At 55.8% G+C, this 44,033-nt stretch carries 48 protein-coding genes, 1 tRNA gene and 2 pseudogenes; 25 read left to right on the top strand and 26 right to left on the bottom strand.

From position 1 onward, the window contains the following. Positions 1-632 (top strand): annotated as a pseudogene (locus tag HFM78_RS03545) (GntR family transcriptional regulator); the annotation flags it as partial. Here the strand turns inward: HFM78_RS03545 and tpiA are convergent. The 4 genes from tpiA to HFM78_RS03525 form a co-directional block, all read right to left on the bottom strand. After that, entirely contained in the window at positions 611-1,339 is a 729-nt protein-coding gene (gene tpiA, locus HFM78_RS03540) for a triose-phosphate isomerase (RefSeq protein ID WP_287128041.1), read from the bottom strand. The pseudogene HFM78_RS03545 and the gene tpiA sit on opposite strands and share 22 nt — an antisense overlap. Before the next feature lie 104 nt (positions 1,340-1,443). Beyond that, positions 1,444-1,995 carry a GNAT family N-acetyltransferase gene (locus HFM78_RS03535; protein WP_287128040.1) on the bottom strand — a complete coding sequence of 184 codons (552 nt, stop codon included), beginning with the start codon at positions 1,993-1,995 and terminating at the stop codon, positions 1,444-1,446. Positions 1,996-1,999: 4 nt separating this feature from the next. Next, a complete protein-coding gene (locus HFM78_RS03530) occupies positions 2,000-2,713 on the bottom strand; it encodes a hypothetical protein (protein WP_287128039.1) in 714 nt (237 codons plus the stop codon). A gap of 7 nt (positions 2,714-2,720) precedes the next feature. Beyond that, a complete protein-coding gene (locus tag HFM78_RS03525) occupies positions 2,721-3,002 on the bottom strand; it encodes a hypothetical protein (RefSeq protein ID WP_287128038.1) in 282 nt (93 codons plus the stop codon). Positions 3,003-3,065: 63 nt separating this feature from the next. Here HFM78_RS03525 and rnhA point away from each other — a divergent pair, with 63 nt between their 5' ends. Continuing rightward, positions 3,066-3,545 (top strand): ribonuclease HI, encoded by a 480-nt coding sequence (gene rnhA, locus HFM78_RS03520; RefSeq protein WP_287128037.1) that lies wholly within the window; start codon positions 3,066-3,068, stop codon positions 3,543-3,545. After that, positions 3,542-4,009 (top strand): nucleoside 2-deoxyribosyltransferase, encoded by a 468-nt coding sequence (locus tag HFM78_RS03515; protein WP_287128036.1) that lies wholly within the window; start codon positions 3,542-3,544, stop codon positions 4,007-4,009. Before rnhA ends, HFM78_RS03515 begins: the two co-directional genes overlap by 4 nt. A gap of 8 nt (positions 4,010-4,017) precedes the next feature. Here HFM78_RS03515 and HFM78_RS16100 read toward each other — a convergent pair. The 13 genes and pseudogenes from HFM78_RS16100 to HFM78_RS03455 form a co-directional block, all read right to left on the bottom strand. Beyond that, positions 4,018-4,212, bottom strand: a pseudogene (locus tag HFM78_RS16100) (Uma2 family endonuclease); the annotation flags it as partial. Positions 4,213-4,481: 269 nt separating this feature from the next. Then, a complete protein-coding gene (locus HFM78_RS03510) occupies positions 4,482-5,078 on the bottom strand; it encodes a YceI family protein (RefSeq protein WP_287128035.1) in 597 nt (198 codons plus the stop codon). Positions 5,079-5,183: 105 nt separating this feature from the next. After that, entirely contained in the window at positions 5,184-7,691 is a 2,508-nt protein-coding gene (locus tag HFM78_RS03505) for a phycobilisome rod-core linker polypeptide (protein ID WP_287128034.1), read from the bottom strand. Positions 7,692-7,881: 190 nt separating this feature from the next. Beyond that, positions 7,882-8,421 (bottom strand): HEAT repeat domain-containing protein, encoded by a 540-nt coding sequence (locus tag HFM78_RS03500; RefSeq protein WP_287128033.1) that lies wholly within the window; start codon positions 8,419-8,421, stop codon positions 7,882-7,884. Next, positions 8,418-8,990, bottom strand: coding sequence for a phycobiliprotein lyase (locus HFM78_RS03495; RefSeq protein WP_287128032.1), 573 nt, complete (start codon positions 8,988-8,990; stop codon positions 8,418-8,420). The genes HFM78_RS03500 and HFM78_RS03495 overlap by 4 nt, the downstream gene beginning before the upstream one ends. A 51-nt stretch (positions 8,991-9,041) precedes the next feature. After that, complete coding sequence (locus tag HFM78_RS03490) at positions 9,042-9,767, bottom strand: phycobilisome rod-core linker polypeptide (protein ID WP_287128031.1); 726 nt, start codon at positions 9,765-9,767, stop codon at positions 9,042-9,044. Between the two features lie 14 nt (positions 9,768-9,781). Then, positions 9,782-10,510: a phycobilisome rod-core linker polypeptide gene (locus tag HFM78_RS03485; protein ID WP_287128030.1), complete on the bottom strand. Its 729-nt coding sequence runs from the start codon at positions 10,508-10,510 to the stop codon at positions 9,782-9,784. 30 nt (positions 10,511-10,540) lie between these two features. Next, the gene (locus HFM78_RS03480) at positions 10,541-11,269 is read right to left on the bottom strand and encodes a phycobilisome rod-core linker polypeptide (RefSeq protein ID WP_287128029.1); all 729 of its coding nucleotides are present in this window, start codon (positions 11,267-11,269) and stop codon (positions 10,541-10,543) included. Between the two features lie 14 nt (positions 11,270-11,283). Continuing rightward, on the bottom strand, positions 11,284-12,762 hold the full coding sequence (locus HFM78_RS03475; RefSeq protein ID WP_287128028.1) for a phycobilisome rod-core linker polypeptide: 1,479 nt from the start codon (positions 12,760-12,762) through the stop codon (positions 11,284-11,286). Positions 12,763-12,765: 3 nt separating this feature from the next. Beyond that, entirely contained in the window at positions 12,766-13,551 is a 786-nt protein-coding gene (locus HFM78_RS03470) for a HEAT repeat domain-containing protein (RefSeq protein WP_287128027.1), read from the bottom strand. Next, complete coding sequence (locus tag HFM78_RS03465; RefSeq protein ID WP_287128026.1) at positions 13,548-13,796, bottom strand: phycobilisome linker polypeptide; 249 nt, start codon at positions 13,794-13,796, stop codon at positions 13,548-13,550. The genes HFM78_RS03470 and HFM78_RS03465 overlap by 4 nt, the downstream gene beginning before the upstream one ends. Positions 13,797-13,857: 61 nt before the next feature. Next, a complete protein-coding gene (locus HFM78_RS03460) occupies positions 13,858-14,349 on the bottom strand; it encodes a phycocyanin subunit alpha (RefSeq protein ID WP_287128025.1) in 492 nt (163 codons plus the stop codon). A gap of 24 nt (positions 14,350-14,373) precedes the next feature. Beyond that, on the bottom strand, positions 14,374-14,898 hold the full coding sequence (locus HFM78_RS03455; protein WP_287128024.1) for a hypothetical protein: 525 nt from the start codon (positions 14,896-14,898) through the stop codon (positions 14,374-14,376). 252 nt (positions 14,899-15,150) lie between these two features. On the opposite strand from HFM78_RS03455, the gene HFM78_RS03450 reads away from it, so the two are divergent. From HFM78_RS03450 to HFM78_RS03430, 5 genes are all read left to right on the top strand, one after another. Further along, positions 15,151-15,660: a HEAT repeat domain-containing protein gene (locus HFM78_RS03450; RefSeq protein ID WP_287128023.1), complete on the top strand. Its 510-nt coding sequence runs from the start codon at positions 15,151-15,153 to the stop codon at positions 15,658-15,660. Then, positions 15,650-16,567 (top strand): HEAT repeat domain-containing protein, encoded by a 918-nt coding sequence (locus tag HFM78_RS03445; protein ID WP_287128022.1) that lies wholly within the window; start codon positions 15,650-15,652, stop codon positions 16,565-16,567. The genes HFM78_RS03450 and HFM78_RS03445 overlap by 11 nt, the downstream gene beginning before the upstream one ends. A gap of 7 nt (positions 16,568-16,574) precedes the next feature. Continuing rightward, positions 16,575-17,180, top strand: coding sequence for a chromophore lyase CpcT/CpeT (locus HFM78_RS03440; protein WP_287128021.1), 606 nt, complete (start codon positions 16,575-16,577; stop codon positions 17,178-17,180). A 175-nt stretch (positions 17,181-17,355) separates the two neighbouring features. Continuing rightward, the gene (selD, locus tag HFM78_RS03435) at positions 17,356-18,390 is read left to right on the top strand and encodes a selenide, water dikinase SelD (protein WP_287128042.1); all 1,035 of its coding nucleotides are present in this window, start codon (positions 17,356-17,358) and stop codon (positions 18,388-18,390) included. Positions 18,391-18,457: 67 nt separating this feature from the next. Then, positions 18,458-19,681: an MFS transporter gene (locus HFM78_RS03430; protein ID WP_287128020.1), complete on the top strand. Its 1,224-nt coding sequence runs from the start codon at positions 18,458-18,460 to the stop codon at positions 19,679-19,681. Between the two features lie 149 nt (positions 19,682-19,830). Here HFM78_RS03430 and HFM78_RS03425 read toward each other — a convergent pair whose 3' ends face one another. Next, positions 19,831-21,024, bottom strand: a complete 1,194-nt coding sequence (locus tag HFM78_RS03425; protein ID WP_287128019.1) for a cell wall metabolism sensor histidine kinase WalK — start codon at positions 21,022-21,024, stop codon at positions 19,831-19,833. Further along, positions 21,024-21,710, bottom strand: coding sequence for a winged helix-turn-helix domain-containing protein (locus HFM78_RS03420; protein WP_287128018.1), 687 nt, complete (start codon positions 21,708-21,710; stop codon positions 21,024-21,026). The genes HFM78_RS03425 and HFM78_RS03420 overlap by 1 nt, the downstream gene beginning before the upstream one ends. A gap of 138 nt (positions 21,711-21,848) precedes the next feature. On the opposite strand from HFM78_RS03420, the gene HFM78_RS03415 reads away from it, so the two are divergent. Continuing rightward, on the top strand, positions 21,849-22,514 hold the full coding sequence (locus HFM78_RS03415; RefSeq protein WP_287128017.1) for a ferritin-like domain-containing protein: 666 nt from the start codon (positions 21,849-21,851) through the stop codon (positions 22,512-22,514). On the opposite strand, the gene HFM78_RS03410 is transcribed toward HFM78_RS03415, so the two are convergent. Beyond that, positions 22,511-22,930, bottom strand: a complete 420-nt coding sequence (locus tag HFM78_RS03410; protein WP_287128016.1) for a M48 family metallopeptidase — start codon at positions 22,928-22,930, stop codon at positions 22,511-22,513. The two genes, HFM78_RS03415 and HFM78_RS03410, sit on opposite strands and share 4 nt — an antisense overlap. A gap of 260 nt (positions 22,931-23,190) precedes the next feature. Next, positions 23,191-23,265, bottom strand: a tRNA-Gly gene (locus tag HFM78_RS03405). Positions 23,266-23,372: 107 nt separating this feature from the next. Between HFM78_RS03405 and HFM78_RS03400 the strand changes: the two genes are divergently transcribed. The 4 genes from HFM78_RS03400 to HFM78_RS03385 all read left to right on the top strand — a co-directional run bounded on the left by HFM78_RS03400 (position 23,373) and on the right by HFM78_RS03385 (position 26,097). Continuing rightward, a complete protein-coding gene (locus tag HFM78_RS03400; RefSeq protein ID WP_287128015.1) occupies positions 23,373-24,452 on the top strand; it encodes a class I fructose-bisphosphate aldolase in 1,080 nt (359 codons plus the stop codon). Positions 24,453-24,479: 27 nt separating this feature from the next. Beyond that, positions 24,480-25,469, top strand: coding sequence for a zinc-dependent alcohol dehydrogenase family protein (locus HFM78_RS03395; protein ID WP_287128014.1), 990 nt, complete (start codon positions 24,480-24,482; stop codon positions 25,467-25,469). 4 nt (positions 25,470-25,473) lie between these two features. Next, positions 25,474-25,791, top strand: a complete 318-nt coding sequence (locus HFM78_RS03390) for a hypothetical protein (protein ID WP_287128013.1) — start codon at positions 25,474-25,476, stop codon at positions 25,789-25,791. Between the two features lie 114 nt (positions 25,792-25,905). Then, complete coding sequence (locus HFM78_RS03385; protein WP_287128012.1) at positions 25,906-26,097, top strand: hypothetical protein; 192 nt, start codon at positions 25,906-25,908, stop codon at positions 26,095-26,097. Here HFM78_RS03385 and HFM78_RS03380 read toward each other — a convergent pair. From HFM78_RS03380 to HFM78_RS03365, 4 genes are all read right to left on the bottom strand, one after another. Further along, complete coding sequence (locus HFM78_RS03380; RefSeq protein WP_287128011.1) at positions 26,094-27,224, bottom strand: hypothetical protein; 1,131 nt, start codon at positions 27,222-27,224, stop codon at positions 26,094-26,096. The two genes, HFM78_RS03385 and HFM78_RS03380, sit on opposite strands and share 4 nt — an antisense overlap. Continuing rightward, positions 27,221-27,643: an SRPBCC family protein gene (locus tag HFM78_RS03375; RefSeq protein ID WP_287128010.1), complete on the bottom strand. Its 423-nt coding sequence runs from the start codon at positions 27,641-27,643 to the stop codon at positions 27,221-27,223. Before HFM78_RS03375 ends, HFM78_RS03380 begins: the two co-directional genes overlap by 4 nt. 145 nt (positions 27,644-27,788) lie before the next feature. Beyond that, on the bottom strand, positions 27,789-28,478 hold the full coding sequence (locus HFM78_RS03370; protein ID WP_287128009.1) for a pirin family protein: 690 nt from the start codon (positions 28,476-28,478) through the stop codon (positions 27,789-27,791). 69 nt (positions 28,479-28,547) lie between these two features. Then, a complete protein-coding gene (locus HFM78_RS03365; RefSeq protein WP_287128008.1) occupies positions 28,548-29,000 on the bottom strand; it encodes a MarR family winged helix-turn-helix transcriptional regulator in 453 nt (150 codons plus the stop codon). Positions 29,001-29,078: 78 nt separating this feature from the next. On the opposite strand from HFM78_RS03365, the gene proB reads away from it, so the two are divergent. The 10 genes from proB to HFM78_RS03315 all read left to right on the top strand — a co-directional run bounded on the left by proB (position 29,079) and on the right by HFM78_RS03315 (position 39,234). Next, positions 29,079-30,185 carry a glutamate 5-kinase gene (proB, locus tag HFM78_RS03360; RefSeq protein WP_287128007.1) on the top strand — a complete coding sequence of 369 codons (1,107 nt, stop codon included), beginning with the start codon at positions 29,079-29,081 and terminating at the stop codon, positions 30,183-30,185. An 88-nt stretch (positions 30,186-30,273) separates the two neighbouring features. After that, positions 30,274-30,711: a hypothetical protein gene (locus tag HFM78_RS03355; protein WP_287128006.1), complete on the top strand. Its 438-nt coding sequence runs from the start codon at positions 30,274-30,276 to the stop codon at positions 30,709-30,711. Then, a complete protein-coding gene (gene tgt / locus HFM78_RS03350; protein ID WP_287128005.1) occupies positions 30,712-31,803 on the top strand; it encodes a tRNA guanosine(34) transglycosylase Tgt in 1,092 nt (363 codons plus the stop codon). 213 nt (positions 31,804-32,016) lie between these two features. After that, a complete protein-coding gene (locus tag HFM78_RS03345; RefSeq protein ID WP_287128004.1) occupies positions 32,017-32,643 on the top strand; it encodes a 1-acyl-sn-glycerol-3-phosphate acyltransferase in 627 nt (208 codons plus the stop codon). 10 nt (positions 32,644-32,653) lie between these two features. Then, positions 32,654-33,394: a TerC family protein gene (locus tag HFM78_RS03340; protein ID WP_287128003.1), complete on the top strand. Its 741-nt coding sequence runs from the start codon at positions 32,654-32,656 to the stop codon at positions 33,392-33,394. A gap of 42 nt (positions 33,395-33,436) precedes the next feature. After that, complete coding sequence (locus tag HFM78_RS03335) at positions 33,437-34,135, top strand: metal ABC transporter ATP-binding protein (RefSeq protein ID WP_287128002.1); 699 nt, start codon at positions 33,437-33,439, stop codon at positions 34,133-34,135. Further along, entirely contained in the window at positions 34,119-34,925 is an 807-nt protein-coding gene (locus tag HFM78_RS03330) for a metal ABC transporter permease (protein ID WP_287128001.1), read from the top strand. Before HFM78_RS03335 ends, HFM78_RS03330 begins: the two co-directional genes overlap by 17 nt. A gap of 35 nt (positions 34,926-34,960) precedes the next feature. Then, positions 34,961-35,173, top strand: a complete 213-nt coding sequence (locus HFM78_RS03325; RefSeq protein WP_287128000.1) for a hypothetical protein — start codon at positions 34,961-34,963, stop codon at positions 35,171-35,173. A 249-nt stretch (positions 35,174-35,422) separates the two neighbouring features. Further along, positions 35,423-36,883 (top strand): alpha-amylase, encoded by a 1,461-nt coding sequence (locus tag HFM78_RS03320; protein WP_287127999.1) that lies wholly within the window; start codon positions 35,423-35,425, stop codon positions 36,881-36,883. 164 nt (positions 36,884-37,047) lie between these two features. Further along, a complete protein-coding gene (locus HFM78_RS03315; RefSeq protein ID WP_287127998.1) occupies positions 37,048-39,234 on the top strand; it encodes a VCBS repeat-containing protein in 2,187 nt (728 codons plus the stop codon). Positions 39,235-39,482: 248 nt separating this feature from the next. Here HFM78_RS03315 and HFM78_RS03310 read toward each other — a convergent pair whose 3' ends face one another. Next, positions 39,483-42,386, bottom strand: a complete 2,904-nt coding sequence (locus HFM78_RS03310) for a VCBS repeat-containing protein (RefSeq protein ID WP_287127997.1) — start codon at positions 42,384-42,386, stop codon at positions 39,483-39,485. A gap of 140 nt (positions 42,387-42,526) precedes the next feature. Between HFM78_RS03310 and HFM78_RS03305 the strand changes: the two genes are divergently transcribed. Both HFM78_RS03305 and HFM78_RS03300 read left to right on the top strand, forming a co-directional pair. Then, positions 42,527-43,279 carry a TPM domain-containing protein gene (locus tag HFM78_RS03305; RefSeq protein WP_287127996.1) on the top strand — a complete coding sequence of 251 codons (753 nt, stop codon included), beginning with the start codon at positions 42,527-42,529 and terminating at the stop codon, positions 43,277-43,279. After that, positions 43,279-44,033: MFS transporter (locus HFM78_RS03300; RefSeq protein WP_287127995.1), on the top strand; the 755-nt coding region annotated here is incomplete at its 3' end. The genes HFM78_RS03305 and HFM78_RS03300, both read left to right, overlap by 1 nt.

The raw sequence follows: 44,033 nt of genomic DNA, 5'->3' as shown, positions 1-44,033 counted from the left end.
TCCGCCAAGTGCGTGAAGTGGTCGAGGTCGAGCTTGACCGTCGGCTCCGCGATAATGCCCGTATCCTCGTCACCAGTGCCGATTCTGGTTCCCTCGCCATGATCGTCCAAGAGCTCGAAGATGCCCTGTGCGTCCCGGTCCAAGGCGTTCACCTCTGGGAGTTGACCCAACATCTTGCCACGACTCAGGCCGGACTCATCGTCACCCAACGCTATGACCTGAGTAAAGTCCGCCAGACCCTCAATGGTTTTAGGGGGGAGGTGATCCCCTTGGACATCTATAGCTATCAACGGGAAATCGAACTCGTTGAACAGTTATCGGCTGGTAGCACCCTCGGGCTGGTCAGCCTCAGCCCTGGCATCCTCAGAATTGCTGAGATTATTGTCCAGAGCATCCGTGGTCAAAATCTGCTGGTCCTAACCGCCCAACTTGAGGATACTTACGCTCTGATGGGCATCCTCCGCACCGCCGACTTGGTGATTGTGGATGAAACTAGCTATCGACAGCTAGAGCAACAGGTGAAGAATGCCCGTCTCGACCGTCTCCGCCCCCTACGCTTACACCGAGTCGCTAACTATATTACAAAAGACTCTATCGCCGCCCTACGTCGTCATCTGCACACTGAACCGTAATTCACAATCCGCGCAAAACTGGTTGCCTCCAGGCTCGCCCCACCGACGAGAACGCCATCAATCTCTGGTTGGGCCATAATCTCGTCAATATTCTCCGGTTTGACGGAGCCGCCGTACTGGATCGGGACATCAGAGTGGGTGAGTCGGCTGCGAATCAACCCAATAACCCGGTTGGCCTCCAGGGTAGCGCAGGTGTCGCCGGTGCCGATAGCCCAGATCGGTTCGTAGGCGATAATCAGTTTTTGCTGGTCCACCCCGACCAAGTCCTGTTCGAGTTGGCTAAAAATCACGGCTTCAGTGGCTTGGGCATCGCGCTGGGCCTTGGTCTCACCCACGCATAGGATTGGCGTCAAGCCATGGTGTTGAGCGGCTTTGAGCCGAAGATTCACCGTGGCATCGGTCTCCCCGAAATACTGCCTGCGTTCACTGTGCCCAATGATCACGTGGCTTACGTCTACTTCCCGGAGCATCGGTCCCGAGACCTCCCCAGTGAAGGCCCCAAAATCTGCCCAATGGATATTTTGGGCGGCTAGATGCACCGTGGCGGGTAGACGTACCGCCAAGCCCCCCAGACTGGTAAAAGGTACTCCCAGGATCACTTGATGGGCGGTCTCTGCAATCAAGGGCAAGAACTGCTCCAGGAAGGCCAATGCCTCCGCCTGGGTCTTATACATCTTCCAATTACCAGCCAAAATGATCGGACGCAAGGGGCACTCAGCACACGGAATAGATATAGATTACCGTCTATCGGGGACGGGGTTCAACGAGCAGGACAGGAACCATCTACCATGAATACACACAAAATCTAGCCTTACATAATTACTTTGACCATCAAGAGTTTGCTACTGGGGCGCGGGTTGAAGAGGGGCCAATTTTTCTCAACGCGCTCCAGACGGTAGCCCGAACGTTGGTATAGCTGGACCGCAGCGATGTTATCCGCCATGACATGTAGGTAAAGCCGGGGGTGACACAGGCTCCGGGCAATCGCTTCGACTTCCTGGAGCAGACTTGAGGCTACCCCCTGCCTACGCCAAGCTGGGGTGACCGCCAAATTAGAGATATAGAGCGGGTCCTGGGGACTGGCGACTTGGGGGAGCCACCACCATTCGTGGGGGAGCGGACGGTGGGCGACCTCGACGGTCCCGGCGAGGAAACCACTCATGGTTGCCACGAGACAACGATAACTAGCGGGGGGACGGGTAAGCCGACTCTCTAGGTCCTGGGCCAAGCCCGAGCGCACCCAGCCCTGGGTCCACTGCCACCAAGCGTCTGAAGGCTGGAAGCTATCGGTCAAGAGACGGGCGAGGGCGTGGACATCGGCGGGAGTGGCAGACCGGACGGTGGTGAGAGGAGTCGTCTGCATCGGTTTAACTCTTGGGACCGAGATTGGCGACGAGGGCGTAGGACTGCATTCCCTGGAGGACGGCGAGTTCAGCAAAGACTTCCCCGAGCCGATGGTGGGCTTCATCTTCCAGACTGCCCTCCAGTTGCATCAATAGCTCCAGAACTAAGCGGTTTTGTTGTTCAAGCTCCGCCGACTCAATCACGCCGTCGGCGATTGCCGTCTGCCAAGAGGCCATCCGCTCAAAAAACCGGGTTGAATAAACCTCGCCTGTGTCGGGGTTGAACCAGTCAGTCGGTAGAGGGGTCGTCGCTTTGGGCACCCCGAAACCTAACATCGGGACCACACGTTCAACGGCAGTGGGTAAGCCCTGTTCGATAGTTGCCCAGACTTCTTTGTCCAGTTGCGATTGCTGCCAAGTTCCCCAAGCTGCTGTCAGCGCGAGCGGCAAAAAGAACAGTACACCCAAACTCGCCACGAGAATCTTATCCACCCAGGCTCCCGCCCCCACCCGTACCGCAATCTGGTCGGGTCCCAGGGTCTTGACCTCCACCGTAAGGGCTGCCGCTACCCCCAACACCGAACGCCAGAGGTCATTCTGGTAGCCCTGGACCATGAAGCAGTCTGGCGCAGTACGTAAATACTGGGTCTCGAAACCATGCCCCGTGAACCAAGCCGCCAACAACTCAGCTAGCCCGTCCGGTTGAATGCCAGGAGATTGGTAGATGCGAGTTTGCATGGGTGTCCTATAGTTCGCGGCGGAGGGTACTGGTCAAGGCGGTCGTCTGCATAGCCTGGAGGACCGCCATCTCATAGAGGATCAAGGTCAGTTGGGCGCGTTGGTCTTCACTGAGCAGGTCTTGGACTGATTTTAATAAATAGATAACCCGGTTGGCTTGCTCTCGGATTTCCTCGCTGGTGATCTGCCCATCAGCGATGGCCTGTTGCCAGGAACTCATGCGCTGAAAATAGGCCACCAGTTGTAGTTGACCGGCAGTCTCATCAAACCAGGGCTTACGGCTCGGCATCAGGTGGTCCAGGTATCGCACTCAATTGTAAGGGAGCTTGCCTATCCAGTACCATGTACAGTCATGGAACCCTTAATCCGCATCTATACCGATGGAGCCTGTATCGGCAATCCCGGCCCCGGGGGCTACGCCGCCATCATTGATGACCCTGTGACCGGCGAGCGAGAACTCACCGGGGGCTACGCCCACACCACCAACAATCGCATGGAAATGTTGGCGGTCATTCGTGGGTTAGTAGACTTACCGGGTGCCAGGAAGGTCATGGTTTACTCAGATTCTCAGTACGTCATCAACGGCATTACCAAGGGTTGGGCCAAGAAATGGAAGGCCAATAACTGGATCAAGGCCGACAAAAAGCCCGCCCTCAACCCCGATCTCTGGCAACAACTCTTGGATCTTTGCCAGCAACACCAAGTCACCTTCGAGTGGGTACGCGGTCACAGTGGGCATCCCCAGAATGAACGCTGTGACCGGTTGGCGGTAGTAGCTTCGCGGCGAGCGGGTCTGCCCCCAGATCCCCAACTCGCTCGGGTGGGACGGTGAGTTGGCTCTATCTCGCGGGACCCTTGTTTACCCAGGCCGAAATCGTCTTTAACGAAACTCTGGCGACCCAACTGCGGGCGGAGGGCTACCGGGTTTACCTGCCGCAACAGGAATGCGCCGGGACCACGGACCCCAAACGCCTCTTCGATCTGTGTTTGCGGGGGCTCAAGGGGGCCAATTTGGTACTGGTAATCCTGGATGGGCCAGATGCGGATTCGGGGAGTTGTTTTGAGATGGGCTATGCCTACGCTCGCCAGATTCCCCTAGTCGGGTTGCGGACGGATTTTCGGGGGACAGGGGAGGATCTGGGTCTTAATTTGATGCTGACTCAAGCTTGTGACCATTTACTTTTGACCAGCTTGGCGGACCTCACATCTACGCCCCGCGTAACCTACCTCAAGCCGGGAGCGGATTTCCTGCCACGCCTACGCACGGTCTTCAGCCAGTTCACTACCCCAGACTAGCCCTAGCCCTAAGACAAACCCCGGTAATACCTGCTCGCCGGACAACTGCGACGGCACACTGTAGAAGAATCAAAGGTGATCCCCAATTGAGTACGCTGGTTCCAAAGCCAAAGCTGGGCGGTTAAACCCGCATTGAGTGCTCCAGTCTCGCCGCCCGTCGGGGACATACTAATCAGGTCTCCCTGGGCAGTACGTTCAAAGCGCGGGTCTCGGTTTGCCTAACAACGGACTTTCCCGCTGCCTCTGAGCAATTTTCCGCCCAGCTCATTGACCCATTGGTCAAAGACATACGCCATATAGGTCCCGGATTTTTGATTTCTCCTTATTGCTTGCTTGCGGCTCATCGCTTAGGGTTAGAGGCTAGGCGGCTGAGGCAGAGCCAACTATAAACTCGGTGTCATCCCTTGAGGATAGAGATACAAAATTGGTGGAAGAGTTGACTGATATTAGACAATTTAGCGCGGGTTTACCGTTAATTCCCAAGTGGTAGTGGGGGGCTGTTCTTGGGAGGGAGGGCGACGGCTTCAAAAGTTAGACCTACGGTATTCTCGACGGTGACAAGCAAAAGACTAGGGGGCGTGAGGTTGAAATCGGTCATTTTAATCGTCCCGGTGGCCTTGATTCGCAGTTCCCGGCTGGTGTAGACCGCTTCACCGTCGAAAGTGACAGGGCGCGTGATATCCCGGATCGTTAAATCCCCGCGAATTTTACCCTGTTGGCGGCTGCCCCACTGTTTCCAGGCCGAGAATTTGGGGAAGCCCTCTAGGGTTTGGAGGGTGAAGGTGGCGGTCGGGAATTTGTCGGTCTGGAGTTCCCCACGCATCCGCGCATCCCGTGCCCCATTCTTGGAATCAATCCCAGCTAATTGCACGGTCACAATGCCAGCTAAGAGTAAGCCCGTCCGGTCATCAAAGCGGATACTCCCTTGCATCTGGTCCGTTGTCCCCGTCCAAGCACTGAGAAAATCGCGGCTTTGGTAACTGGCGGTACCCCGTTCGATGGTCAAGGTCCGAGGAGCAGCCTGAACCGGAACCGTCATCACTAAGCCCAGCAGGACAAGACTTCGCATACCGTAGCTCCTAGTGATGCTTCATTCTGGCACTGGGAAGGGGAGCCGACAGCAGGTTTGCGGGGTGCCATAGCTAACGCCACAGCACCCCGGCGGCTCATTCGATTAACGGCGGGCGGTTGCCGGGAGGGAACGGGTCATGTCGGGGATTTGGATATCCCAGATGCGGACCCGTTGGGGACTGGAGGCCGGCGGGACGACCTGGGAGGCCATAGCGAGGAAGGCATCACTGTCACCGGCTTTTTTATCCTTGGCAATCAAGGAACCGTTGCTCATACCCATACCATTGCCGAAGAACGAAGTCGAACGGCGTTTGGTCGGGGCTCCGTTGGATTCGACGGCATCGTAGTTACTGACGGTCAGACCGGGGGCCTTGGCTTGGATATAGGAACTGGTGGTGGGGTTGCCAATCAGGTCCAGAGCCGTGAGTAAGCCAGCGTCAGTGATCCCCACGGAGTCAAAACCGCGACGGCTCGTGCCCTCGTGCATCTTCCGGGCGTAGGGCAAAGTGTTCTCACCAAAGATCGTTAGGTACTCATCGGAATTGACCAAGCTATCAATCAGCGCGGCGAACCCTTGGCGGCTCGCGATGCTGGAATAGTCGAAGAGTTCACGGCGGCTCACGGGCGCACGGCCCAGGAGATGCTTGAAGCTCAGTTCGACGAAGCGATTGTTGGAGCAACCCTGGTAGAAGGTCACGAAACAATACTCCGACTTCGCCAAGGCCCGTACAAATTCGCGGAGCGTCAGGTCCCCGTTCATCAGCTTGGACTCTAGGGGACGGTTACGGAAGGTTTCCAGGAGTAAATCGGTCCCAAAAACCTGACGGTAGCTGGCCTTCAGGAGAGCTTCACCATCTAGGGCGGGACTATTGGCGGTATTCATCGCCTTTTGTCGGATGGAGAAGGCCCGGAGGGGCGTGAGGGCTTCCGTGCCACTCATCCAACTGGTACTGGCGGGGGTGGTCAATAACCGGAGTTGTTGGGCCATGCTCGCTGTCTCCGGGGCCGCTGCTCGCGCCGTGGGATAGGAGGGGATGGAACGCTCAAATTTGCGGTAATCCGAGACTGTGAGACCGGGGGCCTTGGCCTGGACATAGGAACTGGTGGTGGGGTTACCCATCAGGTCCAAGGCGGTGAGTAACCCAGCATCGGTAATGCCCACCCGGTCAAAGCCTTGGCTCGCCACACCCTCGTGCATCTTGCGGGCATAGGGTAGGGTTGTGTCCCCGAAGGTGGTTTGGTATTCCTCGGAGTCAATCAGCGCGTCAATTAAGGCGGCGAATCCCTGGCGGCTGGCGATGCTGGAGTAATTGAAAAGTTCACGCTGGCTCACGGGCGCACGACCCAAGAGGTGCTTGAAACTCAGTTCAACAAAACGATTATTAGAGCAGCCCTGGTAAAAGGTCACGAAGTAGTACTCCGACTTCGCCAAGGCCCGCACGAACTCGCGCATAAACAGGTCGCCATTGAATAATTTAGACTCCAGGACCCGGTTACGGAAGGTCTCCAGGAGTAAATCCGTCCCATAAACTTGACGGTAGCAAGCCCGCAACAAAGCTTCCCCACTCAGGGCCGGACTACTCGCGCTATCCACCGACCGCTGCCGAATCGAGAAGGAACGCAAGGGCGTAATTGCTTCGGTGCCACGAGTCCAATCCCGGTTGGCGGGCTGGGTCAAAGCTTGCAGTTCGTCAGCAGTGGCAGCAGACCAAGAGCCACCGGGAGGGAGGAGTTGTTCGCGTAGCTGCTCCGCATTGGAGACGGTACCGCGCGACCGCGCACTCGGCACATCCAGGGCCATCGCTTTGTAACGGTCCAGGTAGCTGTCGGTGGCGGGTTTTACTGGAGCTTCAGTTACGGTTTCATGGGTAGATTCAGTGATAAGCGGAGCCGGACCTTGGTTGAAGCTGTAATCACACAGGGTAAAAGTCGGGGCTTTGACTTGGATATAGGAACTGGTGGTGGGGTTGCCAATCAGGTCCAAGGCGGTAAGTAGTCCTGGATCGGTGATGCCCACCCGGTCAAAACCCTGACCCTCGGGTCCCTCATGCATCTTGCGCCAGTAGGGGAGCGTGTCTTCACCAAAAGTCTGCTGGTACTCGGGGGAATCTACCAGCGCGTCAACCAAGGCGGCGAACCCCCGGCGACTGGCAATGCTCGAATAGTCAAAAATCTCGCGTTGGGAAAAAGCCGCACGGCCCAACAAGTGCTTGAAGCTCAACTCGACAAAACGGTTATTAGAGCAACCCTGATAAAAGGTCACGAAATAGTACTCGGACTTGGCTAGAGACCGCACGAATTCCCGGATTGAAAGCTCGCTATTCAAAAGCTTGGACTCTAGAACCGGAACCCGGAAGGTGTCCAGGAGCAACTTAGTCCCAAAGACCTGCTCGTAGGCCGCCCGGATCAGTTCTTGACCCTTGAGGGCCGGGGCACCGGGCATCCCGATGGTGCGCTGGCGAATCGAAAAAGGACGCAGGGGCTTGAGGATTTCGGTCCCCTCCGCCCACCTGCGGTCGGCTGGGGTGGTGTAGTAACTCAGTTTGGGAATTGGCTCTCCCTCTGGAAACAAAACCCGTATTCCCTGCACAATCGGCATGCTTTGAGCCATTTGCACGAACTTCTGGAGAAAGAGGTCCGGCTTTCTTGGGCTGGTACTGATCATGAGGGACGCTCACTGAAGGGTGGATAAATGTGAATTTTGTCTCATAATAACTTAGTATTCTGTGAATAGCTGATCTTAACTTTACTAAGTTTGTTACATAAGCTGGGTAAAAATATTTAACCCAACCGTAAGTAGCCTAAGCTACAGGTTCTTTTTGCATTGTAAGGACTTCTTGAGCTTTCATCTGTACCAAACGGTCAGCATCCTGAACCAAAATTTGGAGGATAACTCGACTTTCGGGACCCGGAAAGTTAATCAGAGCCATTGCCACACAGTAACGTAATCCCCAATCTGGTGACTGGGCAGCTTGGGCCATAGCAGGTAGAGCGCGGGGGTCTGCTAAATAGCCCAAACCTTTACAGGCACTCCGACGAACCGAGGGCGCGAAATCACGGGCTAGAGCGTTGTGGAGCGTATCGAAGGCTCTGGAGTCGTGCAACTGAGCTAGACAACAAATGATGTGATGCCGTGCCCCATAGTCGAAATCATCCAACAGCCGAATTAAAGGTTCGAGGGACTTTTCGCCGACTCGAATTACGGCGGCGACAGCGGCATCACAAACCTCGGGGTTGTAGTACCCAAACATCTGGATTAACGCCTCAATATTTGCCGGGGTTGGTTGACTGGCTAACTGCTGGATCTCACCGAGCAATCGCTGTTGCTCATCCTGGCTCATGTCTCACCAGCCTGTAAGTTAATCTCCGCTGCCAAGCGGTTAACTTCTTCTGGTGAAAGGCGACGGATTTCTGAACAGAAGGTCATCGTTGTCACGCCGCCCCGGACTCGGACCAAGCTCACCCGCGCCCGACAGTTGGGGGTGACAAACCAGACTTTTTCCTCTGCTTCCGTACCTTGGTAGGGCGTGACTACGGTTAAGACGCCCTCAGGGTTAATTTGGTAGCGGCCTACGGCGGGGACTTCCTGGGCATAGCCTTTATCGCGTAGAATCTGGCCCTGCTGGGGGTCCTCGGGGTCGGGAATCGCCACGAGGGTAGTTTCGCCCGCGTGCTTCTTCTCGTCAAATTCCACCGTCCCGCCCCAGGTGAAATAGGCTCCCCCCAAAGCATCCGACGCATCAAACTCGTGCATCGCACAGACCTGGGCCACCTGAGCATCTGTCGGACCCAGGGCCTGGATATTTACTTCAGACTCACCCGCCTCAGACATCTTGAAGGCGAGGTGGTGGGTGGTGCGTTGGACTGACCAAGTACCAGTGCTTTTCTCAAAAAAATCAAGGACATTCATGGGGTACGCCAAGGAAATGGGCTAGAGGCCCGTGTGGGCCTCCAACGCATCTTACACAACGGGAAATAACGCCTTACTAGAACTGGCTCCCGGAATATCAGACCCAGCAAAACCAGGGAACGACTTCAAGGAACGGGTGAAATTTGCCGTCACCTGGCCCGTCTGGGTGAGAAAGCCCCGGTTGTAGGGGACAATATTCGGCCCAAAGGCTTGCTGGTATTCCAACCCATCCAGGTAGCTATCAATCTCGGCCTCGTATCCAGCATTGGCATAGATCTGCACGTGCTCGGAGACTTCGGCCTGGGTATAGGGAGCGCGGCCTAGGAGGTGTTTGAAGTTGAGTTCCACAAAGCGGTTCTGGGACATGGGCCAGAAGAAGCGCGACTTGTAGAGGTCAGACTTCGCCACGGCGCGGACGAAATCCCGCACACAGATTGAGCCATTCCGCAACATGGACTCAGAACTGGTCAACCGCTCAGCGTCCATGATGTAGGCGTTGCCCACCACCTGACGATAGGCGGCCCGGATCACCCCTTGCAACTCGTCCTCGTTGGCGAAGGGCTGGAGTTCCACCATCATCGGTGTGACCACCGCGCTGTAGTTGGGCGTGCGGTCCACATCTAGTTTCTCAATGGACGTGATCCGCCCATTGCCGCGCTTCAGGACCTTTAAGAGAGCTTGCAGACCCGAATAGTCAATGGTGTAGCTCTCACAACTCTTCTTGACATTTTGAGAACCAATCAGGCCCTCGACCGTAACGTTAAACCGATCCACCATCTCATCCTCCAGAGTTAAAGAGCAGGCAATAGCGCACTACGGGTGCTAGCGGACGGGATATCCGACCCCGCAAAACCAGGGTAAAGCTTCAAGCCACGGGTGAAGTTCGCGTTGACCTGCCCGCGCTGCGTCAAGAAGTTACGGTTGTAGGGAGCTACGTTCGCACCAAAGTATTCTTGATACTCGGCACCGTCGAGGTAACTATCAATCTCAGCGTCATAACCCGCCGCTGCATAAAGTTGGATGTGCATGGAAATTTCAGCTTGGTCAAAGGGCGCACGACCCAATAGATGCTGGAAATTCAACTCCACAAACCGGGTCTGGGAAACCGGAGTAAAGAAGCGCGACTTGTAAAGATCCGACTTAGCGATGGTCCGCACGAAATCGGACACGGTAAAGTCGCCGTTACGCAATTGGGACTCGGCGTAGTTGAGCCGCTCTGCGTCCATGATGTAGGCGTTCCCCAAGACCTGACGGTACACCGCCCGGAGCACGCCTTGTAACTCGTCTTCGGTGGCATCGGGCCAGAGTTCCACGGGGGAACTGGTCACGAGGGGCGCGACACGGGGGTTGCGCTCGGTCTCCAGTTTGTTGATTGAAGTAACGCGACCGCCGTTACTTTTAACTTTCTTTAAGAGAGCTTGCAGGCCCTCATAGTCCACATTGTAAGTCGTGCAACTCTGACGGACTTTGGGACGAACGAGACCTTGGACTTCAACGGTATAACGCTCACGATCTGCCATGGGAACCTCCTAATTTGCATCCAATCAAACTTAAATCACGGGGAATTGAGCAGCGGTCACCAAACGGTCACTTCCGGCAACACCCAGGTAAAGCTGGCTGCTGTGGGGGTAGTTGATGTTGGATTGACCGGGTTGGGTGATGAAGCCGCGCAGGTACGGGACCGTATCATCCCCAAAGGCATTGTTGTAATCCTCGCTGTCCAGGTAGCTGTCAATATCTGTGTCATAGCCACTGTTGTTGTAGCGGCAGACGTGTTCAGACATTTCCGCTTGGTCGTAGATGGCGCGACCGAGGAGGTGCTTGACGTTCAATTCCACAAACCGCACCTGGGACATCGGGTAGAAGAACCGCTTTTTGTAAGCGTCGGACTTCGCCACCAAACGGACAAATTCACGAACGGTAATCTCGTCATTCTTGAGCCGGGATTCAGCGACGAGGGCGCGGTCCACATGGGAGTAGTAGGCGTTCCCAAACAACTGACGGTAGACCGTATTGATGACCAATTCTTTTTCGTCCGGAGTGGCATCTGAGTTCCACTTGACCGGGGCGGTCTCTAGCACAGCGCTGTTATTGGGCTTGGCAACGACGTTGAGCTTCTCGATTTTGGCAATCTTGGCCCCGCTACGAGCGATGGTTTGCAGTTTGTTCTGCAACTCTTCGTAGCTGACGGTGATGGTCTGCTGGGCGCGTAGGGAGGAATTCCCAACGGAGGTACGGGAGCGGATGACCCGTTCAGTGGTGATAGCGTAGCGTTGCATGGGTGCCTCCTAGGTTAAGCGCGGGTGAATCGGTAGTCGCACAGGGTCAAGTCGGGGTCCTTGGCCTGGACATAGGAACTGGTGGTGGGGTTGCCAATCATGTCCAAGGCGGTGAGCAAGCCGGGATCGGTAATGCCGATACTGTCGAAACCTTGGACGTTCGGCCCCTCGTGCATCTTGCGTAGGTAAGGTAGCGTGTCCTCACCAAAGGTCTGCTGGTATTCCGGTGAATCCACGAGCGCGTCAATCAAGGCCCCGAACCCCCGACGACTGGCAATGCTCGAATAGTCGAAGATTTCCCGTTTGCTGTAGGGCGCACGACCCAACAGATGTTTGAAGCTCAGTTCGACGAAACGGTTATTGGAGCAACCCTGGTAAAAGGTCACGAAATAATACTCAGACTTGGCTAAGACCCGCACGAATTCGCGGATTGAAAGCTCACTATTGAGGAGCTTGGATTCCAGGACCGGGACGCGGAAAGTATCCAGGAGCAATTTAGTTCCGAACACCTGTTCATAGGCCGCCCGAATCAGTTCTTGACCCTTGAGGGCAGGGGCTCCCGGCATCCCGGTGGTGCGTTGGCGAATCGAGAAGGGCCGTAAAGGACGCAGGGCCTCGGTCCCCTTGGACCACTGGAAATAGACCCGCGAGTTCAGCACATCCTTAGCAAGGTCCATGTAGGCACCCAGGACCGAAGCCGTCGTCGGGGTGGGTTGCTCGGGCTTGAATAAGGGTTGCAGGACTTGCATGGGCCGGGGCTGGTCCTGGAACAACGCCTGGACATAGGAACTGGTGGTGGGATTGCCAATCGTCTTCAAGGAACCCAACAACCCCAAGTCCGTGATTCCCACCCGGTCAAACCCCTGACCCTCGGGTCCCTCGTGCATCTTGCGGGCGTAGGGGAGGGTATCTTCACCAAAAGTGGTCTGGTATTCCTGAGAATCAACAAAAGCATCAATCGTCGCTTCAAATCCCCGACGACTGGCAATGCTGGAATAGTCAAAGGTTTCGCGCTGGGTGTAGGGGGGACGGCCCAACAGATGCTTGAAGCTCAGTTCGACAAAGCGATTATTAGAGCAGCTTAGATAAAAGGTTTGCAGGTAATACTCGGATTTCGCCAGGGTCCGCACGAACTCGCGGATCGAAAGCTCACCATTGAGGAGTTTGGATTCTAGGACCGGGACCCGGAAAGTGTCCAGGAGTAACTTAGTCCCGAACACCTGCTCATAGGCCGCCCGGATCAGTTCTTGACCCTTGAGGGCGGGGGCACCGGGCATCCCGACGGCGCGTTGGCGAATCGAGAAGGGGCGCAGGGGATTGAGGCGGGGGTTGGTCCACTCGGTCGAGGAGGAGGGCCGGGTAAGGAGGCCGTATTGTTCCGCTGTGTTAACCCGGTCTAGGCTCTGGCGCAACCGCTGGGCCTCGACGAATGTACTGGCTAGGTCCAGGTACTTCTTCAGAAATGGGTCGGTTTTGGCGGTAAGTGGGGCCATGGTTTACAAAAGCTCCTCGATGGTTTGACGCAACAGCAACGTATCCGCAGTATCCGCTTGGCGGTCAAAAATCTGTTTCAAGGCGAAAAGCCGTAGATTAGCAGGCAACAGACAACGGGCAATCGCCGGGACCACACTCAGGTCCCCGACTTCACCCAAGTCCAGTAGGGCACACCGCCTTAGATGTAGATTATGGCTGGCGAGGTTCTCCAGCAGGATATTGAGAGCCGCTGTTTCCTGAGTGAACTGAAAAACTACCCTGGCGGCGGCACAACGGACCCGTGCGGAGGGATGGTGTAAAAAACCACGGATGGGCAGCAAGGCCTCCCGACAGTCCAGAACCCCCAAGGTCTCAATCACGTACTCAAAAGGTTCTTCCGGGCGGTCCAGAAATTCCCGCAGGACTCTAATCATGTCCGCCCGTAACTCAGGCTGGCTCACACGGGGAGCTATCTTCCCCAAGGCCCAAATCGCCTCCGAGCGTACCCAATAATCCGAAGAGTCCAATACCCTCAACAGGGCGGAGACCGCTTGTTGATAAGCAGTCTCATCCCAACCCGGTTCCGCCAAAAGCTTACCCAGGGCTTCACAGGCCCGACGGCGCAACGGGTAGCCGCCTAGAGCGGTACAGGCTGAATCGGTCAGGGCATCAAGTAAAAGGGGCAGGGCTTCTTTGACCTGATATTTCCCGGAATGCCAAACCGCATAGTAGCGGTCTTGATCATCCCCGGACATCAAATCCAAAACCTGGGCGGTGTCTAGCCCCCCAGTCAAAACCGGGGGTTTCATGCTTCGGGGCTAGCGGTCGCAGTCACCGGGGCAATCTTGGTAATCACACCGCCCTGCTGTTTAATGCGCTGCATCTCAGCAGTCATGCGGTCGTAGGAAACGCACACTTTGTAGCTGCTCTTGCGAATCCGGGCCCGACTGCCGAGGTTCTGGGTCTGTTCTAGGGCAACGGCATGAATCTCATAGAGTTGACCGTTTTCAGCACCCTCTGCCTGCCCGTAGGTAGGCAAGTTGGTCCATTGCATATTCGCCTCCCAAAAGGTCAAAAGACCCCCCAATCCTGGCGGACTGGGGGGTGAACAAGTCTTAGCTCATCGCGTTGACGAGGTAATCCATGTAAAGGGCAGCTTCGGTCTTCGCTTGGGGAGAGAGAGAAGAGGACTTCACTTTCTCTTTGATGGAAGACAGACAGTCAATGTAGGCACTCGCGGGCAGGCTGAAGGCGCGGTTGATTTCGCGCAGGCCGCTGATCGCGTAGTCATCCAAGGGGCCGGTATCGCCGCACACTAGGCAGTAGCTCACGAAACGCAGATAGTAATCCACGTCACGGGCGCACTTGGCTTGGTTGGTGGCACCGTTGAACAGACCGCCGGGTTGGGTCAGGTAGGGCATTTTGCTCGCCATGCCAGTGACGGCTTCTTTGGTCAGGCTCTCGTGGTTAGAAGTGATGAAGGAAGCCGCTTCCAGACCAGCACTGGCCCGTTGTAGACGACCTTGCACCGCTTGCAGGTCCCCACCGCTGAGGAAACGCGCTTGGGAATCAGCCCCAGCAATGACACCAGTAATTACAGTTTTCATCAGGCTCTCCAAACTTTTGGGTGATTAGGAAACAGCAGCAGCCACTTTGTCGAAGTAGGTGCCCAACTCGCTGGCCAAGGAGGCGCACTTGTCAGGAGTTTGGATAACCGCAGGGTCCTTGGTTACGAACGCAATCGCGGCGGCTTTCATGATCCGTACGCCACGAGCGGTCGAGGAGGTAGGTACGCCCAAGGCCACATAAGTTTCTTTCAGACCATTGATACAGCGGTCTTCGAGGACGCTGGCATCACCCGCCAACATCGCGTAGGTGACGTAACGGAGGATGATTTCCATGTCGCGGATGCAAGCAGCCATGCGACGGTTGGTGTAAGCATTTCCACCGGGACGGATCAAGTCAGGCTGTTCGCAGAAGATCCCAGCAGCGGCGTCAGTGACGATGCAGCTAGCGTTGGCGGTAATGGTGTTTACGGCATCAAGACGGCGGTTGCCATCTTTGACGTACTGAGCGAGGGCACCCATGTCCCCGGAGGAGAGGTAGGAACCTTTAACGTCAGCGTTGGAGACTACTCTCGTAAATGCGTCGTTCATTGTCAAAAAATCCTCGTTGAGCGAGTCCTCTGAATTCTAGGACATGATTTATGAGGGGGATCGTTAATAAATATTACTCCTGTAGATAGAGGACTCTGTGGACTTAGCCATCATGTCACTGTCAGCTTTCACTGCTAAATGTCAGTGCAAAAATCCGGCAACAGTGCCATCTTGGGCTTTCCTAAGTTTCTTGAATCCCAGTCTGGGAGCTTAGGGTTGCAGTAAACTAAACCTAATATCCGGGTAAGTCCCATGTCCTCCTTGGAACAATTGTTGCCCCTCCTGGACCACCCTGACGTTGAGACCCGGCGGAGTACAGCTCAGGCGATTGGGGATTTAGGGCCAGGGGGTATCTCAGCTTTAGTGGAACGCTTGACTTTTCCCAGTGCCACCCTCAGGACGACTAGTGCGAAAGCTTTGGCGGCAATTGGTCGCCGCTATCCCGGCTCCTTGGCAGCCCCTGAGGTTTTGACGGCCTTGGCTCAGGTTTTAGGCGATGAGGACCCGGTGGCCCGAATCTCAGCGGTGGGTGCGTTAGGAACCGTGGGACGAGGAGCGGTACCCTACTTACTACAAGCTTTGGCGGGGGATGATCAGGTTTTACGCCTGACCGTGGCTTCGGCCCTAGGGACAATTGGCGGTCAAGAGGTGATCCCGGCCTTGTTAGAACTCCAAAAGGATGCCGATCCTAGTGTGGCGGGGATTGCGCGGGGAGCCTTAGCAATGGTTAAGGGCGGCGGGGCCTATCACCATGTGGCTTGAACAACTCCAGGACGCGGATGTCTCTAAACGGTGTACGGCGGCCCGGAAACTCGGGGACCTAGGTGATATCACCGCTCTACCCCAGATGATTGAAGCTTGCGCCGATCCCCACGGCTACGTGCGTTTGGCCTTGGTTGAATCCATGGCCCAGCTCGGCCCTGCGGCGGTAGACCCACTACTCAGTGCCTTGGCCCATCATCCCGAACCGATGGTCCGCCGCTCGGTAGCGAAAAGTCTAGCGATTCTAGCGGCGGGTACTTCGATTGCACCTTTGATCCACACCTTGAAGTTTGATCCCGACTTGGTGACCCGTAATGCAGCGGCGGGTGCCCTCTGCCGAATTGGCGTCCAGGCGGTAGACCCCTTGATCCAGCTTTTGACCGATCCCGATGAATATGTCAGTGGCGCGGCGATCTGGGCCTTGGGTTCGATTGGTCCAGCCGCGCTATTAACTTTGTTGACCTATATAAAGGATGGCAACCCCCAGGTCCGTAGCGGGGTAGTCCAAGCTCTCGGCAGTATGGGGACTGATGAGGTAGTCCCCGCTCTACAGACGGCTCTCCAGGACGCGGATGCCGGGGTCCGTGCCAGTGCGGCCCGCTCCGTCGGCAATGGTCGCTACAAAGTCTGTATTCCTCAACTCGAAATGCTCCTCACGGACCCCGACCGTCAAGTGCGCCGGGATGCGGCGATTGCCTTGGGTGAGGTGGAAGCTGACCACGCGCTACCCACCCTCCTCTCAGCCCTGAGTGACCCTGATGTGGAGTTACGGAAGGCGGTGGTGATGGCCCTCAAACGCTTACCTAGTCCCCAGACTACCCAGGCTCTTAAGGACTTGGCGACCGTAGACCCTGAGGAGAGTGTCCGCACCTTGGCGCGGATGACCCTGCAATTCATCAACTCCTAGGTACACCATGCCCGATATCACCGCCCACGACCTCCGTACGATGGTCCAATGGATGGCTGGTTATTTCACTAACCGCGCCCAAGCCTTTGCACAGCCCCGGGACTTTGCCCAGATTCGACTCTGGCAACGGCCCTTGCCCTGGGAATTCTTTGGGGGTCTTGGTCTTTATGTAGAACAGGCCAATGAACTCGCCCCGACTGAGCCCTACCGCCGGGTGGTCCTCCAGTTCAAACCGGAACGTGAGTGTATCTACGTGGCCCACTACGCCCTGTTGGATAACGGGTATTTCAAGGGGGCGGCGGGGAACCCAGAGCGATTGACCGAATTGAAGCTTGAACAACTCAAGCCCACCACTGGCTGCAATATGGTGTTTGAGCGGATCGAAGATTGTTTTTGGGGCGAAGTGGAGCCGGGGAAGCACTGCCGTTTTGAAAAATCTGGGCGCAACACCTACTTGAGCAGTCTGAGTGAGGTCCGCGCTGGGACTTTCCGCAGTCTGGACCGGGGCTTGGATTTAGAGACCGATGAGCAGGTCTGGGGTTCCTTTGCGGGTCCCTTTAATTTCAGCAAAGTCGAGGATTACGCGGCCCAGGTGCCCGAACTGAGGGACTGAGGGCCACTTGCTACACTGCAAGCAAGACAAGAAACGCTGTGACCCTCAAAGCACTGGACCTCCTCCAGAAACGCTATCAGTTAGTGGACTGTCTAGGGAGTAACGGTCTCAAACAGAATTGGCTGGCCTAGGAGGTCCGGCACTGGCTGAGGACGAGGCCATGAAAATGAGTGAGGTGAGCATGGTTCGACTGACGGAGTATTCCCACGGTGGGGGGTGTGGTTGTAAGATTGCCCCGGCGCAATTACAAGAGATCCTGCGTGGACTGCCGCTCCCTCTAGACCCACAGCTATTAGTGGGTACCGAGACCAAAGACGATGCCGCCGTGTATCGGCTCAATGACCAACAGGCCCTAGTTTTGACCACAGATTTCTTCATGCCGATTGTGGATGACCCCGTGGACTTTGGGCAGATTGCCGCAACCAACGCGCTCTCCGATGTCTATGCCATGGGGGGTACGCCGATTTTGGCCTTGGCGGTGTTGGGGATGCCCATTAATGTCCTACCCATGACGGCGATCCAGGGCATCATGCAAGGTGGACAACAGGTCTGTCAGAGGGCGGGGATTCCATTGGCGGGGGGACATTCAATTGATGCCCCAGAACCGATCTTTGGTCTTGTCGTTGCCGGGTTAGTCCATCCCGATCAACTGCGGCGCAACAGCACGGCCCGAGCGGGAGACCAACTTATCTTGACTAAACCCTTGGGGATCGGGGTGATGACTACGGCTCTCAAGAAAAATCAACTCACGGCCCCAGCCTACGCTGAAGTCTTGAGCGTGATGACGCTCCTGAATCGTCCTGGGATTGAACTGGCAGCCCTCGCGGGGGTCCATGCCATGACTGATGTGACGGGGTTTGGGCTGTTGGGGCATCTGTTGGCGATGGCGCAGGGCGCGAGGATGACAGCAACCTTGGAGCGTGCAGCCGTCCCGATGCTGGAGACTGCTCGGGAACTGGCGCAAGCAGGCATCTTCCCTGGGGCTGCCCGTCGTAACTGGGAGGGCTATAGTCCACAAATTCACGCTGTAAATGTACCCGAGTGGGAGCGGTTCCTCTTGGCGGACCCCCAGACGAGTGGCGGGCTTTTGCTGGCAGTGGAGCCGGAAACGGTCCCCGCAGTTCTGGAATTACTCCACCGGACGGGCTTTCCTTGGGCCAGCGTGATTGGGCGATGTGAGCGGGGGGAGCCAGGGATTCGTGTGACCTAGGTCTAGGCGCGGGGGACCGGGCAGACCTCGTATAATTCAACAAGTAACCCTCCTTGATTCGGCTTTCATGGAACAACCGCTCACGACCGTGGGGTTTGGCGACTTATTACGCAACCGGAATTTCTTGCTCCTGTGGGCGGGTCAGGTTTTTTCACAGTTAGCCGATAAGATTTTTTATGTATTGGTGATTGCGCTGGTCAGTCGTTATTTCGGCCAGGGCGGGAACCTCAACTCCCTCATCTCCTCAGTCTCCATTGCCCTCTCGGTCCCAGCGATTCTCTTTGGTTCCTTGGCGGGGGTCTTCGTGGACCGGACCTCGAAACGGTGGATGTTGGTCGGGACCAATGTGGGGCGGGGACTCTTGGTCTTAGCCCTATCGGTGTTGCCCCAGGACTTTATGGTGTTGCTGGTATTGACGTTTTTAGTCTCGACCTTGACGCAGTTCTTTGCCCCGGCGGAGACTGCTACGATCCCTCTCATCCTGGACCGCTCCTATCTTTTGGCGGCGAATTCTTTGTTTACCACGACAATGATGGGTTCAGTCATCTTGGGTTTTGCCGTGGGAGAGCCACTTTTGGCCCTCGTCGGGGTAGATCATGGGGATTGGTTGGTGGGCGGAGCTTACTTAGTAGCAGCTTTATGTTTGATAATGATGCGGACGGGCGAACAGCAGGAAGCCAAACTCCCGTCAGCCACCAGTGTATTGACCGACCTCAAGGAAGGATTGGCCTACGTCTGGGCAGTGCGGCCTGTATTTGCAGCCTTAGTACAGTTAATTGTTCTGTTCTCAATTTTCGCGGCTCTCTCGGTTCTGGCCGTGAGTCTGGGTCAGAGTGTGGGACTCAAGGGCGAACAATTCGGATTTCTTTTGGCGATGGCGGGGGTCGGGATGGCGGTGGGAGCATGGGCGGTTGGTCGGTTTGGACATGGTTTCAGCCGCGCCCAACTCGCCTTCGTGGGAACCCTGGGGATGGCCTCGACTCTCGCGGCCCTGGGTTTGGTCAGCAACCTTTGGTTAGCCCTGAGCTTATGTACCCTGTTAGGTTTGGCAGCGGCGTTGGTTGGCGTACCCATGCAGACGGTAATCCAGGAGGAGACCCCCCCAGAACTGCGCGGCAAAGTATTTGGTCTCCAGAATAATTTGGTCAATATCGCTCTGAGTGTGCCCCTCGGAGTTGCAGGGGTTGCCGCCGATGCCTTCGGGCTGCGCCCGGTCATCCTTACTACTGCTTTTGTCGTCCTCTTAAGCGCGTTCGTGTTGCAAGCTTCTAACCGGATTGTCAAAACTTGACTAGTTATCTTGCCACAGCCGCCCCTACCCCGTACCCTGACGGGCACAGGCGAGCCGGGTAGGGAAGCAAGAATTAAGAACATTCTTCTGTTTTTTGCCTTGGTCCCCCACTTGCCTGTGCCTGTCAGGTATGGGGTGGAGGGGCCTGCTTAAGGTCCCAGTACGGGCAGTTGGACCCGCAGTTGTGCTCCGCCTGCTGGGTGATTAGCCGCTAGCACCTGACCGCCGTGGGCCTGGACAATCTCACGCACCAAGGCTAGCCCCAACCCCGTGCCCCCCGTCTGCCGCGAACGAGCCGGGTCCGCTCGATAAAATCGTTGAAAAACCCGCTCTAGGTCCTGTACCGGAAACCCTGGTCCCTGGTCGCGCACTTCAATCTCTAAGTAACTCGGGAACTGTTGCACGGTCAACTCCAGCACCCCCTCGGCAGGACTGAACTTAATCGCGTTGTCCAAGAGGTTAAGGAAAACCCGGCGCAGGTAGGCTTGGTCGGCTTCTAGGGGTAAATGGTCCGGGCCTTGGTAGGCTAAACCAACACCCTTGACTTGAGCAATCGGTTCCATTACGGCCCAACTATCTTCCAGCAAAAGGATGAGGTCCAAGGGTTCAGTCTGGAGAGCCAACGTCCGGTCGAGGGCGAATTGATTTAGACAAAGTAAGTCCTCCACCAGTTGCGCCAGCCGCATGACTTCTTTGAGTAGACGGGCTAACCACTGGCTGTGGCGGGGTTCGACGCGAGTAACTAGGGTTTCGAGGACCAAGCGGATTGAGGTGAGGGGGGTCTTCAGTTCGTGGGCCACATCCACGGTCCACTGGTCGCGCTGGGTGGCGAGGTTCAAGGCTTCTTGCCGGTCTTCGAGGAAGAGCGCGACCGCCCCGGTCTGGAGCGGGACACTGGTTGCCCGGAGGGGCGCGGGTTGACTGCCGGGAGTGGGGTAGAGACTACAATCCTGGGCCTGGGTCCGCCCGGTGCGGCGGGTGGTTTCCACGAGGGCATCCAGTTCCCAGGAGCGGGCTACTTCCAGAAGTAGCGGCTGGGTACTTTCTTTACGGTGTAATAGCAGCCAAGCCGTCGGGTTGCCGTAGAGGACCCGGTTATCAGGACCCACACAGAGGTAGCCGAGGGGCAGGGCCGCCAGTAGACGTTGATTATCCTGAAGCTGCTGGGTCAAGGTCTGGAGGTCTTGCCCCTGACGACTTAGGTAAACTCGCAACTGCCCGAGGGTCGTAAACCCCTCAATCCGCTCGCCCACCACGAGGACTTGGAGACGGTTCTGCCACCAAAGATACGTCCCCACCGCCCCGAGGACCAGCCCCACTAGACCGACTAAAAGATAAAACATCAACCAAAACGATAGCCAAAACCCCGCACCGTCACCAGATATTCCGGTTGACTGGGGTTATGTTCCAACTTTTCACGCAACCAACGCACGTGTACATCCACCGTCTTGCTGTCGCCCATGAAATCCGGTCCCCAGACTCGCTCTAGAAGTTGGTCCCGTGACCAGACCCGGCGCGGGTTACGCATAAAGAGTTCGAGCAGGCGGAACTCCTTGGGCGAGAGGTCAACTAGGACGCCACGTACACTGACGCGGCACTCATCCGGGTCCAGAATAATGTCGCGGCAGCGCAGGTTGGGGATGGGCTCCAGGGTAAATTGCCGTTGTCGCCTCAGCAGAGCGCGGCAGCGGGCAATCAACTCACGCATCCCAAAAGGTTTCGCCAAATAGTCATCCGCCCCGGCCTCCAGACCCGTCACGCGGTCTTGCTCCGCACTCTTAGCGGTGAGCATCAAAATCGGTACAGTATTTCCTTCTTTACGTAACAAACGGCACATATCCAGGCCGTTCAAGTGGGGCAACATGAGGTCAAGGACAATTAGGTCTAAATTCTCGGCTTCGCGGATCGTCGAGAGGGCCTTGCGTCCACTGTCGGACATGAGGACTTGGTAGCCTTCATCTTCCAAGTTTAAAACCACAGTTTCCCGAATTAATTCCTCATCCTCGACCACCAGGATTGTCTGGGTCATGGTTTTGTTCCGTCCTGCGCTCTCAGGCTATCACGAGGACAACCTTTCTTAATCTGTTCATAATCTAACGAAAGTCTAAACCCCTTCCCAGGCGGGCTAAGCACGATAAAATAAAGTTATGAAAACAATTGTGACGATATGAGTCCTGCCCACGGTCGCGCCGTCACCTCGCTAGAGCAGGCGCAAGAACTTGTCAACGGTTTCCTGGCCCAGCAGGCTTTCGCTCAGATCGCCGGTTCCCCCCAGCTCAAGGCGGAGTATCTGGCGCGGTTGCATTGGTTAGAGAGTTTCGCCGTGGGGATGCTCAAGCACCGGGTCGCCGGGATGCCCACCCGTGAACTCCAACTCAAGGTGGCGCGTCACGCCGCCGATGAATTCAAACACGCCAAGTGGATCGCAGAACGCCTCGAACAGTTGGGTTATCAGCCCCGCGCCGAGGTGGAAGACCCCTACACGGCTGGGGTTTTCGATGATTATGAGCAGTTGCCTTGGCAGCAGTTTTTTATCCAACTCTATGTGGCAGAGACCAGGGGTGCCCAGGACATGCGGACGCTGCGGAATTATCTCGGTGATGACACCCTCACCCGTGACCTGCTTGACCGGCTCTTGGCGGACGAAGAGAACCACGTAAACTACCTGGGAACCGCTCTCAAAGTAGAATTCGATCAAGACCCAGACTTGCTGCGCCAATATTACAAAACCGTCTGGCGCGAGAAGCTTGCCTACGTGGGCGCGATGGCCCGGATTGTCGGACTCTACGTCAGCGGCAACCGCGATGCCATCCCAGCGACGATGGCATTTTAAGGGAATAATTCAGCTTGGAGCGTCTGGGCTGTCGTCCAGTCCGGGCGGCGGGTCTGGGCCGTGGCGAAATTATCAAGGACTGCCGGTCGCTGATCAGGAAACTGTTGCAGCAACTGTCGCGCCTGTTGCCGGTGGTAGGTCACGCCCTGCTGTTTGCTATCAGTCAGGCCCAAGATGAGGTTGATGTGGGCTTGGGCACTATCACGATCCAGGAATACGGCTTTACGGGCACTCTTGACCGCTGCCTCGGGCTGGTCCGCCAACAGTTGTAACCAACTCAGACAAACCCACACTGACTGTTCCTCCGGCTCCTGTTGGCTCAGTTCGGTGAATAGAGGAATCAGGGCTGCCACAGGCTCCCCAGCTTGGTAGCGGTTGAACCCTTCATCAAAACGCTGGACAGATTTGGCATTCACAACAACATCCGATGACTGATATCAGCTTAGGTTCTTTAGCCGGGGCTAATGCATCTAAGTTAACCATTCTCAGAGATACAGTCTAAAGTCTACGACAGCACTGTCTACACCTGTAACGTTAATCCCAAAACCTCAGTCATTTACGCCCTCACTTAGCTATTTGCTGTCTTTAAAATGAAACGACCCTGCAAGGACGACAATTAATTTTTTAGAAGGACGTTAATTTTCCAAAGGTGACAATTAATTTTTCAATGTATAAGTGGAGCGGACGATGGGACTCGAACCCACGACGTTCAGCTTGGGAAGCTGACATTCTACCGCTGAATTACGTCCGCAGTTCTCTTAAGATACCACAGTGTCAGTCTCTAGTGGCCCCAGTTACTAGGTTAGGAACCTCTTGGGCGATGGGCTAGCTTGGGAGCAGCGTCATTAAGGAACGACCATGACCCTTGCTCTTCCGGTTGCGACTCTGGAATCTTGGTTGGGGAGTGAGGCTGAGGACTTATTGAGCTATCGTGCCCGTGTGGCGAAAGAACTCTTGCACCTACCTGGACCCGATTGGATTGAGCGGATTTGGCTCCCTAGTGACCGTCCGCCCCAGGTCCTCCGTAGCCTCCAGCAACTCTACGGTACGGGTCGGCTGGCCCACACTGGCTATCTCTCAATCCTGCCTGTGGACCAGGGCATTGAGCATTCTGCCGGGGCTTCTTTTGGGCCCAACCCGATGTATTTTGACCCGGAAAATATTGTCAAACTCGCACTAGCGGCTGATTGTAATGCAGTTGCAACTACCTTGGGTGTGTTGGGTAGTGTGGCGCGTCGCTATGCCCACCGCATCCCCTTTATTGCCAAACTCAACCATAGTGAGCTATTGAGTGCCCCCAATCAGTATGACCAAGTGCTATTTGCTGGGGTGGAGCAGGCGTGGAACTTGGGGGCAGTGGCGGTGGGGGCGACGATTTATTTTGGTTCACCGGAGTCTACCCGGCAGCTCCAGGAGGTGAGTCGAGCCTTTGCCTTGGCCCATGAGTACGGTATGGCGACGATTCTCTGGTGTTATTTGCGCAACCCCTATTTCAAACAGGACCAAGACTACCATCTCGCCGCTGACCTGACCGGACAAGCTAACCATCTTGGCGTGACGATTGAGGCCGATATCATCAAACAAAAACTCCCCGAGACCAACCGGGGCTATGGGGCGGTAGCCAAGGCTCTAGGGAAGAGCTACGGCAAGACCGATGACCGGATGTATAACGAACTGACGACAGACCACCCCATTGACCTGACCCGTTATCAACTGCTCAACTGTTACGCGGGCCGGAGTGGGTTAATTAACTCTGGCGGGGCCTCGGGCAAGAACGACTTTGCCGAAGCTCTCCGTACCGCTGTCATCAATAAACGCGCCGGGGGTTCGGGGCTCATCCTGGGTCGTAAGGCGTTCCAACGACCTTTTCAGGAAGGGGTGGACCTGTTCCATGCCGTCCAAGATGTCTACCTCGCGCCAGAGGTGACCATTGCCTAGGATGATGGGGATGTGCTGGACTGACCCATGCGTGCTGTCCTCCTGAATGCCCCCGGCGGCGACGAGAATCTGCAACTGCAAACCGTCCCCGACCCAGACTGCGGACCCACCCAGGTCCTCGTCGAGATTAAGGCGGCGGGCGTTAACCCGATTGATACAAAACTACGTCAGCGCGGGACTTTTTATCCTGAAGCGATGCCCGCCATCTTGGGCTGTGATGGCGCAGGGGTGGTAGTGGCGGTGGGCCGGGAGGTGCGTCGGTACCGAGTCGGCGATGCGGTTTATTTTTGTCATGGGGGCTTGGGCCAAGGGGGCGGTAACTACGCCGAACTGATCGCTGTGGAAGAACACTGTCTTGCCCCTAAGCCCGCGAGTCTGAGTTTCCAGGAGGCCGCCGCTGTGCCCCTCGTCCTCATCACCGCCTGGGAAGCTCTCTATGACCGCGCCCAACTCGATACCCGGATGCGCGTCTTGGTCCACGCCGGGGCTGGGGGCGTGGGGCATTTGGCGATACAGTTGGCCCATTTGCGGGAGGCCCGCGTTTGCACCACCGTTGGTTCCCGAGCGGCGGCTGAATTCGTCACGGGGCTAGGGGCTGAGGAGATTATCTTTTATAAAGAAACCCCTTTTGTTGAAAAAGTGCTGGCTTGGACTGGGGGGCAAGGAGTGGATGTGGCCCTCGACACGGTGGGGGGCGCGGTCTTCGGGGAGACTCTCCGTACCGTTACCTATTACGGCGACTGCGTTACGCTCCTGCAACCCCCCGCCCTTACCTGGGAGGAGGCCCGCCGTCGTAACCTCCGTATTAGCTACACCCTTATGCTCACGCCGCAACTCGCTGGCCTCAAGGCGGTCCAAGCTTACCAAGCCGGACTCTTGGCCCACGCTAGTCAGCTTTTTGATACGGGCAAGCTTAGAATTCAGGTCAGCCATAGCTTCTCCCTCGCCCAGGCTGGCGTGGCCCATCGTCTCCTAGAAGCAGGTTCTATGATAGGAAAAATAGTTTTGGTTCCATGAACTGATGGTCTGTCCCCGTTGCGGCACCCGCCCTGTCACCCAGACCGCTTGCCCGACCTGCGGTCAAGTCCTCAAGGCCCGGGGTCATCCGGGGGTCAATCTCTATACGGCTCCGGTAGGAGAAGTCCTCTGTGCCACCTGCCACTACCATCTAGACCAGACCTGCGACCTCCCCAATTACCCCGAGGCCACGGAATGCACGCTCTACCGCGATAGTCGTAAAGCCTCTCGTCCTCCATTCACCTATCGTCCCCGGCAGTCCTGGGGCTGGCTAGTCTGGTTGGGATTGGTCGGGGTGAGCATAGCTTTGGCCCTACGGTGAGCTAAACGCATGAATAGTAAGCACCTACGGGCTTTACCGGATGGTCACGTCCTCAACAATTTTTTATTCTTAACAAAGAGTTGCAAGTAACTCAGTTCATAGCTGGAGGAAGGGATGGAGCGTCATGTGAAAGAGCCGATTTTTACGGTCTATCATACTGAGCAGGGTATCGAGTTACACGCCCAGTGTGACCGCTATCCCAATAAACAAATTCTCTGTGTTTTTGCCTCCTATGAATTGGCTCAGGAGTACGGCGGTTTTGCGGCGCGGCGTCGGCAACTGAATTTTAAGAATGCTCTCGCTTAATAATTTTTTGGTGCGGCAGGAGCCGTGGGCAAAGCCCGTTCCACTGCTGCCTGTTGGTCCCGGCGCGTCAACCAATGGTGATAGACCCCGGTATGGACTTGGACGCTATGGCCCATCATCGGGGCGACCAACGAACTATCGAGACCAAAGTGAATCGTTCGTACCGCCCAAGCATGGCGCAACAAGTAGGGATTAAAGGGTATGCGATAACGGTAGAACTGGGTGTTGACCCGCTTACCAAGAGCCTTAGCAGGCGTACCGGGGAGGACCGTGGGTAAGGTACTGGTCACTAGGGCAAATTGTTCCACCCACTCGGGATAAAAGGGCCAGGTCTCCCGTGCCCCAGTCTTGGTCTCCTGCCCTACCCAGAGGACGGACTGACCCGATTGGAGCGGGGTGAGGTCTACGCTGAAACATTCGTGGGGTCTGAGTCCGTAGGTTGCCATCAAGCCGTAGACTAGCCGCCAGTGGGGGTTGGGGATGCGCTGATACCATTGGGCAATTGTGGCATCGTCGGGCAGTTGGCGTGGTACCTGTTGACGTTGGTTATAACTACCGCGATAGCGACCTAAATCACTGGCATCCAAACCCACAAATAGCAAGAATTGCCGAAAGGCGGTGCAAGCCAGTTGACGGCCTCTAGGTTGCGCGGGGACTTCGCGGAGGGTTCGTTCAATCAGGGTTTTGAGATCTAGATGCGGGTAAGCCGTAGCGGTGCGGGTGAGTTGGTTGAAGTAGGGCACATAGGTGGATTGGAGGGTACTCAGACTGTAGCCCTGCTCGGTTAAAAAATAGTCTCGAAAAGCTGCCAGTTGTTCGCTTAGGGGACGTTCCGGGAGTGGTTGCTGCCGTTTCAAGTAGGGGGTCCAATCAAAAACCCGCCGCGCTAAGTCGCCACCAATTGTTTTCGCCAGAGCTTCGGCATGTTTCAAACCCTCGGCACTGGCGTAGGTACCCAGCGCGAGCCATTGTTGATAGGCAGCAGTCCGAGTTGAACCCGGTCGGGGCGGGAAAGTCGCCCTAAGCAATAACCGTTGCTCCTTGCGATAGACCCGGACCCCAATGCGAGCGAGCTTCAGCCGTTGGTTACACTGGGCAATTTTGAGGTCCATCCGGTCAAAGGTCATGACGTTGGGTTTCTGGTTTCAGCTAGCTGTTTTAGGTTTTCCATAACGCTAGGTAGCACGGCTTGAAATTGTCTACCCAGAATTCGTGAAAATAAAAAAGCTAAGGGACCTTCAAATGAAATTTCATGGGTAAAGTAAGTACCATTAGTTCGGTCACTAAGATAACGATATACATTCAAACGACAAAATGGCAATTGACAGGTGAAGGTATAACTTTGTTTCAAATTCAGTTGCGAAATAGTAAAGGTGGAGACTGAGCCTGTCTTAGCGGTCAACTTTCCCCGCGCTCCCAAGACAAAAGAGCCTTCCAGATGTGCATTACGAAGTTCAGTATCCCATGCTGACCAATTTTCCACATCAGCCCAGATGGCCCAAATAGCTTCTGGTGAAGCAGAGGTTTTGAGGGTGTGGCTGAACATTACAGCATTGCCTCGTCTAGATTCGAGTTGCGGATAAGCATGGCTAGGTTCTTTATCTCACGGTTTCCGGTCCTTTCTCGTATTTTATAGCCTTAGAAAGGGTGGGTCGGGTAGTTAGGTCTCACGACCACGACCCACGCTGTAACTAAGCTAGGTCAAAGATCAGAACCTCGGCGGCGTCAATACCTTCCAGTACCACTTCATCACTAATTTGGGCGGCGTCTCCGGCTTGGAGGGACTGACCATTTACATTCACCGTACCTCGGGCGATATGGACCCAGCGGTGACGGTTGGGGCGTTGGGGATGGGTAACGGTTTCACCCAGTGCCAGAACAGTGACATATAAATCCAGGTCCTGATGGATAGTGACAGACCCCGCCCGCCCCTCTTGACTTGCCACCAAGCGCAACTGACCCTGTTTCTCGGCGAGGGGGAAAGCTTGCTGTTCGTAGCTCGGCTTGAGTCCTTGGGCCGCAGGTAAGACCCAGATTTGGAGGAGGTGTACGGGATCAGTGGTCGAGGCGTTGTACTCACTGTGGGTCACGCCCGTCCCGGCGGTCATGCGTTGGACTTCACCGGGGGTAACGATGGCCCCGTTGCCGAGACTGTCCTTGTGTTGGAGGCTCCCCGCTAGTACATAGGTCAGGATCTCCATGTCCCGGTGACTGTGGGGGGGGAAACCCTGGGCTGGGGCAACGCGGTCCTCGTTGATGACCCGGAGGGCACGAAAGCCCATCTGCGCCGGGTCGTAGTAATTGGCAAACGAAAAGGTGTGGTAACTGTCAAGCCAACCGTGGCGGGCATGACCGCGCTCTTGAGACCGTCTGACTAACATAGTTTACTCCAGTCAGGATAAATATAGTTTAACATTAAACTATTCAAAAAGAGAAATTTCAATATTAAATTAGTTTGCTGAATCTAGCCCGAGCTTTTTACATAGCTGGGCCAGTTGCTCCTGTTCCGTTGAGGACAGGGGGGAAAGGTTTGCCACGACGCGCTCCACATGGGCCGGGAAGAGTTGCTGGATCAGGCTAGAACCCGTGGCGGTGAGGTGGACACTAATGAAACGGCGGTCGGTGGTTCCTCGTTCCCGTTGGACCAAGCCCCGCTTTTCCAAGTTATCCACGACCAGCGTGATATTGCCGCCACTCTTGAGCAGTTTCGCCCCTAGGTCCCGTTGACACAGTGGCCCGAGGTGCCAGAGGGCCTCAAGGACCCCGAACTGACTGACGGTCAAATCGGCTTGGGCTAGAGGGCGGTGGATACGCGCACTTAGGGTCTCGGTCGCCCGGACCAGCTTGATATAGGCGTCGAGGGCCAAGGTTGCGGCGGCGGTGCCCTGATAATGTGTTCCCATGGTTCAGAGCTAAGTGATTTAATATTATACTACTTAACTCTGAACAGTTTAAGTGAGGAGCAGGATACTATTAAAACGATGACAAATTTGTTGGTTGTTAAAGTTGGGACTTCCACGCTGACCGATGGACGCACCGGGCGATTACAGTTGGGGCGGTTGGCGGAGTTAGCTCAGACCTTAGCCGCGATTCAACAGACTGGGTGGCAGGTAGTTCTAGTCTCTTCGGGGGCGATTGGGGTAGGGGCGGAGCGGTTGGGGCTCAAGGAGCGGCCCACGACGGTTGCCCTGAAGCAAGCGGCGGCGGCAGTGGGCCAGGGACTGTTGATGAGTTGGTATGAGCAGTTCTTTCGGGCGAACCACTGCACGATTGCTCAAGTCCTCTTGACTAGGAGTGACTTGGCAGAGCGTAACCGTTACCTCAATGCCCAACGCACATTCCAGGCCTTGTTGAGTCTCGGGGTTATCCCGATTGTTAACGAAAATGACACCGTGGCAGTCAATGAACTGACTTTTGGTGATAACGATACGTTATCGGCATTGGTGGCGAGTCTACTCTCGGCGCGATTACTGGTATTGCTGACCGATGTGGCGGGGTTTTATTCGGCTAACCCGCGTCTTGACCCCACGGCCCGCTTGATTACAGAAGTAGACCGTATCTCGGCGGAGATGTTGCAGCAGGCCACCCGTGGCGGGAGTGGTTGGGGGACGGGGGGGATGAGTACCAAGCTAGAGGCGGCCCGGATTGCGACGCAAAGCGGGGTCACGACGATCATCAGTGATGGTGCCCAGCCCCAGAGTTTGCGGGATCTGGTGCAGGGTAAACCCGTCGGGACCCGTTTCAACCCCCAGCCCCAGTGCACCCCCTCGCGTAAACGTTGGATTGCCTACGGGTTGGTGCCCAGGGGACGGCTTTTTTTGGACCCCGGGGCGGTGGTGGCGGTCCTCAACAGACAAAAATCCCTCCTCCCGGCGGGGATTACCCAGTTGGAGGGCGAATTCCAAGACGGGGACCTAGTGTATCTCTGTGACAGTCAGGGCCGGGAGTTAGCGCGGGGGCTGGTGAACTATAGCAGTCTGGATCTACAGCGCATTTTGGGTAAACAGACGACTGAAATTCAGCAGCTATTGGGGGATATTGAACTCCCGTCTACGGTGGTCCACCGCGATAATCTGGTGCTCAGCTAGGGGTAACTAACTTGCGGTTGCCTAAAAACTGATGAATAATAGTGGGGAATCTACGCCGCCGTGCGTATCCCATCTTCAGGTATGGCCCATGACCCATAACGCTCCCTCCTTGGCCCCCTGCATTATTGATGCTGGCATTGTTGTGAACAAACGGGATATGTTGCGCCTCCTGGAGGACTTGGGGCGCGTTAGTTATGAAGAGATCCGTCAGGGGCAGGTGTACCGCCGGGGTGAAGGTTACGTGATGGAAGTTTACTGCGACCCCTCCTGCGCCACTGTGGTCGTCAACCGGACGCTTTACCTCAATGTCAATAGTTTTGATTATTTAGAGTTGGACGCACCTGAAAACGAGCGACCCCGCTTCAACCTAGTCCTAGACGGACGTATCCTTTCCCTACGGCCCCTCTCAGACCCAATCTCAGAGCGCGAAGAAGAACGACAGTCCGAAGTCCATACCCCGACCCGCGATGTCCTCTCGGATGTGGTCCTGACCGACTGGGACGAGGACGACGAAGTGGACCTTTGATTGGGCTTTGAATTCACTATTCTCAAAAATTGTCCTGAGACCCTAGCGCGGGCGGGTATTTTTAGGACCCCCCACGGTGAAGTCCCGACCCCGGCGTTTATGCCCGTGGGGACGCTGGCGACGGTGAAGACGATTAGCCCGCAGCAGTTAGCCCAGACTGGGGCGACGATGGTTTTAGCCAATACCTACCACCTCCACTTGCAACCGGGGGAGGACATTGTGGCGGCGGCGGGGGGCTTGCACCGGTTCATGGGTTGGTCGGGTCCGCTCTTGACGGATTCAGGGGGGTATCAGGTTTTCAGTCTGGACCAGATGCGGACCCTGGATGATGATGGGGTCACGTTTCGGGCACCCAGTGGGGACGAGGTACGTTTTACCCCGGAGGTGGCGACCCGGATCCAAAATACCCTGGGGGCCGATGTCATCATGTGTTTCGACGAATGCCCCCCAGCCCAAGCCACCCACGCTGCCGTGCAAGTGGCCGTAGAGCGGACCAGCCGTTGGGCCAAGCGGTGTCAGATGGCCCACCAACGCCCGGACCAAGCCTTATTTGGGATTGTCCAAGGGGGAGTTTATGCAGACCTGCGGGCACAGTCAGCCCGTGAACTAGTGGCCCTTGACTTTCCGGGTTATGCCATCGGCGGGGTGAGCGTGGGTGAGGCTCCAGAGCTAATCCGCGCTGCCGTGGTTCAGACTGCCCCGCTATTACCGTCCGCGAAACCCCGTTACTTGATGGGCATCGGCACTTACCGCGAACTAGCCCAGGCGGTCGCCCAGGGAATTGACCTCTTTGATTGCGTCCTGCCCACCCGTTTAGCCCGTCACGGAGCCGCCTTGGTCCAAGGGGAACGCTGGAACCTCAAAAATGCGCCGTTTCGCCGGGACTTTAGCCCCCTAGATGCCACTTGTCCCTGCTACACCTGTCAGACTTTCAGCCGCGCCTATCTGTGTCATCTGATTCGGACCCAGGAAGTCTTGGGCTTGACCTTGCTTGCCATCCATAATGTGACGGAGTTGGTCCGGTTCGTCCAGAAGTTGCGGCAGGCCATACTCGACGGTTGTTTGACCGAAACCTTCCCGCAGTACCGTTAGGTGGAGGCTGGCCTCTGGGGGGCCAAAGTCCAGCGGACCGGATACTCAGCGTGGGGGCACGCCACAGTTAGCTAGAGCGCACATTAGCAACTGTCCTACCCAGCGTTCGGAGTCAGTCGGTAAACCCTTACATTTAGGGCAGTAAGAGCAAATCCGATGTCCTACATTTCGCCCTGGCTGTCCACGCTGCTCAGACCCATTCACAGCCTGTTCATGTTCCTCTACTTCGACGTACACCTGCACGGTACGGAGCACCTCCCGACGAGAGGACCGATTATCCTAGCCCCGGTCCACCGCTCCCGCTGGGATGCCTTTGTCACCTATTGCCTATTCCCGCGCCGATTACTGCGCTTCTTGACGACCCAGGATGAGTTTGTCGGGTTGCAGAGTTGGTTCATGAAACGCTTAGGAGCCTTCCCAATCAACACCCAGCGGCCCAATGCCTCGGCGGTGCGCCATTGCCAGGAATTGGTCTTGGCCCAACAGGTCTTGGTCATCTTCCCGGAAGGCAACCTGTACTACTACGCCCCCGACGAAGTCCATCCCCTCAAACCGGGCGCGGCGTGGCTCGCCCTCAGTTGTCAAAAAGAAGCTCCTGAGCTAGATTTACCCGTCATCCCTGTGCGCTATGTCTACTCAGACCGGGTTTTACGGTTTCGCAGCCGGATTGAGGTCTATGTCCAAGCCCCACTCAAGGTCCGCGATTACCTGTCCTTAGCTCCCAAAGAAGGCATCCGTCAACTGACAGCGGATATCCAACGGGCTTTGGGCGATGTCGTCAACGAGACTCCCCCTGACCTGCGGACCCAGGCACAGACTAAACTAGAGAAATCGTCTTGAAGAGAGACCCATGGATTTTGTGTGGCAGCAAGCGGGGCAAGTGCTGCAAAACATCACGAATTATCAGTTCTCAACGGAGGACATCCCGTTGGTGCTGACCTTGATCCTCTTAGAAGGGGTCTTGAGCTTTGACAATGCGGCAATCTTGGCAGTGATGACGAGTAAGTTACCCAAAGAAGAACGGGCTAAGGCCCTCACCTATGGCTTGGTCGGAGCCTACACGTTCCGGTTTTTGGCGGTGATCTTCGCGGCGGTCCTCCTCTTGATTCCAGAGACTAAAATCATCGGCGGCGGCTATCTCGTCTATTTGTGTGTGTCCCACTTCTGGCGTAAAAAACAGGCGCAGGATGCAGCGGGCTCAGCGATGGAAGTCCCGGTTTTTACTTTCCTGGGCTTGAGTCCTTTTTGGAGTACGGTGGTCAGCGTCGAATTTGCCGATGCTGCCTTTGCCATTGACCAGATCCTGGTGGCGATTGCCTATACCGATAAATATCTCTTGATCCTGGTGGCCTCGGTCTTTGCGATTCTTGCCCTCCGCATCTCAGCTATGATCCTCACCCGCGTCCTGGAGTGGTTCCCGTCCCTGGAAGAAATCGCCTATCTGGTGGTGGGTCTGGTGGGGATCAAGCTCTTGGTAAGCTACTGGGGGGTGGAGGTCCCAAAAACAATCTCCATTACCCTGACCCTGGGGGCTTTTTTAATTCCCATCTTCGTCAAACTAATCCTCGACCGCGTCAAGCCTACCAGTTAGCATTTTTTGTGCAAGAATGAGAATAATTCTCGTTTAAAGCCTGTGTTTGTCCTCAGTCTTAAAAACGTCACCGTAGACCGGGCGGGGGGTCCGGTCCTCAAAGACGTAAGTTTTACGGTCCAGCCGGGGACGCTGTGTGCCTTGGTTGGTCCCAATGGCGCGGGTAAGACGACGCTCCTCAAGGCGGTCCTGGGGCTGGTGGCCTACCGGGGGCAGATCCGGGCGGTGGGAGACCTAGGCTACATCCCCCAGGCTTTGCGTCCAACGGAACCTTTCCCGCTTACAGTCCTGGAACTAGTGGCGGCGGGTTGTCCCCGGCGGTCTTGGTGGTGGCCGGCGGCTTTTCAGGGGGCCAGTCTGGCGGCTCTGGACCAAGTGGGGATGGCCCATCTTGCCCAGCGGCCCGTGGGGAAACTCTCTGGGGGGGAGTTCCAACGGGTCCTCTTGGCCCACGCGCTGATTGCTGAGCGGCGGATATTACTCCTGGATGAACCGACGACGGGCTTGGACAGTACCGGGATTGATGATTTATTTGAATTGCTGGCGCGGTTACGTGGCGACGGGGTGACGATGTTGATGGTCTGTCACGAGTTGAGTTGGGTCACGCGCTGGGCGGATTGGGTGGTCTGTCTCAACCAGCGCGTCATCGCCCAAGGTAAGCCCCTGGTCGCCCTCTCTGCTCATAACCTAGCCTTGGCCTATCCGGGTCGTCCGCCTGGGGGCTATGGCGAACTTAATTGACCTGCTCCAGTATCCTTTTATGGTCCGGGCTTTGCTGGGGGCGGTGTTGCTCGGGGTGGTCTGTCCGCTCCTGGGGACGCTAGTTATCCTCAAACGCATGGCTTTTTTTGCGGATGCGGTGGCCCATTTTGCCCTGCCGGGAGTCGTGCTGGCCCTAGGGTTGGGGTGGTCGGTGGGAGGTTTTTTGACGGGCTTTTGTATGGCGGCGGCCCTGGTGATCCTTTGGGTCAAGAACCAGACGGCTCAAGCTGCCGATACCGTGTTAGGGGTTTTCTCCGCGACTGCCATCGCGTTGGGGGTAGTCCTGCTGAGTTGGTTGCCGGGCTATCAAGGGCAGGTCTGGGCTTTTTTGTTTGGGGATATCTTGGCGGTGGGCTGGGTGGACCTAGGCGTATTGCTGGGGTTGGGCGGGTTGGTGGTGGCATTCATGATATTCACCCTCCAAGCGCAGGTGTTGATTAATTTCCAGCCGGACCTAGCCCGGGTCCAGGGATTTGCGGTGGGGGCGATTGAGATAGTTTTTGTCCTGTTATTGGCGGGGGTGGTGGCGACGGCAATTAAGCTCGTTGGGGCCTTGTTGGTCACGGCATTCCTCGTCATCCCGGCGGCTTTGGCCCGCAATGTGGCGAAAAGTTATATCCAGATGTTACTGATTGCGCCGGTGGTCGGGGTGGTCGGGGCAGTGGTGGGGATAGTAGCCTCGGCGGTCCTAAATACGCCCTCGGGACCGATGATGGTTCTAGTCCAGGCTGGGTTATTCCTGGGTTCGCTGGTGGTAGTCCGCAAATAGCGGGGATTAAACTGGGAGAAAGAATGAGGACGGTCATGACCCGTGGTTTCAGTTTCGGCTTTGGCTGCAATCCCTTTGACCAGAATTTCGGCTTCTGCAACCCAGAACCGCTCTCCCGCAAGGAACGCCTCCAACGCAAAGTCCGCTTCTTGAAAAGGCTGCGCGATGATTTAGAAGCTCGTCTAGCCGGACTCAACGCCAGTATCAGCACCATCGAACGGCAGTTGAGCGAAGAGGACGTGGCGTAGTCATTAAACTGATAAACCGCTAGATCCGTTCAAGACCTAGCAGCACTGGCTCCCAGACCCAACCGCCGCCCCGACTAGCAGCATAGGGGAGCAAGAATATTAATGATGCTCTTCTTGCCTTTTTCGCCTTGGTCCCCCATTAACCTGTGCCCGTCAGGGTATGGGGCGGAAGGGCCGCTGAGCTTTTTCAGCATAAATTTTTTAGAGTAAGATTCTACTGAGCGAACATCAATTTTATGGAGTAAATCTGTGTTTAAAAACGGTGTAATTTTACAGTTTTTTCAATGGTATATCCGGCCTGACGGTACGCACTGGCAGCATCTCAAAGCCGAAGCTCAATCCTTAGCCCAGGCAGGATTTACCGCCCTTTGGTTGCCGCCTGCTTATAAAGGCTCGGGTGGAGAGGACGATGTGGGCTATGGCGTCTACGACCTGTTTGACCTGGGTGAATTTGACCAGAAGGGCTCGGTCAGGACTAAATATGGCACGAAGGCTCAGTTACTTATGGCAGTTCAGGAAGTTCAGGCTTACGGGATGCAAGTTTACGCTGATGTAGTCTTTAACCACAAAGACGGCGGCGACAAAACCGAGGAAATATGGGCACAGGAAATGGACTGGAATAACCGTAATAATCCCCAGAGTGACTGGTATCCCATCCACGCCTACACCCATTTCACTTTCCCAGGGCGCAAGGACCAGTACTCCAGTCATCAATGGCATTGGTGGAACTTCGATTCGCTCTGTTACAACGCCGACACGGGACGGGTGGATAAACTTTACCGGATTAAAGACTGCGATTACTGTACCGAGGTCAGCCCGGAAAAAGGCAATTTCGATTATTTAATGGCCTGTGACCTGGATATGAGCGATGAATTTGTGCGTGGCGAGTTGATGTACTGGGGCCGCTGGTTCGTGGACACGACGGGCGTGGATGGCTTTCGGATTGATGCAGTGAAACACATCCGCTCGAGTTTTTTCCGGGATTGGCTCAATCATTTACGGGTTCATTTTGGTGGACGTGAACTTTTCAGTGTGGGCGAGTATTGGTCCCGCAATATTGACGAACTGCACAATTACATCATCCAGACTGACGGAGTAATGTCGCTGTTCGATGTGCCCTTACAGAGTAAGTTCCATCAGGCGAGTCGGGCGGGGGGTCACTTCGACATGGGGCGTATTTTTGAAGGTACGCTTGTGAAAGAGCATCCCCACCTTGCCGTCACCTTTGTCGAAAACCACGATACCCAACCGCTCCAGATGCTCGAAAGTGTGGTTGAGTCCTGGTTCAAACCCCTAGCCTACGTGCTGATTCTGTTGCGACGAGACGGTTATCCCTGCGTCTTTTATGCAGATTATTACGGGGGGCATTATTTCGATAAAAACATCGAAATCTGGCTAGACTCGCACCGTGAAATATTAGATAAGCTGCTTTGGGCACGTCACGCCTATGGTTACGGCGACCAAGTGGATTATTTTGACCATCCCGATGTTATTGGTTGGACCCGGCTGGGCGACACTGAACATCCCGGCGCGATGGCAGTCATCCTCAGCGACGGTCCCGAGGGTAACAAATGGATGAATGTCGAGCGGCCCAACGCTAGTTTCCGCGATATCACGGGTCATGTCCCCGAAACCCTGCGCACGAACCAAGACGGTTGGGGGAACTTTATCTGTCGGGGCGGCTCGGTCTCCGTCTGGCTCCAGAACTAGGCATAGCCTGAGTCTTGCCGTTTATTGCTGAAGAGTCCCCCTAAGTCCCCCATGAAAACGGGATCTAGGGCAGATTCTCTTAGGAAAGCTTTTACGGTTGTTATGGGATATCCCGGGCCATTTACTCCAGGTACTATCGCAGTAAGCTTCTCCCAGGTAAACCCATGTTTTTGCTGCCGCGCTTACCGTTATCCCTGAGTTTGAGCCTGGGTCACACTGCTTTGCTGATGGGTCTAACGGTACTCGCCCTACCACCCGCGCCAGTTCAAGCCCAGTTTGTTTTCAACAGCAACCAAAGTTTTGAGTTATTTGCTGGCCCTGAAGAAGCGACAGCCGGAGACTTGGACGGCGATGGAGACTTGGATCTTGTTTTCACAGTAGTTAATCGTGGTGGGTATTTCATCAAAGTGATGCAGAACGACGGCAAGGGTCAGTTTACTGCCGGTCAGGACTTATCTACCGTTGATTATCCAAGCTCTCCCGTTCTAGGTGATTTAGACCAGGATGGTGACCTCGATCTTGTGGTGACTGAGTCTACAGGGGTAGCGGTTCTCAAGAACAATGGGGATGCGACCTTTACTACGCCCCAAAGATTGGCGACAGGGAGTAGTAGGTATTTAAGTGACTTAGCCATAGGGGATTTAGACGGTGATGGCGACCTCGATCTCGCCGGTACGAGCACCAACGGCACGGTCTCCATACTCAAGAATAATGGCAATGCTACTTTTGCCCCTCCCCAAAATTTTCTAGTTAGCAATAGCCCAAATGAGGTTGTAGTTGCAGATTTTGACCAGGATGGCGACCTCGACTTAGCCACGGCTAACCGTTATGACGACAGGATTTCTGTCCTCAAGAATAACGGTCAAGGTACCTTTGCAGCGAGTCAAAGCTTTGCAACCGGGGACAATCCAACCAGCTTGACTGCTGGAGACCTAGACGGTGATGGCGACTTGGACTTGGTGACCCTTGATTTATTTAGCGATACGGTCTCTGTCCTAAAGAATAGCGGTCAGGGTACTTTTGGTGCGCCCCGGAGCTTTGTGACCGGGACTCATTCAACCGCCTTGACCCTCGGCGATTTAGACGGCGATGGCGATCTTGACCTAGCGGTAGGGAATAACAATGACACAACTGGACTTAGGAACAATGGCAGAGGCTTTTTCGCGGCTCCCGTCATTTTGTCACCCAGCGGTTATCCAGAATTTGTGCTGGCGGGCGATGTAGACAACAATGGTGACCTTGACCTTGTGGTGGGTAATTCGTCCTCATTTATTGTGCTGAAGAACCGGGGTAAGTTGAACTTCGTATTACCTCGGGAATTTGCGGCGGGTGAGGGGCCAAGGGATTTAGAGGTAGGTGACTTTGACGGGGACGGGGATAACGATATTGTTGCGGTCTCCTACAGTACAGCTACTATCTCGGTCTTGAAGAACAATGGCAAAGGAATCTTTACGCCCCCTCAAAGCTTCAGTGGAGGAGATAGTCCTGCGTACATAGCCAGCGGCGACCTGGATACCGACGGCGACCTGGATCTTGTTGTAACCAACCTCATCACTGACACCATCGCAGTGTTAAAAAATAACGGCAACGGTACGTTCACCCCGCCCCAAAATTTCTTCGCAGGAGATGGACTGGGCTCACTGGTGGTGGGGGATGTAGACAGCGACGGCGACCTTGACGTGGTAGCCACAAATTTCGTCGGTACCCGGCCTGATAATGGGGCCATCTCTGTCTTAAAGAATGATGGGAACGGTACATTCTCAGCCCTGCAAAGCTTCCAGACGGGCTATGCCCCAACCTCGCCGGTCATTGGGGATTTAGACCAAGATGGTGATCTTGACATTGCCACAAAAAATTCCGTGTCGTACTTCTCCTATTTTCCTTACATCTCCGTACTCAAAAATAACGGGAATGGTGTCTTCTTAACTCCCCAGACCTATGCGACCTACCAAGGCAATACCTTGGCAATCGGGGACTTGGACCAGGCTGGTGACCTTGACCTTGCGGTAGATAGCTTTGAGGAGGGCGAAGTTGAGATATTGAAGAATCAAGGAGACGGTACCTTTAATACTTCCGATGATGTAAACGTTGGCTCCTATCCTAGCGCGGTGACGATTGGGGATCTAGACGGTGATGGCAAGCTAGATCTCATTGTGAGTTTTGGCAATAGAATCACGCTTGTGCAGAATGAGGGAGACGGTGTGTTCGCTGACCCGCAAGGCTTTGTGGTGACAGGCTCCAATCTTGCGGTGGGAGACCTAGACAACGACGGGGACCTCGATATCCCTGTAACTAGTTATCTCAGTGACACAGTTACCATCTTGAAAAACTTGACCCCGTTGTCACCCTAACTTTAAGAGATCCCCCTAGCCCCTTTTCAAGGGGAAAAAGAGTCTACTTGCGTTGCCCTGTCTAGATAAGTTAAGTAATTTGTTTATTAAGTCCAAGCTCTGAAACCCAGTCCTAGGTGAAAAATCTACATAATCATGAACGATTTGAGCCTTCCACATGCTTAGCTCTTCAAGTCCCCTTTTTTTAAGGGGTATTGAGAGGGACCTCTTCGGCCTTGGTCCCCCACGAGTGGGGCGGAGGGGCCTTCTTAATTGGGAGCCGGAGGATTGGGAAACAGGAAGCTAGTGATAAAGATATAAGTGTCCATCTCCCAGACGCCAGTTGCGCCCGTCCCTGAGTTGCGCCAGAGCAGATCGCTCTGTCCATCCCCGGTAAACTCCGCCGCGCCAATCAGTTGCCATGTCAGATCCGTAACGGGTGGGAGGAGGAAGGCTTGGGCATAGAGGTAGCTGTTCATCTGCCAGACCGCGTTCTCGCCGGTGGTGTAATTGCGCCAGAGCAAGTCGCTCTGTCCATCCCCGGTGAACTCTCCCGCCCCGACTAACTGCCAAGCCGGGTCCGTGACCACCGGGAGGAGGAAGGCTTGGACATAGGTGTAGCCGTTCATCTGCCAAATCGCGTTCTCGCCCGTCTGGTAATTGCGCCAGAGCAGGTCAGCCTGCGCGTCCCCCGTGAACTCCCCCGTCCCGGCGAGTTGCCAGTTGAGGTCCGTCACTGTACTAATCCCAAACCCCGAAACATAGGTCGTCCCGTCCATCTGCCAAATCGCATTCTCGCCGGTCTGGGCATTGCGCCAGAGTAAATCCGGTTTCCCGTCGTTGGTGAAATCCGCCGCTCCTACCCATTGCCAGTTTGTATCTACCACTGGGTCTAGGAAAACTTCGCTGCTGAGGATAGCCCCGTTCATTAACCAGACCAGGTTTTGACCCGTAGTGTAATTGCGCCAAAGCAAATCAGCCTGTCCGTCTTGGTTAAAATCCGCCGCCCCGACCTGCTGCCACCCAAAAACCCGGATTGCCTTAGGGAATTGGGGCAGGGCAGTGGTCAAGACTGAGAGCGTATTGGTGCCGCCGCTGACGGTGACGAGATCGAGGTCGCCATCGCGGTCCAAGTCCCCCGTCGCCAAACCATAGGCTGCCTGGGCTGTGGCGTAGTTCCGGGCCGGGAGGAACGTTGCATTACCGTTGTTGAGGACCACCGACACACTGTTGAAAGCACCGTTGGCAGTCAGCAAGTCCAAGTCCCCGTCCCGGTCTAGATCTACTGAAGTCAAAGCTAGGGGTCCAGCGGCAAGGGGTACTTTTTGGGCTGGAGCAAAGGTCAAGCTGCCCAGGTTGGTCAGCACCGATAAATTGTCGGAATAGGTATTAGCCGTAATTACTTCTAGGTCGCTGTCCCCATCCAGGTCGCCAATTCTGATGGCAGCCGGTCCAACCCCGACGGCTAGGTTACGCGCCAAGGTAAAAGTACCACCGTTATTACGCAGGATGGAGGCGGTATTAGCAAGACTATTGGCGGTGGCAAGGTCGAGGTCTCCGTCCTGGTCCAGGTCGCCCAAGGCCACACCGTAGGGACCCAGGCCAACGACTGTGTTCTGAGCCGCCCCAAAAGCCCCCGCACCATTGTTCAAAAGAACTGAGACATTATCGGAGAAACTGTTGGCGGTGACGAGATCCAAGTCGCCATCCCCATCCACATCTCCCAAGACCACTGCCGCTGGACCCAGCCCGACGCTCAGGTTCTGTGGGAGGGCAAAAGTCCCATTGCCACTGTTCAATAGGACCGAGACGTTATCGGAGAAGTAGTTAGCTGTAATGAGGTCTAGATCACCATCGCCGTCCACATCTCCTAAAGCCACGGCGTAGGGATTGAGTCCTACGGCGAGGTCCACCCTAGGGGCAAAGCTCCCTTGGCCTAGATTCAACAGGACTGATACATCATTGCTGTAGCTATTGGCAACCACGGTATCCAGGTCGCCATCGCCATCTAAGTCCCCGACTACCACCGCCGCTGGACGGACACCGACGGCAAATTGAGGCGCGCTGACAAAGGTGCCATTGCCCCGGTTGGTCAGGAGCGAGACATCATAGGAGTTGAGGTTCGCCGTCACCATCTCTGGGTCGCCGTCACCATCGAGGTCGCCGAGGACGAGGCCGCCGGGGTTAGCTCCCACCGGCAGGGTCGCGAGCAAACTGAAACGCCCGAGGGTATCATTTCGCAAGACCGAGACTGTATCGGCAAAAGCGTTGGTGTTGACGATTTCGCGGTCGCCATCACCATCCAGGTCGAGTATCCCCACGCCCCTAGGCCGTTGCCCCGTATGGGTACTTTGGGCGGTCAAAAAAGTACCGTCGCCTAGGTTGAGTAGGGCGGAGATACTATTTGCGTCATAGTTCGCCGTTACGACATCTAGATCGCCGTCATTATCAAGGTCGCCCACAGTGAGGGCCACGGGACCCAGCCCGACAAAGGAATTGCTGGTGAGGGTAAAAACCGCGCTGCCATTGTTCCTGAGGAATGAGAGGGTATTGGAATTCTTGTTGACCACCACGAGATCGAGGTCGCCATCGCCGTCTAGATCGCCCGTGCTGACGGCTTGGGGACTATTCCCCACGGCGAGGTTTTGAGGGGCAACGAAACTACCACTGCCGTTATTTTTGAGGACCGAGAGGGTATTTGCCCCGGCGTTGGCGGTGATGAGGTCGCGGTCGCCGTCGCCATCTAAATCCCCCAAGGCCACACTGACCGGAGCTGTGCCCGTGGCTGCAAATTCTGGCGCACCAAAAGTAGCGTTACCGTTATTGCGGAGGAGAGCGACGGAATTGAGGTCTAGATTAGCGGTGAGGATATCCTGATCGCCGTCGTTATCTACGTCGCCCACGACGACAGCAACAGGTGTTTTTCCGGTGGTAGCAGTCTGGACGGGTGCGAAGGCATCGCCCTGATTGAGCAAGATCGAGACGGTCCGGGTATTGGGTGTGGCGGTTACGAGGTCTAGATCCCCGTCGTTATCCAAGTCTCCGGTCGCCACGGCGTAGGGGCTAGTCCCGACGGTGAGATTACGAGGAGCGGCAATCTGGACTTCAGCTTGAACTACCGCCGCTAGGGTCAAGGATAAGGTCAAGGCCAACCGGGTTAACTTACGCCGCATCCATCTGCTCCTGACTTGGTGACTAGTGAATAATCCCTTGACTCAAAAAATACCCCATCTAACTTAGCCTAACCACGAACTTCGATAATAACTCCGTGGGTCGGCTATGTTAACGTGTCAACAAATGTAAAGCTTGGCCCATGAAACCCTGGTTACTACTTTTGTGTCTGGCCCTGAGCGGGGATATCTTGGCTCAGACCCTACCCCAGCCGGTACGCCCGGTGGTAGACCTCGTGGGTACGGTAGACCCGGTTTCACGCAGAACCTTGACGGGACAGATTACACGGTTAGAAACTGAGACCAATTGGCGGGTGCGGGTCTTGGTCCAACAGAACGAGACTCCCGGCAAACAAATCAAGACCTACTGGGGACTCAATGAGCGTTCGGTGTTGGTTGTACTAGATCTCAAACAGACTAACCCGCTTTTCTTTAATGTCGGTACGCAGGTACGGGCGAAGTTGCCCCGGACCTTTTGGCAGGAACTCCAGTCGCGCTATGGCAACCAGTATTACATCGGTGAAAACGGTCGGGGTAAAGCGTTGGTGTCGGCAGTGGGGGCGATTGACCAGTCCCTGCGCCAAGGGGGACGCGCTACGGTGCCGGGGTTATCAGGGGACCACTGGTTGTTGACCTTTGCCTCTAGCGTGCTGGGGGGCTTGGTGGTCGGGTTCGCCTGTCATCCGCGCCGTCCGGGGGAAGTCTGGCATTGGCCCGGGCTAATGTTCTCAGCCCCTCTATGGTCCATCTTGTTCCTGATTTTTGGGCTGGGGGTGGTCTTGGTGCGGACTGCGGACTGGGTGCCCGTTTTGCAGAATAGCGCGGGGTTCTTGGTGGCGGCGGGAATTGCCTTTTTGGTACCCACCCCCCAGCGGGCAGAGCCGGATTCTCGGTAGTGGTTGAACTCAAAGCTTATTTTGCCCTGCTGCGCTCGCCCCTGGGTTGGCTGTGGGTGAGCCGTGCCCTTTCGGATATTGGCGACAGTATTCATCTGTTGGCGTTTAATTGGTTGCTGGTGGAGCGCACGGGGTCGGCCCTCGCCGTAGTGACGGCCTCGACGCTTTGGTTGGGGGGGCAGGTAGTGGCGGGGTGGCCGGGAGGCCGCTTGGCGGATCGTTTCCCGCCGGTGCGGGTGTTGCAGGGAACTTATTTACTCCATGCCTTAGTGATTGGGGTCTTTGCCTTGGGGAGTCAGCAGTGGCCCGTGGGTTATTTTTATGCCCTGGCTTTTGGGCTGGGCTTGCTCGGGACCCCGCTTGACCCGGCCTCCCGGGGGTTGCTGGTCGCTCTTTATCCTGAACGGAGTCAATTGACCGTAGCGAATGGGCTTTTAGCGACGGGGACGGCGGTGGCTCAAACCTTGGGTCCGGTGGTGGGGGGGCTGGTTTTTAGCCTAGTGCCCCTGGGTTGGGCCTTTGGGGTGAATGCAGTGAGTTATCTGGGGGCGGGGTTAGGATTACTTGCCGTCCCTTTAGTGGCTTCAGTCCCGGGGGAAAAAGTCCCGCCTTCGGATTGGCGGACGCAGCTGCAACTGGCCTTGGGATTGGGGGGAGTGCTGGGTCCGGTCTGTCTTTTTGCCTGGGGGGTTGCGCCTTTGTTGACGGCTCTGTTGCCCTACTACGTGGTGAGTCGGGCAGGGACCGTGCTGGA

Source organism: Candidatus Cyanaurora vandensis (assembly GCF_013285555.1).
GTDB lineage: Bacteria > Cyanobacteriota > Cyanobacteriia > Gloeobacterales > Anthocerotibacteraceae > Cyanaurora > Cyanaurora vandensis.
Note: the sequence above shows the minus strand (reverse complement) of the source record. Positions and strands in the feature narration are given on the sequence as shown.

What these genes read in the sequence shown, in the direction of transcription:
- HFM78_RS03535 (WP_287128040.1), bottom strand. Translation starts at nt 1,995, where the DNA reads ATGCAGACGACTCCTCTCACCACCGTCCGGTCTGCCACTCCCGCCGAT.
- HFM78_RS03530 (WP_287128039.1), bottom strand. Translation starts at nt 2,713, where the DNA reads ATGCAAACTCGCATCTACCAATCTCCTGGCATTCAACCGGACGGGCTA.
- HFM78_RS03525 (WP_287128038.1), bottom strand. Translation starts at nt 3,002, where the DNA reads ATGCCGAGCCGTAAGCCCTGGTTTGATGAGACTGCCGGTCAACTACAA.
- rnhA (WP_287128037.1), top strand. Translation starts at nt 3,066, where the DNA reads ATGGAACCCTTAATCCGCATCTATACCGATGGAGCCTGTATCGGCAAT.
- HFM78_RS03510 (WP_287128035.1), bottom strand. Translation starts at nt 5,078, where the DNA reads ATGCGAAGTCTTGTCCTGCTGGGCTTAGTGATGACGGTTCCGGTTCAG.
- HFM78_RS03505 (WP_287128034.1), bottom strand. Translation starts at nt 7,691, where the DNA reads ATGGCTCAAAGCATGCCGATTGTGCAGGGAATACGGGTTTTGTTTCCA.
- HFM78_RS03500 (WP_287128033.1), bottom strand. Translation starts at nt 8,421, where the DNA reads ATGAGCCAGGATGAGCAACAGCGATTGCTCGGTGAGATCCAGCAGTTA.
- HFM78_RS03495 (WP_287128032.1), bottom strand. Translation starts at nt 8,990, where the DNA reads ATGAATGTCCTTGATTTTTTTGAGAAAAGCACTGGTACTTGGTCAGTC.
- HFM78_RS03490 (WP_287128031.1), bottom strand. Translation starts at nt 9,767, where the DNA reads ATGGTGGATCGGTTTAACGTTACGGTCGAGGGCCTGATTGGTTCTCAA.
- HFM78_RS03485 (WP_287128030.1), bottom strand. Translation starts at nt 10,510, where the DNA reads ATGGCAGATCGTGAGCGTTATACCGTTGAAGTCCAAGGTCTCGTTCGT.
- HFM78_RS03480 (WP_287128029.1), bottom strand. Translation starts at nt 11,269, where the DNA reads ATGCAACGCTACGCTATCACCACTGAACGGGTCATCCGCTCCCGTACC.
- HFM78_RS03475 (WP_287128028.1), bottom strand. Translation starts at nt 12,762, where the DNA reads ATGGCCCCACTTACCGCCAAAACCGACCCATTTCTGAAGAAGTACCTG.
- HFM78_RS03470 (WP_287128027.1), bottom strand. Translation starts at nt 13,551, where the DNA reads ATGAAACCCCCGGTTTTGACTGGGGGGCTAGACACCGCCCAGGTTTTG.
- HFM78_RS03465 (WP_287128026.1), bottom strand. Translation starts at nt 13,796, where the DNA reads ATGCAATGGACCAACTTGCCTACCTACGGGCAGGCAGAGGGTGCTGAA.
- HFM78_RS03460 (WP_287128025.1), bottom strand. Translation starts at nt 14,349, where the DNA reads ATGAAAACTGTAATTACTGGTGTCATTGCTGGGGCTGATTCCCAAGCG.
- HFM78_RS03455 (WP_287128024.1), bottom strand. Translation starts at nt 14,898, where the DNA reads ATGAACGACGCATTTACGAGAGTAGTCTCCAACGCTGACGTTAAAGGT.
- HFM78_RS03450 (WP_287128023.1), top strand. Translation starts at nt 15,151, where the DNA reads ATGTCCTCCTTGGAACAATTGTTGCCCCTCCTGGACCACCCTGACGTT.
- HFM78_RS03445 (WP_287128022.1), top strand. Translation starts at nt 15,650, where the DNA reads ATGTGGCTTGAACAACTCCAGGACGCGGATGTCTCTAAACGGTGTACG.
- HFM78_RS03440 (WP_287128021.1), top strand. Translation starts at nt 16,575, where the DNA reads ATGCCCGATATCACCGCCCACGACCTCCGTACGATGGTCCAATGGATG.
- HFM78_RS03430 (WP_287128020.1), top strand. Translation starts at nt 18,458, where the DNA reads ATGGAACAACCGCTCACGACCGTGGGGTTTGGCGACTTATTACGCAAC.
- HFM78_RS03425 (WP_287128019.1), bottom strand. Translation starts at nt 21,024, where the DNA reads ATGTTTTATCTTTTAGTCGGTCTAGTGGGGCTGGTCCTCGGGGCGGTG.
- HFM78_RS03420 (WP_287128018.1), bottom strand. Translation starts at nt 21,710, where the DNA reads ATGACCCAGACAATCCTGGTGGTCGAGGATGAGGAATTAATTCGGGAA.
- HFM78_RS03415 (WP_287128017.1), top strand. Translation starts at nt 21,849, where the DNA reads ATGAGTCCTGCCCACGGTCGCGCCGTCACCTCGCTAGAGCAGGCGCAA.
- HFM78_RS03400 (WP_287128015.1), top strand. Translation starts at nt 23,373, where the DNA reads ATGACCCTTGCTCTTCCGGTTGCGACTCTGGAATCTTGGTTGGGGAGT.
- HFM78_RS03395 (WP_287128014.1), top strand. Translation starts at nt 24,480, where the DNA reads ATGCGTGCTGTCCTCCTGAATGCCCCCGGCGGCGACGAGAATCTGCAA.
- HFM78_RS03390 (WP_287128013.1), top strand. Translation starts at nt 25,474, where the DNA reads ATGGTCTGTCCCCGTTGCGGCACCCGCCCTGTCACCCAGACCGCTTGC.
- HFM78_RS03385 (WP_287128012.1), top strand. Translation starts at nt 25,906, where the DNA reads ATGGAGCGTCATGTGAAAGAGCCGATTTTTACGGTCTATCATACTGAG.
- HFM78_RS03380 (WP_287128011.1), bottom strand. Translation starts at nt 27,224, where the DNA reads ATGACCTTTGACCGGATGGACCTCAAAATTGCCCAGTGTAACCAACGG.
- HFM78_RS03375 (WP_287128010.1), bottom strand. Translation starts at nt 27,643, where the DNA reads ATGTTCAGCCACACCCTCAAAACCTCTGCTTCACCAGAAGCTATTTGG.
- HFM78_RS03370 (WP_287128009.1), bottom strand. Translation starts at nt 28,478, where the DNA reads ATGTTAGTCAGACGGTCTCAAGAGCGCGGTCATGCCCGCCACGGTTGG.
- HFM78_RS03365 (WP_287128008.1), bottom strand. Translation starts at nt 29,000, where the DNA reads ATGGGAACACATTATCAGGGCACCGCCGCCGCAACCTTGGCCCTCGAC.
- proB (WP_287128007.1), top strand. Translation starts at nt 29,079, where the DNA reads ATGACAAATTTGTTGGTTGTTAAAGTTGGGACTTCCACGCTGACCGAT.
- HFM78_RS03355 (WP_287128006.1), top strand. Translation starts at nt 30,274, where the DNA reads ATGACCCATAACGCTCCCTCCTTGGCCCCCTGCATTATTGATGCTGGC.
- HFM78_RS03345 (WP_287128004.1), top strand. Translation starts at nt 32,017, where the DNA reads ATGTTCCTCTACTTCGACGTACACCTGCACGGTACGGAGCACCTCCCG.
- HFM78_RS03340 (WP_287128003.1), top strand. Translation starts at nt 32,654, where the DNA reads ATGGATTTTGTGTGGCAGCAAGCGGGGCAAGTGCTGCAAAACATCACG.
- HFM78_RS03330 (WP_287128001.1), top strand. Translation starts at nt 34,119, where the DNA reads ATGGCGAACTTAATTGACCTGCTCCAGTATCCTTTTATGGTCCGGGCT.
- HFM78_RS03325 (WP_287128000.1), top strand. Translation starts at nt 34,961, where the DNA reads ATGACCCGTGGTTTCAGTTTCGGCTTTGGCTGCAATCCCTTTGACCAG.
- HFM78_RS03315 (WP_287127998.1), top strand. Translation starts at nt 37,048, where the DNA reads ATGTTTTTGCTGCCGCGCTTACCGTTATCCCTGAGTTTGAGCCTGGGT.
- HFM78_RS03310 (WP_287127997.1), bottom strand. Translation starts at nt 42,386, where the DNA reads ATGCGGCGTAAGTTAACCCGGTTGGCCTTGACCTTATCCTTGACCCTA.
- HFM78_RS03305 (WP_287127996.1), top strand. Translation starts at nt 42,527, where the DNA reads ATGAAACCCTGGTTACTACTTTTGTGTCTGGCCCTGAGCGGGGATATC.